The organism is Vibrio sp. S17_S38 (assembly GCF_014694375.1).
In the GTDB taxonomy this organism is placed as follows: Bacteria; Pseudomonadota; Gammaproteobacteria; order Enterobacterales; family Vibrionaceae; genus Vibrio.
Window position 1 is genome coordinate 1 of record NZ_JAAUWW010000012.1, and the last position, 57671, is coordinate 57671.

Annotated in this window: 47 protein-coding genes, 3 tRNA genes, 1 other RNA gene and 1 pseudogene (1 of these 52 running past the window's edge); 21 read left to right on the forward strand and 31 right to left on the reverse strand. The window is 39.8% G+C overall.

Going from position 1 to position 57671, the window contains the following annotated elements:
* Positions 1-147 precede the first annotated feature (147 nt).
* Positions 148-672: a hypothetical protein gene (locus HC725_RS10505; RefSeq protein WP_017026490.1), complete on the reverse strand. Its 525-nt coding sequence runs from the start codon at positions 670-672 to the stop codon at positions 148-150.
* Positions 673-773: 101 nt separating this feature from the next.
* On the opposite strand from HC725_RS10505, the gene HC725_RS10510 reads away from it, so the two are divergent.
* A complete protein-coding gene (locus HC725_RS10510; protein ID WP_190331778.1) occupies positions 774-1082 on the forward strand; it encodes a helix-turn-helix domain-containing protein in 309 nt (102 codons plus the stop codon).
* 3 nt (positions 1083-1085) lie between these two features.
* On the opposite strand, the gene HC725_RS10515 is transcribed toward HC725_RS10510, so the two are convergent.
* From HC725_RS10515 to HC725_RS10535, 5 genes are all read right to left on the reverse strand, one after another.
* The gene (locus tag HC725_RS10515; RefSeq protein ID WP_017026488.1) at positions 1086-2072 is read right to left on the reverse strand and encodes a TniB family NTP-binding protein; all 987 of its coding nucleotides are present in this window, start codon (positions 2070-2072) and stop codon (positions 1086-1088) included.
* Entirely contained in the window at positions 2069-3982 is a 1914-nt protein-coding gene (locus HC725_RS10520) for an integrase catalytic domain-containing protein (RefSeq protein WP_017026487.1), read from the reverse strand. Before HC725_RS10520 ends, HC725_RS10515 begins: the two co-directional genes overlap by 4 nt.
* Position 3983: 1 nt before the next feature.
* Complete coding sequence (locus tag HC725_RS10525; protein ID WP_190331779.1) at positions 3984-4607, reverse strand: TnsA endonuclease N-terminal domain-containing protein; 624 nt, start codon at positions 4605-4607, stop codon at positions 3984-3986.
* Between the two features lie 122 nt (positions 4608-4729).
* Positions 4730-4826: signal recognition particle sRNA small type (gene ffs / locus HC725_RS10530), an RNA gene on the reverse strand.
* 137 nt (positions 4827-4963) lie between these two features.
* The gene (locus HC725_RS10535; protein ID WP_190331780.1) at positions 4964-6976 is read right to left on the reverse strand and encodes a diguanylate cyclase domain-containing protein; all 2013 of its coding nucleotides are present in this window, start codon (positions 6974-6976) and stop codon (positions 4964-4966) included.
* Between the two features lie 106 nt (positions 6977-7082).
* On the opposite strand from HC725_RS10535, the gene HC725_RS10540 reads away from it, so the two are divergent.
* On the forward strand, positions 7083-7385 hold the full coding sequence (locus HC725_RS10540; RefSeq protein ID WP_190331781.1) for an MGMT family protein: 303 nt from the start codon (positions 7083-7085) through the stop codon (positions 7383-7385).
* A gap of 19 nt (positions 7386-7404) precedes the next feature.
* On the opposite strand, the gene HC725_RS10545 is transcribed toward HC725_RS10540, so the two are convergent.
* Entirely contained in the window at positions 7405-7869 is a 465-nt protein-coding gene (locus HC725_RS10545) for a YbaY family lipoprotein (RefSeq protein WP_190331782.1), read from the reverse strand.
* Positions 7870-7966: 97 nt separating this feature from the next.
* Here HC725_RS10545 and tesB point away from each other — a divergent pair, with 97 nt between their 5' ends.
* Positions 7967-8833, forward strand: coding sequence for an acyl-CoA thioesterase II (gene tesB / locus HC725_RS10550; protein ID WP_190331783.1), 867 nt, complete (start codon positions 7967-7969; stop codon positions 8831-8833).
* Between the two features lie 79 nt (positions 8834-8912).
* On the opposite strand, the gene HC725_RS10555 is transcribed toward tesB, so the two are convergent.
* A complete protein-coding gene (locus HC725_RS10555) occupies positions 8913-9383 on the reverse strand; it encodes an Lrp/AsnC family transcriptional regulator (RefSeq protein WP_446751362.1) in 471 nt (156 codons plus the stop codon).
* Positions 9384-9532: 149 nt separating this feature from the next.
* Between HC725_RS10555 and HC725_RS10560 the strand changes: the two genes are divergently transcribed.
* Positions 9533-10591, forward strand: coding sequence for a PLP-dependent cysteine synthase family protein (locus HC725_RS10560; RefSeq protein ID WP_190331785.1), 1059 nt, complete (start codon positions 9533-9535; stop codon positions 10589-10591).
* A gap of 85 nt (positions 10592-10676) precedes the next feature.
* Here HC725_RS10560 and HC725_RS10565 read toward each other — a convergent pair whose 3' ends face one another.
* Both HC725_RS10565 and HC725_RS10570 read right to left on the reverse strand, forming a co-directional pair.
* Positions 10677-13790 (reverse strand): multidrug efflux RND transporter permease subunit, encoded by a 3114-nt coding sequence (locus tag HC725_RS10565; protein WP_190331786.1) that lies wholly within the window; start codon positions 13788-13790, stop codon positions 10677-10679.
* Positions 13790-14887 (reverse strand): efflux RND transporter periplasmic adaptor subunit, encoded by a 1098-nt coding sequence (locus HC725_RS10570; RefSeq protein WP_190331787.1) that lies wholly within the window; start codon positions 14885-14887, stop codon positions 13790-13792. The genes HC725_RS10565 and HC725_RS10570 overlap by 1 nt, the downstream gene beginning before the upstream one ends.
* Positions 14888-15156: 269 nt before the next feature.
* Here HC725_RS10570 and HC725_RS10575 point away from each other — a divergent pair.
* From HC725_RS10575 to HC725_RS10595, 5 genes are all read left to right on the forward strand, one after another.
* Positions 15157-15241, forward strand: a tRNA-Tyr gene (locus tag HC725_RS10575).
* Between the two features lie 114 nt (positions 15242-15355).
* Positions 15356-15440 (forward strand) — tRNA-Tyr (locus HC725_RS10580).
* Between the two features lie 103 nt (positions 15441-15543).
* Positions 15544-15628 (forward strand) — tRNA-Tyr (locus HC725_RS10585).
* Between the two features lie 467 nt (positions 15629-16095).
* Entirely contained in the window at positions 16096-17643 is a 1548-nt protein-coding gene (locus tag HC725_RS10590; protein WP_190331788.1) for a nucleobase:cation symporter-2 family protein, read from the forward strand.
* A 159-nt stretch (positions 17644-17802) separates the two neighbouring features.
* Positions 17803-19185: an 8-oxoguanine deaminase gene (locus tag HC725_RS10595; RefSeq protein ID WP_190331789.1), complete on the forward strand. Its 1383-nt coding sequence runs from the start codon at positions 17803-17805 to the stop codon at positions 19183-19185.
* Positions 19186-19286: 101 nt separating this feature from the next.
* Here HC725_RS10595 and HC725_RS10600 read toward each other — a convergent pair.
* Positions 19287-20576, reverse strand: a pseudogene (locus HC725_RS10600) (NRAMP family divalent metal transporter).
* A 517-nt stretch (positions 20577-21093) separates the two neighbouring features.
* On the opposite strand from HC725_RS10600, the gene HC725_RS10605 reads away from it, so the two are divergent.
* Positions 21094-22419 (forward strand): anaerobic C4-dicarboxylate transporter, encoded by a 1326-nt coding sequence (locus HC725_RS10605; protein WP_190331790.1) that lies wholly within the window; start codon positions 21094-21096, stop codon positions 22417-22419.
* A gap of 93 nt (positions 22420-22512) precedes the next feature.
* On the opposite strand, the gene HC725_RS10610 is transcribed toward HC725_RS10605, so the two are convergent.
* Entirely contained in the window at positions 22513-23451 is a 939-nt protein-coding gene (locus HC725_RS10610) for a glutathione S-transferase family protein (RefSeq protein ID WP_190331791.1), read from the reverse strand.
* Positions 23452-23626: 175 nt separating this feature from the next.
* Between HC725_RS10610 and HC725_RS10615 the strand changes: the two genes are divergently transcribed.
* Entirely contained in the window at positions 23627-23941 is a 315-nt protein-coding gene (locus HC725_RS10615) for a cysteine-rich CWC family protein (RefSeq protein WP_190331792.1), read from the forward strand.
* A gap of 62 nt (positions 23942-24003) precedes the next feature.
* Here HC725_RS10615 and HC725_RS10620 read toward each other — a convergent pair whose 3' ends face one another.
* The 6 genes from HC725_RS10620 to HC725_RS10645 form a co-directional block, all read right to left on the reverse strand.
* Positions 24004-25425, reverse strand: a complete 1422-nt coding sequence (locus HC725_RS10620; RefSeq protein ID WP_190331793.1) for a glycoside hydrolase family 1 protein — start codon at positions 25423-25425, stop codon at positions 24004-24006.
* Positions 25426-25724: 299 nt separating this feature from the next.
* Positions 25725-26687, reverse strand: a complete 963-nt coding sequence (locus HC725_RS10625) for a LacI family DNA-binding transcriptional regulator (RefSeq protein ID WP_190331794.1) — start codon at positions 26685-26687, stop codon at positions 25725-25727.
* Between the two features lie 162 nt (positions 26688-26849).
* Positions 26850-27161, reverse strand: coding sequence for a PTS lactose/cellobiose transporter subunit IIA (locus tag HC725_RS10630; RefSeq protein ID WP_190331870.1), 312 nt, complete (start codon positions 27159-27161; stop codon positions 26850-26852).
* Between the two features lie 146 nt (positions 27162-27307).
* A complete protein-coding gene (locus tag HC725_RS10635) occupies positions 27308-28687 on the reverse strand; it encodes a glycoside hydrolase family 1 protein (RefSeq protein ID WP_190331795.1) in 1380 nt (459 codons plus the stop codon).
* 130 nt (positions 28688-28817) lie between these two features.
* Positions 28818-30140, reverse strand: a complete 1323-nt coding sequence (locus HC725_RS10640) for a PTS sugar transporter subunit IIC (RefSeq protein ID WP_190331796.1) — start codon at positions 30138-30140, stop codon at positions 28818-28820.
* 140 nt (positions 30141-30280) lie between these two features.
* Positions 30281-30586: a PTS sugar transporter subunit IIB gene (locus HC725_RS10645; RefSeq protein ID WP_190331797.1), complete on the reverse strand. Its 306-nt coding sequence runs from the start codon at positions 30584-30586 to the stop codon at positions 30281-30283.
* A gap of 208 nt (positions 30587-30794) precedes the next feature.
* On the opposite strand from HC725_RS10645, the gene HC725_RS10650 reads away from it, so the two are divergent.
* Positions 30795-32075 (forward strand): PTS sugar transporter subunit IIC, encoded by a 1281-nt coding sequence (locus HC725_RS10650; RefSeq protein WP_190331798.1) that lies wholly within the window; start codon positions 30795-30797, stop codon positions 32073-32075.
* A 226-nt stretch (positions 32076-32301) separates the two neighbouring features.
* The gene (locus HC725_RS10655; protein ID WP_190331799.1) at positions 32302-33198 is read left to right on the forward strand and encodes an ROK family protein; all 897 of its coding nucleotides are present in this window, start codon (positions 32302-32304) and stop codon (positions 33196-33198) included.
* A 99-nt stretch (positions 33199-33297) separates the two neighbouring features.
* On the opposite strand, the gene HC725_RS10660 is transcribed toward HC725_RS10655, so the two are convergent.
* Positions 33298-34233, reverse strand: coding sequence for a Gfo/Idh/MocA family protein (locus HC725_RS10660; protein WP_190331800.1), 936 nt, complete (start codon positions 34231-34233; stop codon positions 33298-33300).
* Positions 34234-34590: 357 nt separating this feature from the next.
* Here HC725_RS10660 and HC725_RS10665 point away from each other — a divergent pair, with 357 nt between their 5' ends.
* Positions 34591-36195, forward strand: a complete 1605-nt coding sequence (locus HC725_RS10665; protein ID WP_190331801.1) for an ABC-F family ATPase — start codon at positions 34591-34593, stop codon at positions 36193-36195.
* A 101-nt stretch (positions 36196-36296) separates the two neighbouring features.
* Here the strand turns inward: HC725_RS10665 and HC725_RS10670 are convergent, their stop codons facing one another.
* Positions 36297-36695 carry an MAPEG family protein gene (locus tag HC725_RS10670; RefSeq protein ID WP_190331802.1) on the reverse strand — a complete coding sequence of 133 codons (399 nt, stop codon included), beginning with the start codon at positions 36693-36695 and terminating at the stop codon, positions 36297-36299.
* A gap of 289 nt (positions 36696-36984) precedes the next feature.
* Positions 36985-37641: a MalM family protein gene (locus tag HC725_RS10675; protein WP_190331803.1), complete on the reverse strand. Its 657-nt coding sequence runs from the start codon at positions 37639-37641 to the stop codon at positions 36985-36987.
* A 537-nt stretch (positions 37642-38178) separates the two neighbouring features.
* Between HC725_RS10675 and HC725_RS10680 the strand changes: the two genes are divergently transcribed.
* From HC725_RS10680 to HC725_RS10705, 6 genes are all read left to right on the forward strand, one after another.
* Positions 38179-39384, forward strand: a complete 1206-nt coding sequence (locus HC725_RS10680) for a carbohydrate porin (RefSeq protein ID WP_190331804.1) — start codon at positions 38179-38181, stop codon at positions 39382-39384.
* Between the two features lie 457 nt (positions 39385-39841).
* On the forward strand, positions 39842-40846 hold the full coding sequence (locus HC725_RS10685) for a LacI family DNA-binding transcriptional regulator (RefSeq protein ID WP_190331805.1): 1005 nt from the start codon (positions 39842-39844) through the stop codon (positions 40844-40846).
* A gap of 49 nt (positions 40847-40895) precedes the next feature.
* Complete coding sequence (locus tag HC725_RS10690) at positions 40896-42137, forward strand: extracellular solute-binding protein (RefSeq protein ID WP_190331806.1); 1242 nt, start codon at positions 40896-40898, stop codon at positions 42135-42137.
* 149 nt (positions 42138-42286) lie between these two features.
* On the forward strand, positions 42287-43267 hold the full coding sequence (locus HC725_RS10695) for a carbohydrate ABC transporter permease (protein WP_190331807.1): 981 nt from the start codon (positions 42287-42289) through the stop codon (positions 43265-43267).
* Positions 43268-43283: 16 nt separating this feature from the next.
* Positions 43284-44150 (forward strand): carbohydrate ABC transporter permease, encoded by an 867-nt coding sequence (locus HC725_RS10700; protein ID WP_446751365.1) that lies wholly within the window; start codon positions 43284-43286, stop codon positions 44148-44150.
* A 54-nt stretch (positions 44151-44204) separates the two neighbouring features.
* The gene (locus tag HC725_RS10705) at positions 44205-45302 is read left to right on the forward strand and encodes an ABC transporter ATP-binding protein (protein WP_190331809.1); all 1098 of its coding nucleotides are present in this window, start codon (positions 44205-44207) and stop codon (positions 45300-45302) included.
* 83 nt (positions 45303-45385) lie between these two features.
* Here HC725_RS10705 and HC725_RS10710 read toward each other — a convergent pair whose 3' ends face one another.
* The 6 genes from HC725_RS10710 to HC725_RS10735 form a co-directional block, all read right to left on the reverse strand.
* Entirely contained in the window at positions 45386-46387 is a 1002-nt protein-coding gene (locus HC725_RS10710; RefSeq protein WP_190331871.1) for a LacI family DNA-binding transcriptional regulator, read from the reverse strand.
* A gap of 298 nt (positions 46388-46685) precedes the next feature.
* Positions 46686-47735, reverse strand: a complete 1050-nt coding sequence (gene oppF, locus HC725_RS10715) for a murein tripeptide/oligopeptide ABC transporter ATP binding protein OppF (RefSeq protein ID WP_190331810.1) — start codon at positions 47733-47735, stop codon at positions 46686-46688.
* Positions 47735-48703 carry an ABC transporter ATP-binding protein gene (gene oppD, locus HC725_RS10720; protein WP_190331811.1) on the reverse strand — a complete coding sequence of 323 codons (969 nt, stop codon included), beginning with the start codon at positions 48701-48703 and terminating at the stop codon, positions 47735-47737. The genes oppF and oppD overlap by 1 nt, the downstream gene beginning before the upstream one ends.
* A gap of 15 nt (positions 48704-48718) precedes the next feature.
* A complete protein-coding gene (oppC, locus tag HC725_RS10725) occupies positions 48719-49621 on the reverse strand; it encodes an oligopeptide ABC transporter permease OppC (RefSeq protein ID WP_190331812.1) in 903 nt (300 codons plus the stop codon).
* Between the two features lie 15 nt (positions 49622-49636).
* Entirely contained in the window at positions 49637-50557 is a 921-nt protein-coding gene (gene oppB, locus HC725_RS10730; protein ID WP_190331813.1) for an oligopeptide ABC transporter permease OppB, read from the reverse strand.
* 727 nt (positions 50558-51284) lie between these two features.
* Positions 51285-52907: an ABC transporter substrate-binding protein gene (locus HC725_RS10735; protein WP_190331814.1), complete on the reverse strand. Its 1623-nt coding sequence runs from the start codon at positions 52905-52907 to the stop codon at positions 51285-51287.
* Positions 52908-53519: 612 nt separating this feature from the next.
* Between HC725_RS10735 and HC725_RS10740 the strand changes: the two genes are divergently transcribed.
* Positions 53520-56054, forward strand: coding sequence for a glycosyl hydrolase family 18 protein (locus tag HC725_RS10740; RefSeq protein ID WP_190331815.1), 2535 nt, complete (start codon positions 53520-53522; stop codon positions 56052-56054).
* A 149-nt stretch (positions 56055-56203) separates the two neighbouring features.
* Here the strand turns inward: HC725_RS10740 and moaE are convergent, their stop codons facing one another.
* The 4 genes from moaE to moaA all read right to left on the reverse strand — a co-directional run.
* The gene (moaE, locus tag HC725_RS10745) at positions 56204-56674 is read right to left on the reverse strand and encodes a molybdopterin synthase catalytic subunit MoaE (RefSeq protein WP_190331816.1); all 471 of its coding nucleotides are present in this window, start codon (positions 56672-56674) and stop codon (positions 56204-56206) included.
* 1 nt (position 56675) lies between these two features.
* Complete coding sequence (moaD, locus tag HC725_RS10750; RefSeq protein ID WP_190331817.1) at positions 56676-56921, reverse strand: molybdopterin synthase sulfur carrier subunit; 246 nt, start codon at positions 56919-56921, stop codon at positions 56676-56678.
* Positions 56922-56935: 14 nt separating this feature from the next.
* Positions 56936-57412: a cyclic pyranopterin monophosphate synthase MoaC gene (gene moaC, locus HC725_RS10755; protein WP_190331818.1), complete on the reverse strand. Its 477-nt coding sequence runs from the start codon at positions 57410-57412 to the stop codon at positions 56936-56938.
* An 88-nt stretch (positions 57413-57500) separates the two neighbouring features.
* Positions 57501-57671, reverse strand: the 3' end of a protein-coding gene (gene moaA / locus HC725_RS10760; RefSeq protein WP_190331819.1) for a GTP 3',8-cyclase MoaA. 885 nt of this gene lie beyond the right edge of the window; the window shows 171 of its 1056 coding nt (coding positions 886-1056); the start codon falls outside the window, past its right edge — the gene reads right to left on this strand; it ends in the stop codon at positions 57501-57503.

Here is a 57671-nt window from a genome sequence, read left to right on the forward strand (position 1 = left end):
TTGGTTAACATAATCACCATCCAGTTTTGTTAAAACTGAATGATACCAAGTGGATCAATTTTCAATTGGTGTTAGTGGATCATTTTTGCACTGGTGGTGACATATAAAATGTGATCGCTTTATCGGCACATTCAGACTGCCACTGTCTTAACATAGTTTTGAACCGTTATTGCTCTTTGATAACACATTAGATAAAGCATTTATTTTGCCTAATAATTTTGCAGATCCTTCTCTTGCAAAAACGAGAAGAGGTTGTATCTGCTCAAACAATGACTGATATTTCTGCATTAAAAAGACATATTCATCTATTTCGCCTAAAAGAATCGATAACTCTGCTTGCGCTTGAGACCTTTCTTTTGTCAAATCATCTCGCCATTTACTAACATCATCACATCTGACATCAACGATATTATTAACAGCTTTCTTTTCAGAGTCTTTTTTATGAACCACTGAATATCTTTTAGTTCTTTTTTCACCTTCAGAAATCAACCAACCTTCAGATTCCAAGCGGCACAATCCCCGATAGACATATTGGTAAGTTCTTTCTCGACTATCAAAAGAATATCCAGCCTTACAGAACAAATCCGTCAACTCCCGAACAGAAAATTTCACTAACTCATTTTCTTTCAGAAAGTTACGGACCAATTCTTTTTCTTTCTTTTTTTCTAACACGGGCTAATAACCCCACATAAAAACTTAGGATTGCTAAGTATACAAAATTAAGTAAAACTTAGACAATCTAAGTTATCGATAGGACAAAAAAAGATGCCTAAGTGCAAAAAGACAACCCAATCCCAGCGAGGCTCAAAGAAGCCCGTAAAAAAGCCAAGATCACCCAAAAAGAACTAGGGGTGGGAATAGGTATGGAACAAAGCTCGGCAAGTGGTCGAATGAATCACTATGAAAAAGGACGTCATATTCCTGACATCAGTACATTGCGTCGTATGGCTGAAGAATTGAACGTGCCTCTACACTATTTCTTTTGTGAAGATGAGATTAGTGCGAAATTGGTGTGTGCGGTTGATAAGCTAGGTGAAAAAGAGAAACAAGAGTTGCTAGAAATATTGGTTGCGCCTGAGTAAGCGTTAACCCAGTAATGCCGCTAATGGAACGTCTTGAAATATCTGCTTAGTAAATTTAATTTCTCCACTTTCAGGTTCAATGATAAATCCTTCGTACTCAATAATCTGCGGTACCAATAATTTATCTATTTCTGTAGTAAATGGATTAGGTATCGATGGTCCATTGATTGTTTCGAATGCCAAGATGAACTCGTCATTGGTAATGGTAACTTTACTCGCCAGTAACGCTAACTCTAATGCATAACCCACTAACTCCTTGATGGCTCCAAGCATTCCTTTGGTCGCAGACAATAATCTCATTGCGATATCCATATCCGAAAGTTCTGGGTATACCGGAATTGGAAGCTTCTTTTCGAGCTCTTCAAGTAAATCAATGTATACATCTAATGACGATTCCGATGTTATTCTAATATATGGCAATTCTCTTTTAACCATAATTCGTCTATCCCACTGTGAATCTTCCAAAATAAGTTTGGCAGTAGGAATACCAATAAAGACGATAGGTAACCGGCATTCGTCACTGATCATTTTGAGTCGGTCACGAATTTTTTGTCTTTCTTTGGGAGATGCGCACTCGAACAGTTCTTGGGCTTCTTCTATAAGCAGTAGCTTAAGATTGGATTTTTTAAGACTACTGATGAAATAATCCTGTAAGCCAATTTCTGAACGCTTTGATCGAGTGTTATAAGGGATACCTAACTTATCGATAGCCCAAATAAGTGTTTCAATGAAGCTCGGCCTAACGCGAGTGACCAACACTTCATTATCATTAAAATGATGTTTTACATAATAATTAATGAGTGATGTTTTACCCGCTCCAGTCCCACCAGTGATTAGCATTGACGGTGTAAAATTACCAAATTGACCACGGCGGACAATCCAATCTAACCCATCGAATATATTCTTTACATCTGGATAAATAACGAATGAATCATGATATTGAGTTATTAACTCATCTATAGAAACTTGCTGTTGCGATATTAGGTTCATCTTTTCGACCTTTTTATCGCTTTACGTTTATTCCAGAGCGATTTTAGATTATCCACCGGTGTATGCTCATCAAGATTGTCATCTAAAGGCATCTTCTTGCTTTCTAATGCATTCTGTATAGACTTTGGCTGTTCGTTGGATAATCCTGCAAGAGCCGCCATTTTCTTACCATGTTTGGCTTTTTTCGCTCTACCCTCAACAGATATTAAAGAAAGGTGCTCTTGCTCTGATTTAATACGTTCATGAAGTGCTTGTCGTGCTTTGGCTAATGATAAAGCATCCACTTGGCCTTTTATAAACTCACGATGTATTTTGATAATACGTACATGCTCGCTCAGAGATAAATTCTTTGTGTATCCCAAAGGATCATAGTTGCAGGGGATTTCAATGTATCCACCGATTTCCTCTAGATAAACGAATATACTAGACAGGTTATCGGGGTCTATTTTTATCGTTTTCTTTCTAGACTCTTTTGTTTGTGGATACTGTTTTCGATATTGTTCCAATGCCACATTGTCATACATTAAATGCTTATATTTTATACCTTTAGTTGTAACAACACCTTTATGGAGAACCCCCATAATAATTCGAAACTGCTTTTCATCTCGATCACTTAGAGCCACAGGAGGCAGAGTTTCTTCACTCTTTTTCCAATGGTAATTCGGAATCTTTGTAAACCTAGAATTGGGGGAAGCATTATGAACATCAATAATCCAGCGATGTAACTCTTCAACAAAAACACTAAATCGCATAACTGCATCTTTCTGAGGATCATATCTATCTTTTTCTAAGATATTTGAAAACGTTTTTCCCGGTACCCATCCAACAATACCTTGAATAACTTCTAAAAATTTCCTTTCTACTCTAGGTTTTTCCCAAGGCTGACCAACTTTACAATACTCAACATTTACTCCTGCCTCCATACACGCTTGGTCTAAGCTTTTGGACCAAAACTCAGCACCATTATCGACAACCAGTGTTTCCATTTTTCCGTGGCATAACCAGTCATTAGTAAGTCCAATATTCAAATCGTGAACATACTCTTTACTTTTAATTGAATGGATGGTCGCTTTAGCAACAGATATATAGCTAGGGGGATTAAAACCAAGGTGAAAGCCAATAATACATCCACTAAACACATCGACGAGCAACGTCAAATAAGCTCGCCCTAAAGGAATGAGTAAATCATCATCCAGAAGAATTAAATCTAGTGGCGTATGGTCTATCTCTACGCGTTCCAATATTCTTGTGGTAAGAACAGAAGACTGATAGTAGTTGAAAAGCTTATTCGCATAATTTTGACCAAATCTCTTTAGTGCTACTTCATAGGGAGGAAGCTTTTTCAACCTTTCTTTAAAAGCCTGATAACTTACTATTGAGATTTTACCTGAGATAATATTGCTGTTTTCAATTTCAATCCTATCCATGTAAAACTGATATGCTTGTGAATAGCTGGGTCTTTTGGCATCAAGAAAACGTTCTGTTGCCTCAACAAAAAACGCTTCGTCGTCAATAATACGTTTAGTTCTATTTCCTTTTTTGTAATGGTGTTCAACCAAACTTACAATGTTTCCATCACTCTCGCAAAACGATTTATACCAACGAATTACCGTCTTATAACTTGGCCTGTTGATAGAAAATTGCGCACTATATTTATCAATTAAGGGGTCGATATTTTTAGGCGTCCAACCTCCAGTTATTTCTTTAGCTACTACTGAAATAAGTTTGTATCGTTCTAATGCCTTGCTTTTTTGTTCATCAGAAAATGATGAAAGATCTCGTTCATAAACTGCTGTCAAATCAAGTGGTAAGTATTGTTTTCGAGCTAACTTTGCCTCTGATGAGCAGTTATATTCTGCCTGAATATCATCTGTTATGGATTCAAACTCATCATCAAAAGGCATAACCATTCTAATTCACCGAAATTAAAGACTTTTCACCAAGTAAAACATCTAGATCAGTCTTAGCCCTACCTAAGCCAATAAGGCGTAGAACTAATGCAAGTACTTCTCCAATACCCAAATTGAGAGTTCTGGATAAAGAACCAATTTGAATTGATGTCGATTGGCTTATAGCTGACCAAATATTTTCCAAATGAATAGTGTTTTCAATAAAGCCACTATAACGGTGTACGAGCTTTAAATTATTAAGATGAATTTCATTTCGAATTTGCCTATCTGTCACAAGTAATAGAGAAGCTCCTAATTCATTAGCCGTAATTTGTTTTTTATAGAACATATATTTAAATTCTGAAGAGAAGGTTTTAGATAATGGTTTAACTTCAATGAAATAAAATGTTCCATCCTTTTTATGAACTAAAAAGTCTGGTGTATAAAAATGGCATTTGCCTAGATAAAAATATTTGTAACCATGAGGTTGGGATTCAAAGCTAACCACATCATCTGAATATTCTAGATGGTAACAGCAATCATACTCAAGGCTACTTTCACACATAATTGTGCAGCCATTTTTGGCACTAACAAATTTATAAACATTTTTATTTGCAGATGGTTTACGAAGATTACGAACGTACATAACATCCCCTCTTTATGTTGTAATAAAACAACCAAAGTAAGTGTAGGACAGTTTATGGATTTTAAAAGGACAAGTTATGCTTTCATTAGGATAGGTTATGCTTTCAGCGACAAGATAGGTGGAAGCCCCAGCCACATCCCGGCACACACGTCATTCGCTGTGGCTGCTGCCTTCCGGCTCTGACCAAGTTCACGAACTAGTATTGCGGGAGGACCAGGGCCTCCATTGATTCTATTCTCTGTAAGACACAAATAGTATTGATGCCTTAGGAGTTCGAGGATTATGTAGTATCAACAACTTCAATGCAAGCCCAAAAAGCCTAAGAGCCATTCGTTTGGACAACTTTTCAGCAATTACTATCTTTCTGCTAATCTATGTTTCTTGGTCTTATACATTTCGATATCAGCAGCGTTTAATACATCATCTACTTTTATTGTTTTTTCACGATCCAGTGAAATCCCAGCGGAGGTATTAATCATGAGGTTATGTCCATCATCAATAAAATGAAAAGAACGAATTGGTGCCAGAAGTAATTCTAACTGCTTACCTTTTGCAGAACCAATAAGAACAAATTCATCACCACCTAAGCGAAAAGATTGGCCTAACCAATAGGTTGATATTTGTCTAGCAAGTAACTTGAGGACTTCATCCCCCATTTGATGACCATAAGTATCATTTATGATTTTAAAATTATTGATATCAAGATAAACAACTGTTTTTGTAGTAGGAATGCCTCTGGAGTATTTTTGATATAGGGCTCTGCGGTTTTTAAGTTTGGTTAGGTTATCTATTATTGATTGTCGATATACATACCAAATCACACTTGCCATCAATAAAGAACTAAGAATTAAAATCCATATAATGATTTGAGTCAGACGTTTTTCTTTTTTTATAATCTCTCGCCAATCTATCTGGCTATCATATTTATTGATGATCGAGGCTGTATCTATTAAATTAATCGCCGATGTAAATAAATCTGCCAGTACTTGTCCTTGTTCGGTTTTCGCAAACCCAAAACCTAATGATGACTGATGAAAATTTCCTATCAGTTTATCTTCGACAATCGGTAATAATGAATCATTATCTTGAATCATTTTGTTGTAATTTAACTGATTAAGAACAGCATAATCCGTTTTACCATCTAATAAAGATTGTATCTGTTCTTCCCGAGAATTCAGTTTAACCAATCCTTTCTGGGGTAACATTTTGGTTAAAAGCTGATCATAATAGTCCCCTTTGATCACGCTAATTCTCTCAATAATCATTTCTGATACATTTTTATAGGTTGCATCACGGTAGCCAGAACGTTTCACCATTATGGCTTTTGTTGAGAAATAACGAGGGCTGAAATACATATCTTTATTACGCTCAGGAGATATGGTCACAGGACCTAGAATATCAATTTTTTTATTGACTAGATCCGCATACATTTCAGACCAAGAGTCATCGGCCTTGCTCACTATTTCACACTTTAACATTAATATATGACAAGCTTGTTTAAGCATATCAGCAAAAATACCGTGGGGTTTTCCATTTTTATCGTATGCAGAGAATTGAAGAAGATCCTCTAATTTTATTTTTAATGGAATAGCCGGATCAATCCCTGAAGCTAACATACTTAACCGAAGGGCTTGTTGACGTATTTGAAATTGATAATTTTCTATTGCTGTGCGTAAAGTTCTTTGCATTTTTGCGGAATGAATATAATTGACCATTTTTTTCATTAATTCGCTATTTCGTCCCTTTTGAGTTGCTAGACCAACTGGCTTTATAGGGAATTTATCGTTCAAAATAGTGGCACTAAATCCAGCGTTTATAAATGTTTTCAAACTTGTAATAGTATCGATGACACCATCCACATCTCCGCTTGAGATCATTTTTTTAGCTTGGTCAGTATTATTAAACTCTATCGTTTCAATATTAGGATATAACTCTTTTATGTTTGATTTAAATATTATATCTTTTGCGACAGCAACACGTTTAATATCTTCAATGCCAATATATTTACTTGCCCGATTAGCGCTATAAAAATAAGTATATTCAATATTAGTCGGGCTAGAAACATCTAACGTTTTAGCACGTTCGGGGGAGTAGGTAATATTGGTAGAAAAATCCACCTTGTTTGTTTCCAAAGCATGGATAGCATCGGAATATGTATCATATTTTATATAGTTAACTTTGAAATCAAATTTTTTAGCCATTTCATCAAACAAAACTTGAGTCACAATGTCATTCGGTCTGATTGCTACTTTATAAGACGAGGCTTGCGTTTTAAACGAAGAACTAGGTTGAGGTGGATAAGAGTTTGCTGAAACACTGGTGCTTTGTAAGCTAAAAAAGAAATAGCACAGATAGATATATCTAAACACAGTGAACCTCAAAAAAATCTGCTATAAAAATCGAAACCGCTCTTATAATATCTGGTATAACCAGATAAACCAACGAATCTTTCCCTTAACTAAACAAAGGTTAAATATGTCTTTTGAACAGCAAGTATTTTTTGTTCTGCATCAAATACCTAAAGGCTCTGTTACCAGTTACGGTCAAGTTGCTAAAATGGCAGGCTTTCCTGGTTATGCTCGCCACGTTGGAAAACTACTTTCAAACCTTCCGGATGGGAGCACATTACCTTGGTATCGAGTACTCAATAGCCAAGGTAAGATTTCACTCAAAGGACAAGATTTAGAAAGACAAAGAGCAAAATTAATTGATGATGGTATTGAGGTAAGCTTAGAAGGGAAAGTTAAGTTAAGGCAATATCAATGGCAACCAAATTAGTTAGTTGCCAAGACTCAAATCACTTCACACCAATAAGTGCTAGGTGAACTGTTTTCGTTTTATTCGGATCGGTGATCACACGGTAAGCTGTATCTGTGGTGAAACGTAATTTACCATCCAATGCGATTTTAGCGCGAACTACATAGGTATGATTAGGCTTAATATTATCTTTATTAAAGTCTAATTTAAAATTGAACGGCACTTGCTTCCCATCCGTTAATGTGGATTCTGTCGCAATAATTTCTGATTTTGCATCAGCACGAGAAACATCCTCTAGCGTAACCGTTATTACAGCCGTACTCGGTAATGCAATACGCTCCCGATAGGCAATCGTCCCTACTACGGTATCTAACATCACTGGCTTTTCAACTTGCTGAGCTGACATGGCAGTAGTATCAGTTTTATTCGTATCTACAGTCGCGCTGCAACCAGACAACCATGATGCAAATATTATTGACGAAACTAACAATAATGGCTTTTTCATTTTAATCCTTATCTTGTTTTTAGTGGCTAAGCTTCCGTTACTATTGTAATTTAGAGGAACTCAAGCTAATAATTTGACAATACAATACGGTGGACTGATGAGCAAACAATTACAAGAATTATTAAACCTTCACCAACTAGAACGATTAGAAGTTGGACTATTTCGTGGAGAATGTGAAAATTTAGGCTTACCCCAAGTGTATGGGGGGCAAGTAATTGGACAAGCTTTATCAGCAGCGGCCAATACTGTTGATAGCGATAGAGGCGTTCATTCTTTCCATAGTTATTTTTTGCACCCTGGAGACATCAAACAACCTATTATTTATGATGTTGAAACACTGCGTGATGGTCGCAGTTTTTCAACTCGTCGCGTTAAAGCAATTCAGCATGGACGCCCTATTTTTTATCTCACCGCATCTTATCAAGCCATTACCGATGGATTCGAGCACCAACAAGTCACCATGCCTGAAGTAAAAGGCCCAGAAGGTTTATTAAGCGAAACCGAGTTGGCAAAAGATCTTTTAAAAGGTATGCCTGAGCATATTCAACGTACTTTCGGCTCAGAAAAACCGATCGAAGTCCGCCCTGTCATTTTAAATAATCCTCTTCAGCCAAGTGAGCTACCAGCGAAACAATATTTATGGATAAAGGCGAATGGTGAGTTACCAGACGATCCTATGATTCATCAATATTTACTCAGTTATGCATCTGACTGGGGCTTTTTAGTGACCGCTCTATTTCCTCATTCGGTGTCGCTATTAACACCAAAATTTCAAGTCGCCACCATTGACCATTCAATGTGGTTCCACCGCCCTTTTAAAATGGATGAATGGCTGTTATATGTCATCGAAAGTCCAACCAGCAGTAATACGCGTGGGCTGGTAAAAGGTGAAATATACAATCAGCAAGGTCACTTAATCGCAACCGCCGTACAAGAAGGTGTAATGCGCTTTACTAGCCAGTAGCCCGTATATTGATTTAGTATCGCAATTGACATAGTTATTGATCAAGCCCACCCTACTTCAGGCTTGATCAATTGTTATTTTAACCAAGTGCGAGCGCTGTCGTGTACTTCAATGGCTCCATAGCAAAAGTCGATGTGACATTAGAGATCCCTTCCATGCTGTTCACTAATTTTTTGTAAAATCCATCAAACTGCTTCATATCCGATACCAATACTTTCATCATATAGTCATATTCTCCCGCCATACGATAAAACTCCATTACCTCAGGAAATTCACAAGTCGTCTTAACAAACTTCTGATACCACTCGTTAGAATGATCGTTGGTTTTTACCATCACAAAAGCAATAAATGACAACCCTAATAATTCTGGATCTAATAATGCAACTTTTTTAACAATAATCCCTTGCTCTTCCAAACGTTTGATCCGTTTCCAACAAGGTGTCGTAGTTAAATTCACGGCATCGGCTAATGATTGCAGTGACTGTTCAGAATCTTGCTGTAATAAGGTTAATAATGCTTTATCCACTCTATCTAGTACTATATGTTTCACATCCGGCCCCATGTGGAGAATAATTTTCTCTATTTATGCGAAATTATCTTAAATAATGCAAATCATTTCTCCTAAATACAGGGTAAATTATCTACACAATCAAATTGAAGCAATAACAATAAAGATCACCGCCTATCATGGAGCCAATTATGTGCGTAAACAGAGAATGGATAAATCAAGCCATCACTAAAATTGAAGCAGACATCCAACGTTCTGCGGATACTCATCTTATCAAGCTTGATATACCACACCTTTCCGGAATTGATATCTATTTAAAAGATGAAAGTACACACCCAACCGGATCGTTAAAACACAGATTGGCACGATCTCTATTTTTATTCGCGTTATCAAACGGATGGATAGGCCCTAAAACAACCATTATTGAATCCTCATCTGGCAGCACTGCCGTTTCTGAAGCGTATTTTTCTCGATTATTAGGATTACCTTTCGTAGCGGTTATGCCCAAAACTACGGCTAAGAAAAAAATTGAACAAATTGAATTTTATGGTGGTCAAGCACATTTGGTAGAACGCTCAGATCAAATTTATGCCGAATCACGACGTTTAGCCAAAGAGCTGAATGGGCATTATATGGATCAATTTACCTATGCTGAACGGGCAACGGATTGGCGAGGTAACAACAATATTGCCGATAGTATTTTTGAGCAGATGAGTTTAGAGCCTCACCCGATCCCAACTTGGATCGTTATGAGCCCAGGCACAGGCGGTACGTCTGCTACCATTGGTCGCTTCATTCGATATAAAAAACACGCGACTAAGCTTTGTGTAGTTGACCCTGAAAACTCGGTGTTCCACGATTATTTCAAAACTGGTGATACAAGCCTAACACTAGATTGCGGGAGTAAAATAGAAGGTATTGGTCGCCCTCGCGTAGAGCCCAGCTTTATTCCAGGTGTAATTGATGAGATGCGCACCATTCCAGATGCTGCAAGTATTGCCACCATACATTGGCTTGAAGCAATTTTAGGCCGCAAAGTAGGCCCATCGACAGGAACGAATCTATATGGCGTACTTAATATCGCTAGCGAAATGAAAGACAAAGGTGAAACCGGATCTCTTGTGACGTTAATTTGTGACAGTGGCGATCGCTATTTAGAGTGCCACTACAATCCTGATTGGATTCAAAGCAACATAAAAGAAAGCATCGAACCTTATTTGATCGAGCTTAAAAATATAACTCAATTATAAACAACCTAGTAGTGATATAAAAACCTGATGTTGAATTTACGCCAGGTTTTTATTCTTAATGCTTTGTGTTGCTTGATGTTACAAGTCAACCATGCCCAGGTCGTGTTTTAATATCTTTATCCATTTCTTGTTCAAGTAACGCTTCAATATGACCCGGTGAATGAGTTTTGACCGAAATAATGCGATACATCTGAGGGATCACAAATAAAGTAACAATCGTCGCAAAACTCATTCCAAATAAAACAACCGTCCCAACCGCAATTCGGCTTTCATAGCCAGCACCTGTTGAAAAAACTAATGGGAGCGATCCAGCAATAGTTGTAAAGGCCGTCATAAGGATAGGACGTAAACGACGAGCTGAAGCATCAATGATCGCTTTCTCAAATTCAATCCCTCTATCGCGTAATTGATTGGCGAATTCAACAATCAAAATACCATTTTTCGTTACCATGCCAATCAACATAATCATGCCAATTTGACTATAAATATTCAGCCCTTGATGCATAAAATACAAACCTAAGAACCCACCAAAAACACCCATAGGAACTGTGAACATCACGACTAAAGGGTTAATGAAACTTTCAAATTGAGCGGCCAATACTAAATAGGCTACGAGCATAGCTAAAGCAAAAATAATAAAAATACTGGACTGATTCTCTTTAAAGTCTTTTGACTCACCAGAATAAGAAACCGAAATATCGGCAGGCAGCTTATCAATGGCCTGTTGATCAAGGTAATCCAACGCTTGCCCTAAAGTATGTCCTGAGCCTAAGTTCGCACTTAAAGTAACCGACTTTTTCTTATTGCTATGAGACAAGCGATTCGCCGAAGCAATTTCCTCTATCTTGGTAACCGTATCTAGTGTGATTAATGCACCACTGTCGGTACGCAAATAAATTTTGCTCAAGTCATTAGCATTGTTAAAGCTATTTTCATCGCCTCTCAAATACACATCATATTCTTCACCGCGCTCAAGGTAGGTCGTTTCCGTACTACCACCCAGCATGACTTCCAGTGTATCGGCAATCTCACTGACACTAACACCTAAATCGGCAGCACGCTGTTTATCCACACTGACCACCAACTCTGGCGTTTTTTCCGAATAATCAAGATCACCGCCAGTGATCACGCCATCGTTCTCACCTTGATGTTGCAGCGTTTCCGCCCACTTAAAGAGTTCAGGATAATCAGAACCACTTAACACAAATTGAACCGGATTATCCGAACCACCGCGAAAACCGGGCATCATAGGTCGAACACGCACGTCAGTAATACCAGATAACGCTTTACCAACCATGCCTAATGCTTGCTGCGCGGTGACATCCCGTTTATTCCAATCTTCCAAAACAATGGTAGCAAAGCCAGTTTCATCCCCAGCACGACCACCAAATGCTGGCGCAGCAACACTAAATGATTTAACCACACCTTGCCCAACCATCGGCTGCAAACGCTTTTCCACTTCATTCATATTCAAGCTCATGCGATTGAAGCTTGTCGCGTCTGCACCTTTGACAAAAGCAAATATCACCCCTTTATCTTCTTGGGGTGCAAGCTGAGATGGTACTAGGGTCATCAAAAATGCACTGCCTGCAATGCAAAGTAGAATGGCTAGTGGTGCGACCCAACGGCAACGTATTGCTTTACTTAATGCTTGTCGATAAGTCACTTCAATTCTTTCAAAACCCCTTTCAATATAAAGATTAAAACGATTTTGTTTCACATTCGCACGCAGCAACTTACTGCCTAATACAGGGGTTAACGTTAATGCTATAAGTGATGAAAATAGAACAGCCATCGAAAGCAGCACCGAAAACTCGGTAAACAACAACCCAACCATTCCATCCATAAAAGAGATAGGCAGAAAAACCATGACCAACACCAACGTGGTCGCCATGACGGCAAATCCTACTTCACGAGTGCCTTTGTACGCGGCTAATAATGGCGGTTCGCCTTTTTCAAGATGATGGAATATATTTTCGACCACTACGATGGCATCATCGACCACTAAGCCAATCGCTAATATCAACGCTAATAACGTGATTAGATTTATTGAAAAGCCAAAATAGTAAGCAGCCATAAAAGCTGAGATAAGTGAAACAGGAACCGTCACGGCAGGGATCAATGTTGCTCGTAATTGACCTAAGAAAATATATAACACCAGAATAACCAAACCTGCGGTAACAAATATGGTGCTGTACACTTCGCCTATTGAACGTTCAATAAAAATAGTCGCATCATAATCGATTGCAAGATGAGTGCCTTTAGGTAAGAATTTTTGAATGTTTCCCACTTCAATTCGAACCGCTTTGGCAACATCTAGTGGGTTAGCATCAGTTTGAGTAATGATCCCCATACTCACGCCAACTTCCCCGTTACTTTTGTACATTGAACTTTCATTCTTTGCACCTAAGTACACATGCGCGACATCTTTAAGGTAAATAGGATAACCATCTGTACTTTTTCGAATGGTTAAATAATTAAAATCTTCAGTCGTCAAATAATTTCGTGTCGTACGAACCGTCATCGATGTTGTATCATTACGCACTTCACCACTTGGGTTTTCGACGTTTTCGCGGTTAAGTGCATCTGAAATATCAGAGGTTGTAATACCCAATCCAGCCATTGCAGTTGGATCCAGCTTCACATACATGACTTTGTCTAGCCCACCAGTAATATCAATGGAACTCACCCCAGAAATAAGGCTAAAGCGATCCAGTAATACTCGGTTGATATAATCCGTTAATTGGATCCGATCCATTTTGGTGGATGTTAAATTGATATTAATTGCCGCGTCACCCGAACCGTTATCTTTAGAGACAATAGGATCGTCAGCATCATCGGGTAGCCCTCGTTGAGCACGAGCAATCGCATCTCGAACATCACTGATCCCGGATGTTAAGTCGTAACCCAGATCAAAAGTGATCTTAATGCGTGAGCTACCATTGCGAGAAACCGAGGTAATATCGTCAATACCGCTGATACCAGAAAGTTGATCTTCTAAGACTGTCGTGACTTGGCTTTCCATTATGCTTGCCGACGCGCCACTATAGCTGGTTGAAATTGATACCACTGGATTGGAAATATCCGGCATTTCACGCACAGCGAGTTTAGTAAATGACACATAACCAAAAACGCAGAGTAATAAGCTTAATACGATGGCGACCGTTGGACGCTTAACCGAGATATCAGATAACCACATTATATAGATCCTTGCAGTGCATCTGGTTTCACCATTTCGGTTTGTTCAACCACTTTTACCGCAATGCCATCTCGCATATTGACAACACCTTTGGTCACTACTGTTTGCCCTACTTTCAGACCAGAATCTACGACAATTTTATCTTCAATTCGATCACCAAGCGTAATTTGAGTACGAGTCACTCGTGTAACATCACTCTTGGTATCGGTATTGATAATATAAACAAAACGTTTTGTGCCAGAGTATTCCATCGCTTGAACAGGAATAATTGGTTTATGAATGGTAGGAAAATTTACGGTAGCAGACATCAACATTCCGGGTTTTAATTGATTATCAATGTTAGGAATATTAATACGTACTGGCACGCTTAATGTCGAACTATTTACCCGAGTGTTAATATGCGTCACTTTTCCGGGAAAGGATTTACCCACCCATGCTCGGCTTGTGGTGTTAACTTCCATGCCCAATGCGATTTGAGATAAGTATTTTTCTGGTACTTGTAGATCTAAGCGCATGTTAGATAAGTTATCTAATGTAAATAGCTCTTCACCTACGGTAACCATTTTGCCTTTACTAAAATCAATAAAACCAATCGTTCCCGCAAATGGTGCTTGAATCTGCATATAAGAAAGCTCTGCCGTTGCAGCATCTAACCGAGCTTTGGCAATATCAACACTGGCTTGCTGGGCATCCAACTCTGTTAAAGTTATCGCATTCTTACTGACTAGCTTGGCGTATTCACGTTCTTTACGGCGTTCATCGTTTAAATAGGCTTTTGCTTCATTTAACGCGGCTTGTGCTTTCGTTTTGTCTATTTCAACTAATCGCTGACCAGATTTTACGACTTGATTCGAACCGACATTTATTCGAGTCACCTTTCCGGCAACTTCGGGTTTAATCTTAACGGATTGTTGCGCCTCTAACTTTGCCACTAAAGTAAGAGATTGATTCACATCATGCGCCTGAACAACTTCAGCACCAACATCCATCACAGGAATAGAAGGCTTATTAGCTGCTTCTGATGCATAAACAGCACCAGTCGATAATGTAGAAATTAAAACGATTAGGTTGACTGAACGAATGATGCTGCACTTCATATCCAAATTCCATTTAATAGCTTACCCATTATTCTATCAGCAGAATTTCTTTTGAGCGTAAATCAATGTAAATTACTTGGCTTTAATACACATTTAATATGGAATTATTTTCTCACTCAAGTACTCATCAAGCCGTGAGTTTTTAACCAAGTTGTTTAATAAAATACCAATCATTGCTTGGGTTGTTCGAAAACTCAGCATTCAATCAATTATTTAAAAAAATTCCTTTACAGCATTTAAGAGTTTGCTATTATCTGCCCCGCACTTGTGGAGGGGTTCCCGAGTGGCCAAAGGGAGCAGACTGTAAATCTGCCGGCTCCGCCTTCGATGGTTCGAATCCGTCCCCCTCCACCATTATTTACTTATTGGTTAATTAATTTTTAGTACTCACTATTAAAAATACAACGGATAAGCGTTCTAGATATAAAGCAAAGCCATTTATATTTAAGATGAACAAACACAATTTGTGGAGGGGTTCCCGAGTGGCCAAAGGGAGCAGACTGTAAATCTGCCGGCTCCGCCTTCGATGGTTCGAATCCGTCCCCCTCCACCATTATTCCCTTGCTCATTATTAAGCATGAAATATTTAATAACGAACAAGTGTTCTAGATATAAAGTAAAGCCATTTATATTTAAGATGAACAAACACAATTTGTGGAGGGGTTCCCGAGTGGCCAAAGGGAGCAGACTGTAAATCTGCCGGCTCCGCCTTCGATGGTTCGAATCCGTCCCCCTCCACCATTATTTCTTATATCAAGTTAAAAAAACCAGCTTATCTAAGCTGGTTTTTTTCGTTTTAAATCTGCCACAGCTCACATTATTAAATATAAAAAACACCAACAAAAATACAATATAACAATTAATTGCATACAATACTTATATGTTCGTGTTTTTACCACTTCCCATCACCATATTCACCCACATGTATAATTATCAATTAAATACAACAGGTTAACGTCATTAAACTCTCGTGTAATGATTCATTTAATTCAAAATAATATTGGCATAAACATTGAGATGTAGATCTAGCTTGCAGAAATTAACGCCATCAATTTACAAAACAAATTGTATTCAATATTGTTGTAAAAATGTTAAACAACTTCTATACATAGATGGACAATAAATATTACAACTAGATGACGCAAGAATATTGCTCTTAAAAGAAGCACAGCGTCACTGACAGTGGAATAGACAATTAAGGATATGTCATGAAGCTTTTATATACACTGAATCAAAGACCACCGATGGCCACCACATTATTACTCGCGCTACAACATATGCTCGCCTCTATTGGCGGGATCGTAGCCGTTCCTCTTATTGTTGGGTCCTCAATTAACCTTCCATCGGTTGAAATTGCCGACCTGATCAATGCCGCTTTACTTGCATCCGGTATCGGAACCATAATTCAATGTGTTGGCTTCGGAGCTATCGGCATTCGATTACCCGTCGTTATGGGATCCAGCTTTGCCTTTCTTGGTGTGTTAATCACCATAGGTAAAACCGATGGCATGAGCGGAATTATGGGAGCAGCGTTTGCGGGTTCTTTCCTCGTCATCATAGCCAGCTTTTTTATGGAAAAAATAAAAAAACTGTTTCCGGATGTCGTGAGTGGTGTCGTCATTACTCTGATTGGATTAACCATACTTCCTGTTGCAATGAACTGGGTTGGAGATGCGCCTCCAGGCAGCACTGATTTTGCCACTCTACCAAAACTTTTTCTTGCCATCGTTTCACTTGGTATCGTGATTTTAGTCTCTGTCTATTGTAAAGGCGTCATTGCCGCTTCTGCCATTGTCATCGGTTTACTCGGCGGTTATTTAGTCGCATTAAGCATGGGAATGGTCGATCTAAATCTTGTTAGCAATGCAGCTTGGACAGCAGGACCTGATCCATTTAAATATGGTATGACTTTCTCTTGGGGACCAATTTTAAGCATTAGCTTGGTTTATATTATTGTTGTTGCTGAAGCCACGGGTGATTTCATGGCATTAGCGGCAAACTGCCAAAAAGATTTAACGGGTAAAGAATTAAAACGTGGTGTATTAGGTGATGGGATCACCAGTACAATTGGAGCGCTATTAACCGCAATGCCACTCGCCTCTTTCAGCCAAAATGTCGGTATTGTCGGTATTACTGGTGTTGCAAGCCGTTATGTCGTTGCCGCCACTGGTGGACTATTGATTATTGGTGGTATGTTCCCAAAACTGGCTGCTCTTGCGGTAACCATTCCTAAACCTGTATTAGGCGGCGTAGGCTTTATTATGTTTGGCATGATTGCTTATGCGGGTATTCGCATGTTAATTAAAGCGGCAGATACTCGCCGTAATGCACTAATTATTTGTGTGAGTTTAGCAGCAGGCTTGGCAGTTACAATCGAGCCTCGCCTTATTCAGCATTTACCTCATCTGCTTGGCGAGTTTTTCCATTCAGGTATCACAACAGGAACCATTATTGCTGTTCTACTTCATCAGCTCCTTCCTCAAGATCATAAAGAAGAACGTGCAGTCAAAAAACAAGAAATTGCTGAAATGACGCGTGATGAAGATAATCATTCCGCTGCAACTAAAATCTTAGACTCTAAAGCTAGTATTTCAAAAGCGATTGCCACAATAGAAATGATGCGCATTGAAGCTCATGACGTGATGATGCAACAAGAAGCTGATGCTAAAGGGGATAAACATTCAGACCAAGGCCAATCTGAAAAAAAAACGAACCATGGTCAATCTAATTTAATGCCAAATACGGCCATGAAGTAAAACTGGAGCCAAGATGATTTTATTGTGATGTTAGCAATAAATCTTCTTGGCTTTTTCACCAAAGAGCCTTTCACCTTTATATCGAATGGCTTGAACTTACGTTAAAAAGAGAAAGACCTACTCCCCTGAAATGGATGCGTAGGCTAAGGATTAATATGAATGTCATTCAATGCAAATAATCAAACTACATGGATAAAAAACCCACTCGCTATTTATACCGGCACGGAGCTTGATGCTCGTGGCGGTATTGTCGTCCAAGGCAACACGATTCTTGAATTAGTGGCACTTAATTGCCAACCTCTCCATCGGATTGATCATGTTGTTGACGCAAAAAGTCACGTTGTCACGCCAGGACTGATAAATGCCCACCACCACTTCTACCAAACCCTGACTCGAGCTTACCCAGATGCTTTAAACAAAGAGCTATTTAACTGGCTCAAAACCTTATATCCAGTTTGGGCTGGACTGGATGAAGAGATGCACGCGCTATCAACCGAAGTGGCATTAGTCGAAATGATGATGTCGGGCTGTACAACGGCCTCCGATCATCATTATCTTATTCCTGTTGGTTTAGAGAATGCGATTGATATTCAAGTGGAAACGGCTAAAAGGCTTGGCATTCGCGCTATTTTAACTCGAGGTTCAATGAGTTTAGGCGAAGATGACGGCGGCTTACCACCTCGTCATACTATTCAAAGCGAGCAAACCATTGTTGATGATAGCCTACGATTAATTAACACTTATCACCAACGTGAAGAAGGCGCGATGACCCAAATCGCACTCGCACCATGCTCCCCTTTCTCCGTGACCACTGATTTAATGAAAGAAACGTCCCGCATTGCGCACCAAGAAGATGTCATGATGCATACTCATCTATGCGAAACCATTGATGAAGAAGATTTTTGCCTACAGCGTTTTGGTCATCGTCCTGTTGATTACTTGGAAAGTGTCGGTTGGTTAAATGATAAAACGTGGCTAGCACACGGTATTCATTTCAACGATGAAGAAATAAAACGTTTAGGTACAGCGGGTGTTGGCATCAGCCATTGTCCAACTTCGAATATGATGCTGGCTTCCGGCATTTGTCGTAATAATGAGCTAGAAGCCGCTGGTGTAAAAGTGGGTTTAGGCGTTGATGGCTCGGCGTCCAACGATGGATCCAATATGATTGGCGAGGTTCGTATGGCAATGTACCTACAACGCCTGCGTTATGGCTCCGCAAATGTTAGTCATACCGATGCGCTACGTTGGGCAACTAAAGGCTCAGCCGCCGCAATGGGCCGCTCAGACATTGGTACACTCGACGTTGGCAAGCAAGCTGATTTATCCATGTTCACTTTAAGCGACATTCGTTTTTCTGGCTCGCACGATCCATTAGCCGCACTCATCATGTGTGGCGCGCAACAAGCCGATCGAGTAATGATTAACGGGCAATGGCGTGTGCATGATGGTCATGTTATTGGTTTGGATTTGGAAGGCTTATTAATCCGCCATCGAGCAGCAGCCAAACGCTTAGCTGAAAAAGCACTGGCGTTACGTTAACGCCTTATTCATCTTATAATTCAGATTCCATCCAAACAAAAAGGCCGATCAAATGATCGGCCTTCCTTTTAAAGACGTAGGCGTTCTTACTTACTCCACGACTACATAATCCACTGCCACCAGATAAATACGGCTAAAAATCCGAACAAGTAAACAAATCCAACCCAAGCCAGCGCTTTCATTTTACCATGCAATTTAAGCTCTTTCGGCAAGTCAGTACGAGTAACAAGTAAGTAGTTCAACACTGCAAAAATAGGTGTCGTCATAAACGCTAAAATCATCGCGAAGTGCATCATCGACATCAAAGATGAAGTAAAGAATAAAACCACTGCTAATGCCAATACACTGACTATCACCATCCAAACCGATAAATAACTTTTCGTTTCTTTTTCTATTTGTAATTCAGACTTACCTTTTAGCAATAACGTACTTTCGGTTAGTACACGTGAGTAGCCATCAACACACGTAATCGTACTGCCAAATATACAAAAGAACGCAATAATAGCAATCAAGTAACGAGACCATTCACCAATTGATTCGGTATACATTCCCACTAATTAATGAGCAAAACCAATACCTGATTTTTGCAATTCAGCACCGCTACCATTTAACACTAAAGCGCCAAGAGCTAGAAATACGATAGCTAAAACCGCCGTTCCAATATACCCAACATTAAAATCTAACAATGCCGACTTAACCGTGACTTCTTGCTCTTTCGCCTGTGCTTTTAGCCACAATGAATTAAAGCAAGATATTTCAATCGGTGCTGGCATCCACCCCATCATGATCACGATAAAGCCAAATGAAGCCAGGGTCCAAGGAGACGGACTTTGAAAATCAGTTGGTGCAACCGCCCCTTTCCCAGCAGCAATCGCTACGGCAAGTACCGTTGTCACCACTAACACCAGCATAATGACTTTAGATAACCCACTAAGCGCTGCAAAATGACCGGCAAAAAGAATGACTAAGCAAGCAGCAAGAATCGCAACAGAAAGGACAGGAATCGATAAGCTGAATGGTAAAAAGTACCCTAACAGGCTGGCACTAAACATTAATAATGCAGCCACATTTACGAAAGCTGAAATAAAATTTAGAACGTTAAATAACCAAAGATAACCCACGCCCATTTGGTGATAACCTTGCACCAAACTTTGATTTGTTCCCATAGTGTATTGAACGCCGGCTCTAAAAAATGGGTATTTAAATAGGTTAACCAGAAGAATTAATGCCGCTAGTTGCCAACCATAAATAGCGCCCGCTTGGGTTGATGACACTAAATGTGAACCGCCCACCGCAGCCGATGCCATCATCACTCCGGGACCCAGTGCTTTCAATAAGGAGATAGCTTTACGGGGCTGCTCATCAGCCATTATTGTGTTGGTATTTTGCATAGATACATTCCTAATATTATTTTTATTTCGCAGATTTTTCTGCTTTAAGTTATTAGGAAGAAAATGATAACGATGTATTACGTGGCCGTCCTGCCACTTATACCCAAACAAATTGAAGGATATAAACAGATAGAGTGAAACCTAGTGCAAGGTAACTTATCACTTCCTTTCTATAGATTATTCTGCTGCCTTTTACCTATTGATACAAGCCTCAACAGAAATGAAAAGTCGTTTAACCTTAAATCCTCGTATAAATCAGTGATACATTTCAGTTGAGCTACCCAAACAGTTTAGCTGACTGGAATTTATGATTAAATTCAATATAAAAAATAATAACAAACTCGCAACAAGGAGATCTAAGCATTGTTTTTGAAACATAGTTCGTACATTTTAAGCCACTACCAATAATAACGCCTTCTATTATGGCTTAGATCAAATAACCACCTCATTCAAAGTGATAATTTCACTATCAATATAATTATCTACTCACAAATGGGTATGCCAGAGGTGGTGACACATGTTTTACATACATATGCTTTTATTACTTGCCGTTATATTTACCGGTATTCGTTTCGGAGGTATCGCGTTTGGTTTGCTCGGTGGCCTTGGCGTTACTGTGCTAGCTTTCGTATTTGGAATAGCACCAGGAACACCACCGATAAGCGTTATGCTGATTATTCTGGCGGTGGTTGCTGCATCTGCGACTTTAGAAGCCACTGGCGGTCTAAAGCTCTTAGTTAAATTTGCGGAAAAATTATTAAGAAAACATCCAAATCAAATCGTATTCCTTGGCCCTTTTTGCACTTATCTTTTAACTATCCTTGTTGGTACTGGCCACAGTGTTTACCCACTTTTACCTGTTATCTACGATGTCTCGATCAAAAAAGGCATCCGTCCTGAGCGTCCAATGGCAATGGCGTCAGTAGCATCTCAAATGGGGATCACAGCTAGCCCTATCGCAGCAGCTGCGGCGGTTGTTATGGCAACCGCAGCTAAAAATGACCTTGATATCTCACTTATTCACGTATTACTCGTGACCATTCCGGCAACATTTTGCGGCTTAATGGCGGGTTGTACTTGGAGTTTATTCCGCGGTAAAGATCTGGATAAAGATGAAGCTTACATTGAACGTTGCAAGAATCCAGCGTTTAAAGAAGCATTAATCGATGAGTCTGCAGAAGGCGAAAACAGTATTGCCAACAGCAAAAAGGCGAAAACAGGCCTGACTGTCTTTTTATGCGGTATCGCAATTGTTGTATTCGTTGCCATGTTTGGTAAAGACTTGAACTTACTACCAAAAGGCGTGGGTATGTCTGTGGCAATCCAGTTCTTAATGCTGGCTGTTGGCGCGGTCATTCTGCTATTTACTAAAGTTGATCCCAAAGAGATCGTTAAAAGTAATGTCTTCACCGCAGGTATGACGGCGGTCATCATTATTTTTGGTATCGCTTGGATGAGTGACACTATTATTGAACATCACAAGCCCTACTTAATTGAAATGGTCAGTGACATTGTCAGCGTTCACCCTTGGACATTTGCACTGGCAATGTTTGCAACATCAGTATTCCTTAAAAGCCAAGCGGCGGTACTGACTATCATGTTCCCACTCGGGTTTTCTTTAGGTATTCCACCGGAAGTATTAGTGGGCGTTATCCCCGCTTGTTACGCTTATTTCTTCTTCCCATTTTACCCATCAGATCTTGCTGCCATTACCTTTGACCGCTCTGGCACAACCTCAATTGGGAAGTATGTTCTAAATCACAGCTTCTTCATTCCGGGTATTATTGGTGTATCAACGGCAACTTGTATTGGTTACTTTATTTCAACGACAATATTAAGCTAAATAGACCTCTAAAATAGCAACAACCCCCAATATTGATTATTTAACTATTGGGGGTCGCTTCATTATTAGATCTTATTTCATTGATTTCTTTATTTAACCACGCTCATGTGGTGTGGTTAGATCCAAATCTGGTCCTTTGGGTACAACTTGAGTTGGGTTAATCCCTTTATGGCTAAAATAGTAATGGCGCTTAATATGCTCAAAACTCACGGTGTCTGCCACATTACCAATCTGATACAGCTCTTTCATATAACCTTGAATATTTGAATAATCTGTAATGCGCTTTAGATTACACTTAAAGTGACCCACATATACCGCATCAAAGCGAATCAAGGTGGTGAACAAACGCCAATCTGCTTCTGTTATTTTATCGCCCACAAGGTAGCGACTGACTGCTAAATGTTCATCGATTTTATCTAGTGCTGCGAACAAACTATCAAAAGCTTCTTCATAAGCTGATTGCGTAGTAGCAAAGCCTGTTTTATATACGCCGTTATTTATGTTTGGATAAATAAAATCATTCCATTGATCAATTTCCGCCTGTAATGTCGCCGGATAATAATCGTCAAAATTACCCGTTAATTCATTAAATGCGCTATTAAAGATTCGTAAAATTTCAGATGATTCATTATTCACAATGGTGTTGGTTTTCTTATCCCAAAGCGTTGGCACCGTGACTCGGCCTGAATATCCCTCTTTTGACTTGGTATAAAGTTGGTGCATTTTAGTAAACCCAAACAATGGTTCTGGTTCACTAAACTCCCAGCCATTCTCAAGCATGTCAGGGCTGACAACCGTGACATCAATATGCTCAGTTAAACCTTTAAGTTCTCGCATAATCAAGGTGCGATGTGCCCATGGGCAAGCGAGAGAAACATATAAATGATAGCGACCTGATTCAGGTTGGAATGGTGCATCGGGTTTGGTTTCAATCCAATTACGGAATCCTGCATCTTCGCGCACAAACTTACCGCCATTGGATTTAGTGTCGTACCATACATCATGCCAAACACCTTCAACTAACTTACCCATGTCTCACCTTCTTTTTCTTAACGTATTCATTTATTGATTAAGTTAAGTATAGACACCCTAACAATCCATCACACCGGAGCAAGCTGATGGTTTTGTTCGAAAGATTTGAAGGAGTGACTCATTATTATTGCCGTGCTAGAGTTCGCCCTATTCTAGTTAACCTATATAACCTTCAATGAAATCTCCTTGTATTGCCGCCTGTAAAAATAACGATGGGATCTGCTCTGGTTGCCACCGAACCATGAGCGAAATTCTAAATTGGAGCAAAATGAACGATACTGAGCGTGAGATTATTATGGACAAACTCAGTCGTAAAAATGCGACTCATGATTGCCCTGAGTGTAATGCACAAACCCATTGTGATATCTCGGCTGGAAATGAAACTTGCTGGTGTTTTAGTGTTGAAAGAAAAGAACTTGATAGCCAACATGAACATTGTTTATGTCGTAAATGCTTGGGTAATAAAGGGTTTGTTTCTGTAGCGCCCTAATAATAAACCTAAAAAAGCGGCACTACAAAATAGTGCCGCTGATATTGACTTCAACCATTTAGTTATAAAAATTTTCCATTACTCTCAATCACTTTTTGATACCAATAGAAGCTGTCTTTTTTGTAGCGTTTGAGCTCTTTTTCACTTTCTTCATCACGATCAACGTAAACAAAACCGTAACGTTTGGCGTAACCATTTAGCCAACTAAATAAATCTTGGAATGACCATGTACAATAACCTAACACTTCACAGCCATCATCAATGGCCGCTTCAATCGCTTGCACATGTTCTTTTAAGAAGTGAATACGGTAATCATCATGTACTTTGCCATCTTCAGTTAGTGTATCAAAAGCGCCTAAACCATTTTCACTGATCAGCACTGGCAATCCATAGCGTGAAGTAATTCGACGCAATGACACTCGTAAACCATTCGGGTCAATCGCCCAATTCCAATCGGTCATTTTCAAGTAATCATTATCGGCGCGAGCATAAAGTTGCTGCGTTGGGATTTCTTTTACATCTGACACCACAGATACCTGAGCAGCGTTACCCGCTTGGACATTTTCTTGCTTTTTATTCGGATCAATATAAGTTGCAGATTGATAATAATTCAGCCCCATAAAATCGCAGATCCCAGCTTTAAGCAGATCTTTATCGCCCGCTTGAAAATCGACTTTAATACCTAAGTTTTCCAGTAACTTCAGGCCAATACGCGGATATTCACCTTTAGCATACACATCCATCCACAAGAAATTTTCGATCTCTTGAGCATTTTCCATCGCAATCACATCTTCTGGCTTTTCGCTTTTGGCATAAGTTGGTCCATAAGCAAAACTTGGTCCGACTTGTCCCTCAATACCCATTTCACGAAAGAGTTTGATTGCACTGGCATTGGCTAAACTCGCAATATGATTAGCATTAATGAATCGCTGGTAATCGGAGACTTTAGGCGGATGCAACTTTTGCACATAACCGAGACCGGTAAAGATATTTTGCTCATTCAGTGTGACCCAAAGCTTCACCTTGTCGCCATATTCCTTGTACAACAATTCACAAAATGCAGTGAAATCTTTAATAATTTCACGACTTTCCCAACCTGCATATTCATCTTGCAGAGCTTGCGGTAAATCCCAATGATAAATGGTGAGAATGGGCTCAACACCCGCCTCAATCAATTTATCAATCACCTTGTGGTAAAACTCAACACCTTGTGGATTTACCGTACGTCCATCTGCCATCACACGTGGCCACGACACTGAAAAACGATAAGCGTTTAGGCCCATCTCTTTCATTAACTCGATGTCTTCTTCAAATTTATGGTAAAAATCAATCGCGACTTCACCCGTTGTATCTTTAAACGTATTGCCCGGAATGCGTGAATAGGTATCCCAAATCGATGGACCTTTACCGTCGGCACTTGCACCACCTTCAATTTGATATGCCGCCGATGCACTACCCCACAAAAAATCATTTTGAAATGCCATACGAAACCCTCACAAATTGTTGAAATGAATAAATAATGTTTAACCCTAAAGCTAATAACTATAAATTACGCTACTCAGGCAGATAAAGCCCAAGAAACCAAACAATATGGTAGGTTTAAAACAAAGGATTGATGGTTTATTTACCTTAATCACAGTCATGATTATCGCTATGAAACTTCATTCTTTTATTTCACCATAAAGATGTGAGATAACGAAATAAATCAGCAGATAAATGAAAGGCAATCAGATAGATAGGACGTAACAAAGAAGAAAATAACCGCGTAATTGATTTAGGGGAATTACAGATCAGACACCGATTCACGGCACACTAAACGCCCCGAAATCAGCGGGCTATCTTTCATTTTAAGGCTGGTTTTCTCAAGCATTTGTTCAAGATTTTCCATGCAAACTTCGGCTAATTGTTGACTAGAGTGGCTGATGCAGGTCAAGGTTGGATTGAGTTGTTGGGCAAGAGGTGAATCTTCTAATGAAACGACTGAGATATCGTTTGGCACTTGAATATTAAATTGACGCATTAGACGCATCGCTTCTGCGGCGTAGTTATCACGCTTAACCACAATCGCACTGTATTGAGTAAAGCTATTCATTAAACTTAATAACGATTGTTCTAAATTTTGCTTTGCTTCAATGACCAAACGGCGATCGTAAGGCAAAGAGAAATTTTGAATCGCATTTTTATAACCGTTCAATAATTCCGTGCAACTGGTTTGGCTTAAATCATCCACCAGTAACGCAATTTTTCGATGACCTTTGCCAAGTAAATAACGACAAGCACTTTCTGCTGCGAATTGATAATCAAACCCAACAGAAGATTGAGCATCCGTAACCGAGCCATCCATGTGCAACACATTATCAAAAGCAGACGTGTTGATGGTGCCATTAATCATAATGACCGCTTCACATTGTGAGTTAAGTTCAAATAATGCGTTTTGTTGCTCATCCGTACTTTCTGCAAACTGTACCAACATCAATTTATTCATTGATTTTAACTTGCGAGAAATAGACGGCAGATAACTGGTTAGACTGGCAGCATCAGAGGTATTAAGCACGACACCAACATAATGAGATGATTGTGTGGCTAAGTTTTGTGCGGCTACGTTTGGGCTATAGTTGAGTTCTTCGGCGGCTTTTAACACAGCTAATCGGCTATCTTCGCGCACACCACGACTGCCACTCATTACGCGAGACACGGTTGCTTTTGATACATTTGCCAATTTTGATACGTCTGTGATAGTTACCATTGAGTTCTCTATTTACTCATACTACGAATTGATAAGTGATTATATCCTGCTTAATTGTTTTCTTACTAGTCATCGTTCACATTACATTAAAGTGCACTATGCTCACTTACCCATTATCAATAATAAATCAGCCCGCCGGATTAAATCGACGGGCTAATATAATTATTTTGCAGCTAAACGCTTATGAACATCAATCAACTCGGCCAGCATTTCTTTCGCTAACATACTGGTCATTAAATGGTCTTGTGCATGAACCATGATCAATGTCATTTTGGTCTTGCCTTCACCTTCATCCGCTTCAATCAATTTGGTTTGCACTAAATGTGCTTGATTAGCAAACTCTTGAGACTCTTTCATCAAGCTTTCAGCCTTATCAAAATCACCGGCTTTTGCTGCAAACAATGCTTCAAAGGCAAGGCTTTTTGATTGGCCTGCGTTGATGATGATTCCCATTACTTGCTCTTCTAAATCCATATCCATTTTCGTATCCTATTTTTCTAATTTAAATTCTTATTTTTGAGTCGCGTGATTTATTTTTTAATGCATAACCGATGGCTTTAAAATCTCTAAGTTTAAAATACATTTCGTTTAGAAACTACGCCACTTAAAACCCAGAGCTCTTAAAAACCATTATTCTTGGAGACTTGCGCAAACCATTCGCCGCTTAATTTTTTAGTACGAGTTTGTGTTTTCAGATCTAAGCTATAAAACCCATAACGATTTTTGTAGGCATTATTCCAAGACCAATTATCAATAAACGTCCATAGATGGTAGCCGCGACAATCTGCCCCTTCCTGAATCGCTTTATGCAACCAAGATAGGTGATCTTGAATAAACTCAATGCGATAAGTATCTTGAATTTGTCCATCTTTCAAAAACTTATCTTCGCCTTCTACGCCCATTCCATTTTCTGAAATAAAACATGGAATGTTGCCGTAGTTTTCACGCAAATTGGTCATAATGTCATAAATGCCTTTCTCGTATATTTCCCAACCACGATGGGGGTTCATCTTGCGACCTGGCATTTCATAGTTCTCAAAAAACCACTCAGGCATAAATGGGCCATTTTTATCAACTGCGGTTAATCGAGCTTTCACACGGCGAGGCTGATAATAGTTCACACCCAGTAAATCAACTTTTCCTGCTGCGATAATTTCGCGATCACCAGCTTCACAGATTGGCATTTGGTCATGTTGTTTTAAAAGCTCAACTAAACCTTGAGGAAACTCACCGTTGACAGAAGGATCTAAAAAACTACGGTTAAATAGTAGATCAGCGATATTTGCCGCTTTCAAATCAGCAGAATTTTGCGAACGAGGATAAGATGGCGTGAGATTCAAAATAATACCGATCTGACCATCTTGTTGTTGTGCACGATACGCCATTACCGCTTTAGCATGCGCTAACATAGTGTGATAACCTACGGTAACTGCACGGCGAAAATCCACTACATTCGGGTAATGGAAATCATACAAATAACCCCCTTCAACCGGTACAATAGGCTCATTAAACGTGAACCAATATTTAACTCGATCACCAAATAGTTTGAAGCAGGTATTAGCAAACTCAGCGTAAGCATCTACGACTTCGCGGCTCTCCCAGCCTCCTATTTCTTGCATCGACATTGGCATATCAAAATGAAATAGGTTGATAAAAGGTTCGATACCTTGAGCAAGCATTTCATCGATAACGTTATTATAAAACTCGACCGCTTTAGGATTCACCTCGCCAATACCATTAGGAATTAAACGCGACCATGAAATAGAGGTTCGAAATGAGTTATGCCCAATCTCTTTCATTAAAGCGATATCATTGCGGTAATTTTGATAAAACGTGGAGGCTTGCGTGGCGCTGACATTATTAAAAAATCGATTCGGTTGTGTCTTGTACCAGTGGTCCCAAATGTTCTCACCTTTACCATCTTCAAATGCTGCGCCTTCGGTTTGGGTTGCAGAAGAAGCACTTCCCCACCAAAAGTTTTCAGGAAATTGATGTTGCATGTTTCTACATCCTTTTCAATTAATGCTCTACGGTAATCGCCGCTAAAAAAGAAGCCACGATTACCATAGATGTCTATTTTAAACAGCCAGCCGATTCAGGGCGATAATACGCTCCCAAACCGCAAGCAGATTAAGCCGTAGCCGTTTGACCTTGTTCTACTTCTTCATGTTGCTTCGCTTCATTTTCAAGCAACTGCTTCTCGTAAGCTTTAATGAATGGTAAATAAACCACTGCAGAAATCGCCATACAAATAAAGCATAAGATGACAGGACTCATTGCCCAATTCGCTGCCCATGATGCGCCGATTGGTCCTGGTGTTGTCCATGGGGTGACTGAAACCACTCTTGCCACTAAATCAAATTTCAAGGCAAAATAAGCAACTACCGCATTAATCATTGGTACAAACACAAACGGAAGGAACATAACTGGGTTCATGATGATTGGCGTACCAAACAACAATGGTTCATTGATATTAAATAGCGCTGGAACTGTGCTTAACTTACCCACGGTTTTCAGGTGGATTGAACGGCTACGAGCGAGCATAAATGCCAATGGTAATGTCGAACCAACCCCACCAATTAATAGGTAGTGGTCCCAAAAACCTTGTAGGAAAATAACCGGTGGCTCCATGCCGTTCGCTAATGCCGTTTGGTTTACCGCCAAATTAGCTAGCCAAAATGGATTCATAATACCGGTCACAATCAATGCGCCATGAATACCAGCAAACCATAAAATTTGGCAGACTAACACCGCCAATAAAATCGCTGGCAATGAATCCGATGCAGAGACTAAAGGCTCAAGCATAGACATGATGGCTTGTGGAATAATCATGCCCGTTTCCGCTTCAATGAATAAATTTAACGGATGAAGTGTGAAAATAATCACTAATACCGGGATCAAAATTTCAAATGAACGAGCAACGCCTGCTGGCACTTCTGGCGGTAATTTAATCGTAATATTTTTGCGCTTTAAGAAAGCATAAACTTCGGTTGCAAAAATTGCCGTGATCAACGCGGTAAAAATACCTGGGCCACCAAAGTAAGTCATTACCAGTTTGCCATCTTCAATCGGTGCTGCCACCAATAAGAAAGACATCAAGGCCAGTAGACCCGTTGCAAGCGGATCTAAATCATAATGACGCGCTAAACTTGCCGCAACGCCAGTTGAGATGAAGAACGTCATTACGCCCATACTCAAGTTAAAAGGCAGCATTAATTGATCGCGGTATTCGCTAGAAAAGCCCAACCATGCTTGTGCAAATCCCCAAGAGGTGTCTGGCGAAAAAGGAGGGAAGATAAACACCAACATGAATGAACCAACAATCATGAAAGGTAATGCGGAAATAAATCCATCACGGATAGAGGTGACATGTCTTTGGTTGCCGATGCGTCCTGCTATCGGCGTGACTTTGTTTTCAATAAAATTCGTCAATGCGTCGTTTATAGAGCTCATATTATCATCCTAATAATCGTACTATTTATTGTATTTGGCCCGTTTCGAGCCTGAGGTAAAGCAAGCAAAGGGGTTTATCACAGGCAGTGTTATTTATTTTATTTAATCACTGCCATGTTCTAGATTTATTGAGATTTCTCTTAGCCAATCAAAGCAAGCGCATGATCAAGCACTTTATCGCCCTTTTGCATTCCGTAATCCATCATGTTAATTGGCTCAACTTTAATGCCATAAGCATCAGCTTTCTTTTGAAGGTCAGCTTGCATATATTTAATTTGCGGGCCTAATAATACACATTCAAAGTTAGGCGCATGTTGATCAAATTCTGAAGCACCAAATGCTTGAATATCAACTTCTAATCCACGTTTGTCAGCTTCCGCAATCATTTTTTTCATTAGCATGCTGGTTGACATTCCAGCAGAACAACAAAGCATAATTTTTTTCATAACGACCTCGATTTTTTTGTTTGGGAGGGGATATATTGTGTGTTGCAATAGATGTTTTGATTGTGTATCGATGTGAATAACCTATCACACGGAAACAGAATGGAAACCGGTTTCCATTTATTGGAAACTGAAGTGTGAAATTGATCACCGGATTAAATAAAAAAATCTGGCAAAATGAGATCTGGATAAAATTATGAAGCGAGAATAAATGGATCAGCACACTAATCGACTGCTAATGAAACGTGTCGAACGTCACATTTCCCCTATTGCTAATTGGCTAGCAAGCAGTAAACATTTAATTGCTATCCGCGATGGGTTTCAAATTTCGATGCCATTTATTATTGTGGGGAGTTTATTTGTACCTTTTATTTTTCCACCGTTTAATCCTGCTAATTACCCAACAATTAATGCCTTCTTGCTAGAACATCGCCATTTTTTCTCGACTATGTTTGAACACACTATGGGGCTAATTGCTCTATTTATTGCCTTTGGTGCAAGTGCCAGTCTAGCTAAGCAATATTCTATCCCTGAACGTTTATCGGGGTTGACGGGATGTGTGGCATTTTTACTGCTAACAGGATCGGTTGATCAAGCCTCCCCCGAAAATTTTCTTGGTGGAAACGGTTTATTTACCGCTATTATTTCAAGTGTTTACAGTATTGAAGTGATTCGATTTTTTTATAAAAGAGGTTGGCATTTATCGATGCCCGATGAAGTGCCGCTGATCACTCGCAATGGCTTTAAACTCATACTACCGCTGCTTTTTATTATGTTATCTTTAGCGATTCTCAACTTAACGCTGAAACAATACACCGGTCTATTCTTCCCTCAACTGATCACCGAAGCGTTTAAGCCATTAGTCATCGCGAGTGACACTTTAACCGCCGTATTGCTCTCACTTTTGCTCTGTCAGCTTCTTTGGTTTATGGGCATTCACGGTTCATTAATTGTCACCGGGATCATGAATCCATTTTGGTTGAGTGGATTAATTTCTAATCAAGCCGCATTAGCATTAGGAGAGCCTGCACCCCATATTTATTTACAAGGTTTCTGGGATTATTATTTATTAATTGGAGGCGTTGGTTCGACCCTACCTTTAGTGTTTATGGCACTGAAAAGCCGCTCGAAGCAATTAAGTAGTGTCGGAAAAATTGGTTTAATTCCGTCTATGTTCAATATTAATGAACCCATCTTGTTTGGATTTCCAATCATCATGAATCCTATGTTCTTCTTGCCTTTTGTGTTCGTTCCTTTGATCAATGCCACTCTTGCTTGGCACTTTACTCAATTAGGTTTGCTTGATCCTTTCGTTTCTATGTTGCCTTGGTCGATGCCCTCACCTATTGGTGCTTCATTATCTGCCAATGGAAGCTGGCATAATATTTTGATGGTATTTTTTGCCATGTTTAATTCATGGATGCTGTATCGACCTTTCTTTAAAGTGTATGAAAAGCAGTTGATTGCTCAAGAAACTAGTACCGTTTCATAGCAAGTTTCATACAGAAAGTGTGAGTATTGACATAATTCACAACATTGAATGGCAGAGATAATGAAAAACCATAAAAAAGACAAATTAGAACATCTATAGATTTGGTAAATTAGGGGCATATAACTCGCTTTGCTTGCGCCTGAAAGTTACCCTTAAAATTGCCTTCAGATTTTATGATGCATGCAAATTATTCTCTCTTTGTTTTATTGAGTAAAGGTATGCACAAATGAACCAGCAACACTACTTAACCTTAGATATTGGTGGCAGCGCAGTTAAATATGCCATCATGAGCCAGCATGCTGATATCCTCATTAAAGGTAGCTACCCAAGCCCAACCACATCTCTTAACGAATTTTGGCAACAATTCGAACACCATCTATTACCGATAGCAAAAGATTACAATGTCGCAGGTATTGCTATTAGCGCTCCCGGTTCTGTCGATTGTGACTCTAGCGTGATCTATGGTCACAGTGCTTTGCGTTATTTACATGGCCCTAATTTTCGAGAATATATTCAGCAGCATTATCAGCTTAATTGTGAGATTGAAAATGATGCAAATTGCGCCGCATTAGCTGAACTATGGCATGCCGATGAAAATGAAGATTTTTGCTTACTTGTCATAGGAAGTGGTGTTGGTGGTTCAATGGTCATCAATGGACAGATCCACCACGGTAAACATTTACATGGCGCTGAATTTGGCTACATGTTTGTGGGGGCAGATGACGATGGAAAACCGGTTACCCTCAGTCATTGCGCCTCTACTCGGTCATTAATTTTAAATAGCGCTAAAGTATTGGGTCTAAAGGAACATCAACTCAATGGAAAAAAGGTATTTGAATTAGCAGAATCAGGGGATGAGCGAATTCAGAAAGTGATCGATAAGTGGTATCAAATGCTGGCATATGGCATCTATAATGTACAATATTGTGCCGATCCAGATCGAATAACATTAGGAGGCGCCATTAGCTCTCGCCCCGATCTGATCGAAAAAGTGGAAGAGAAATTAGATCAAATTTTTATCGAGAATCCTTTTTCTAGCGTACGCCCAAATCTAAGCGTTTGCCAAGCAGGTAATGATGCTAACCTCATTGGGGCATTATTCCATTATTTGAAAAGACAGTAATAAGCTTTATTTTTCCTTCTTCTTTCCCACATCTTCATTTCAATCCTCATCTCGCTTTAAGCTGTATAATTTAATGCGAGATGAGGAAAGTAAACTCTGCTATTTAAGACCGCCGACCACTTTCTGGCATACCGCTTCCGCCAGTTGGTGCGAACTTAAATTTCTCGCCATTTGATTGTCTGGTAACACGCCATTTTTAACGACATTAATCCATTCATGGATCATGGCCTCAAACCCTTTCGTTGCCAGCATTGGTTGCCAATCTTTTTCTTGCAACAATTCGGCTTTGTCCTCTTGCCATAACGTACCAGAAATAAAGTTATCAAATTGATAGGATTGATTATCAAAATTAGCACTGACTCTTTCTTGTGTACGACCAAACATTCGGTTCATCGAAGCTTGTAACAGTGTGCTATTTTGTTGCCACTCGACATCGACTCTTGCCAATTTATCACCTTGGAATTGCGAGATAATATGCAAATCTTGCACGTCTGTTTTAGCAAAAATATTGATACTGTCCAGTGGGTGGATAAAATCATCAAATATAAAAGTCCGAACGTCACCAACCTGATTAAAGCGGTGTTTTTCCCAGCATAATGAGCGTAGGGATTGCTGTGGTTTGCCTTTTTGCACATCCACTAAATGATGATTATAAAAAGGAATATGACGCCGATTAAACCCAAGATATAACGGCTGTCGATGCTGTTCCGCTAAGTCATAAAGCGTTTCACAATCATGAGCGTTATCTGCCAATGGTTTATCAACATAAGTTGGGATCCCAGCTTTTAAGAAAAAAGCTGCAATACTTGGGTGACTACTCGTAGCACTGTGGATCATCACCGCATCTACTCCGGCCGTTAACAATTGCTTATAATCAGTATACGTTTCTTTAATTCGATATTGCGCAGCGACTTGGGCCAATCCAATAGCGTCACGGCTACATAGCACCCAGTTCACGTTAGAAAATGTGGTTGTAATAAACGGTAAATACGCTTTCTTCGCTATATCACCAATGCCAATTAACGCTATTTTCATATCCATTCCCTGTCTATTATTTTGATTAAACTATCTTAGCGAATTACACCTATTTTGTCTTTTTAAGACCACACTATCTAGACACAAAAAACTTTGTTATCTCCTCTTATTTTTCCCACTTATCAGCTCAAAGTTATTACGAGAATTCATCCTATACGAACAGTTACCGTGACTTAGATCTCACACCTATTATTTAGTTAATAAATCTGTATAATTCGCCGCCTATTAATTTATATATTTATGCCCAAATAATTGAAGTTTCAGTGAGGCGGCAAGTGAACGCAGCCAACAAAGCAGAAGCTTCAAGTAAGACGGGTATATCATCCGATCTGGCCTTCCAGACTCTAGGGAACTTCTTTGATATCTACTGCAAACATCACCATGCAATTCGGCGCTGAACCGTTATTTGAAAACATTTCTGCTAAGTTCGGTAACGGAAACAAATACGGTCTAATTGGCGCCAATGGATGTGGCAAATCAACGTTCATGAAGATCCTCAGTGGTGCGCTTACGCCGAGCTCTGGCAACGTTTCTATCACTCCAGGATTAAAACTTGGGGTACTAAGTCAAGACCAGTTTGCATTTGAAAAACATAATGTTATCGATGTTGTGATCATGGGTGACCGTAAGTTATGGGAAATTAAACAAGAACGTGACCGTATCTATTCACTGCCAGAAATGAGCGAAGACGATGGTATGAAAGTCGCCGAGCTTGAAAGTGAATTTGCTGAGATGGATGGTTACACTGCCGAAAGCCGTGCGGGTGATATTTTGATCCAAGCGGGGATTGAAGAAGAATTCCATTTTGGGTTAATGCAGCAAGTCGCACCTGGTTGGAAATTGCGCGTATTACTTGCTCAAGCTTTATTTGCTAACCCCGATATTTTATTGCTCGATGAACCAACCAACAACTTAGACATCCACACAATCAACTGGCTAGCAGAAGAGTTAAACCAGCGTAAGTGCACCATGATCATCATCTCGCACGATCGCCACTTTTTAAACTCTGTATGTACTCATATGGCCGATATCGATTATGGTGAGCTGCGTATTTATCCGGGTAATTACGAATACTTCCTTGAAGCATCTGGCCTAATTCGCGATCAATTATTATCTAATAATGCCAAAAAAGCGGCAGAAATTAGTGAACTGCAAGACTTCGTTAATCGCTTTGGTGCCAATGCATCGAAAGCAAAACAAGCCAGTTCTCGCGCTAAAAAAATGGATAAAATCAAACTGGATGAAGTTAAATCCACCAGCCGTATTAGCCCATCAATTGACTTCGGTGAAGGTAAAAAACTGCACCGCCTAGCTCTTGAGTTACAAGATTTAGGCCATGGATTTGATGGGGAGATCTTATTCGAAAAAGGTAACTTATTGTTAGAAGCCGGTACTCGCTTAGCAATCATTGGTGAAAATGGCGTAGGGAAAACAACCTTATTACGTTGTTTAGTCAAAGAGCTGGAGCAAAACCACGGTATCGTTAAATGGTCAGAAAATGCCTCCGTAGGTTACTGCCCACAAGACAGTACGGTAGATTTCGACACTGATCTCAGTATTTTTGATTGGATTTCACAATGGCGCACGGTGAAACATGATGATTTGATGGTTCGAGGTATTTTAGGCCGTTTATTATTCACCGCTGACGATGCTAATAAAAAAGCCAAGAACTGTTCAGGTGGTGAGAAAAACCGCTTATTGTTCGGCAAATTAATGATGCAAGACATTAACGTTTTGGTGATGGATGAGCCAACCAACCACATGGATATGGAAGCGATTGAAGCATTAAATAATGCACTGAAAAATTATCAAGGTACGCTAATTTTTGTTAGTCATGACCGTAAGTTTGTTTCTTCTCTTGCCACATCACTTATTGATGTAAAAGACAAACAGTTAGTCCAATTCCAAGGCACTTATGATGAATATCTTTCGCATCAAAGAAGAGCGTTAGCGTCAGCATAAATATTAGGTTTCATTAGTAAACCACTGAAAATTGACCGTTGTTATACACTGCACAATAACGGTCAATAATTCACTTTCAGCATGACTTATCGGATATATCTCTAGAGGGTCAACGCTTTTAATAAAAGTGCGATACACAATAAAAACCCGACAACATACGTCCCTAACGCTCCCACAAACCGCAACGCATTTGGTTTCTCTAACGTGTGTGGAAACAATAGCCCCGCCGCTGCTACATATCTAAATACCGTAATAAGCACCATACACCACAACACCCAGCTAGAGATCGGCATTGTTCCTAAGATGAATATCAGTAACGCAATAATTGGAACATATTCCGTCGCATTGCTATGTGCTCGTATTGCTTTATATAGAGGATCCTTAGGATCTGAATTATGACCAAATACGGTATTGGTTTGACGCCTCGCCATCGAGACTTGAAAAGCTAATCCTATGACTAAAAAAGCCAACAGGCTGACACAAATTAAAGATACTGACATGAGGTCTCCATTATTTAATTAACCCAATTTAAGTGGCTGTGTTTAAGTAACTATATTTCAGTAACTGTATTTAAATAAGCGTGTTTATATCAAAGCCTCACTTACTGATTAACTGATTAACTGATTAACTGATTAACTGATTAACTGATTAACTGATTAACACAGTATGGTAGAACGTTATGAAAACCTACATTAAAAAATTATTGGCCATCAATAAAAAAGAGCAACACAAACGTTGCTCTTTTAAGAAATGAAATACCGTTAAATTTTATCGACTACTACGTTATTTTTATTGACCTTCTATGCGCTCAATCTTAATGGTGAGATTTCCCATTGGCGCATGTGTGGTCTTTAACCATGGTTTCGCAGGTGTATCAACACCATTCTCTTTATTATATTGCTGTTCCGCATCATATAACGGGCTCTGTTTACCATATTCATCTTGGTGACTGTACACAGCCACATAACGAATCGATTTTGCCATATCATCTACTGGCGCCACTATTTCAAACTGGTCATTTTTTTCATTATAAGTTGATGAGAACTCTTCATGAATAGGCTTAAAATTGGCATCTAAAAATTGCATGTAAGGCACAAAAACAAATTCTCTTGCTTCACTCATCACATGAATGCCTTGGTCGAATTCGAGTTGAGGCAATGCAAATAATTTAACTAAAGTTTTTCCTGACGGCAATTGCATAACCGAATCCGTCAAAGAAAGGCTAAAAGGCACGGTTTTATTCGAGTTAAGATAAGTCGCACTCACATCAGAAAATGAGTCCGTTGTTATTTTCACCGACTTTAAATTTGAGACTGTCTGTACTTCTTCTGTTTTGACCGCACTCGCATCATCGGGCCCAAATAGTTTGGGATTGAAAATATGACCATTTTGATCTGCACAACCAGCCAATGCTAACAACACACTTAAGGCAAGAATTTTTTTCATTTGTGTTCCCTGTATGAATTCATTTTTTATTTATTCTTATTTAAACGTAAATTATTATTTTATCGTCTATTGAAGCTTTCTTTATTGATACAGATTGCGATTTTTTTGCCAAAGTTGCAACTTACTAAATTCACTCACCGACATAAAAATGAAATCTTTCTTTATGTTGAATTATTTCACAAAGACTGCCGATTCATTGCTAGCCCTACCACTGTAGTTTGGTGATTAAACTCACATAAAAATACTTATTTCATGAAATAACCGCATTATCATCGACCGTTACGACCCCATCTAAAATGCCTATTTTGGTTAAAATTCGTGATTAAGTAACCGGTTTCATAAATGTCATGCTTGATAAATGTGATCTGATTAACATCTATCGTGAATGCTTTAGGTTTCATGATTCGTAAGCTAAATAACTCAGTGTGATTCTATTCAAAAGTTTCAACGCTTTCACTTCGTATAATTTTCCCAGTACTTAAAAACCAGCGACATATTATAAAAACCATAACTAAGTGACACATAAAGGGAAATTATATGAAAAGATCCACTCTGGCTTTAGCTCTTGCTGCTGCTACCGTTTTACCACTTACTGCTCAGGCCGATGACAGTTTCTCATTCACTGGATACGCACGCTACGGTGCGGGTTACACGAATGAAGCTCCTCTTAATGGCTCTCTACAAAATGGTATTAACGTTATACAAACTGCCGGTAGTCAATATGCGAAAACAGGTCGACTAGGGAATGAAGGTAATGGTTTCGAGTTCAAATTAAATAAAGCTTTCATAAAAGACGATATGAAATGGGATGTCGCTGTCATGCTTGATGATGGCTATAACGGTAACCCAACTGGTATTTCACAAGCTTATGCGGGTGGTAGCGGTATTTTTGCCACTCAACCAGATGCTTATATTTGGGCAGGTCAACGATTCAATGATCGTGAACAACTTGGCGTGAACGATTACTACACACTGCAAAATGATGGTACGGGTGCTGGTGTTGATAACCTAAACCTGAACTTTGCCAAATTGGATTTCGCAGTTGTTGCGGGTGATAAAGGTCGTAATGGTCGTTATGCATTAACCACCAACTTACACGATATTATGCTTACCGATAACCAAAGCCTTCGCTTTCATGCCAACATGGGTTTTAGTAATGGCCAAACAACAGATAAAGATGCTGGTATCACGACAGACACGGATGATAATACTGCTTACCAATTAGCGGGAATTTATCGTCTCACTTGGGCAAACGGTTGGAACGAATTCCAAGTTCGTTACGGTAACGGTACTCGTAGCCAAATCTTAGACAATAACGCAGGTCAAGACGGTGATACTTTAGGTATCTTCATGCAAGGTGAAATCGATTTTACCAACAATATTCTAATGGAATACGCGTTAAGTCATGAAGACAGTGACTTAGCAAGTAACACAAGTGGCACGGATGAAAAATGGAACCAAGCGGTTATCCGCCCTGGATACCGTTGGAATGACCGCATGAGCACTTGGCTTGAGCTTGGCTACGATCAGGTAGAGTTTGGCGATAACTTAGGTACTAACTCATCTTGGAAAGCCACTCTTTCTCAAAACATTGGTCTAGGAAGCTTAATGGGTTCTCGTCCAATGCTGCGCTTCTACACCACTTACGGCCAACTTGATACTGACTACTTAGCCAATAATAACGCAAAAGAAGGCTCTTCTGATGCCCTAACCTTTGGCGCTATGTTCGAAGCATGGTGGTAAAAATAACACTGGTGGTAAGCCAATCGTACTGGCTGTAAACCAATGAAGACTAGGCGCTCAACATTCGAGCGCCTAAGAATCTAGTAAACCTAACAACCCTATAAAAAGTTAATTTCACTCTAACTTTTTACTTAATAATAATCCTTTCAAATGAATTTAATTTTCATTCCTTTTTGGGTAGCGCAGCTGGCTACCCAGAGAGGCTTTTTTTGATGTGGGCTCTAATCTAGTCACCATGAAACAAAGCTGAATTATTTCATGACATCGTTGAATTGTGTTTCCGCTTTCATGCTTTGAAGCAATATATCAAGACAACAAATTTAACGATGAGTTAACTCTCACGCTAGAACACATTTACTACTTAAAATCTCAACATGACAAAGAATAAAAGATTTTTTGGGTTGGCATTTCAAATTATGACTCACCACATAGCGACTAAAGGTAGTAAAGGCTTTCTATGACGACAATTAAACAAGTTTCAGAATTCGCTGGCGTTTCACAAGCCACCGTTTCACGCGTGGTGAACGGAAGCAGTCGAGTTAGTCATGATAAAAAATTAAAAGTGGAAAAAGCCATTCAAGAGCTTAATTATCGCCCAACCTCTATTGCTTATTCCTCAGCCCAAAATCGCTCAGGAAGTGTCGGGTTGGTGATACCTGAACTTTCAGGTCCTTATTACGGCAATATAATGAGTAGCATAGAAGAAACTTTACGATCGTTAGGTTACCAGTTAGTCGTCACCTCTGGTGCTCATAGCGCTCAAACAGAACAAACAGCGGTAGAGTTTTTACTCAGCCGTCGAGTTGATGCGCTTTTACTTTACACTTCATTTCTCTCAGATGACTATTTGATTGATTTAGAAAAACAAAATTTGCCGATTGTAATTTTAGGTCGTTCAATTCCCGAGCTCGCTTCAGGTTGCATTGAGTTAGATGACGAATTAGGCGGGAAATCTGCTACTCGATATTTAATAGAGTTAGGCCATCGTCAAATTGCTTGTATTACTGGCCCATTATCTAAACCCGATGCTAGGGCTCGCTTACAAGGTTATCGAACTGCACTTGAAGAAGCGAATATTGGTTATGATCCTAGATTAGTGGCTGAAGCAGGGTTTACCGAAATAACAGGAACGCGAGCAATGGAGAAAATACTCAATCGCAACCTTGATTTCTCTGCTGCGTTTTGTTGTAACGACTTAATGGCCATAGGGGCATTAGAGGCACTCAATAATAACGCTAAAAATGGTGAACATTCTATTTCCGTGATGGGATTCGACAACATTATTTTTAGCCAATATATCACTCCACCACTATCTACCGTTCATTATCCAATAGAAAAAATGAGTGTCGAAGCAGTACACCTAATTTTACAAAAACTGAATAAACAAAAACCGGATGTGCAATTTAAATTCACACCAACCTTAGTTATACGTGAATCAACAATGGCGCTTGCACCTCTATAACAATAACAACAGCCATTAAGACCAATAACAGTTTAAGGACGAAACGATTATGAATCTTAAATCTATAACCCTCACTGCCATAATGGCAGCCGGAACTATTAATGCTGTTCATGCGGAAGAAAAAATCCGTTTTGATGGTTTCCCTGACTTTGATAGCAGTTTAAAAGTCATCCTGCCTGAATTTGAAAAAAACACGGGTATTCATGTTGATTACTTGATGAATAACCACGAAGACCATCATAAAAAATTACTGACTAACCTTGCCACCGGTTCTGGTGCGGGGGATGTTGTGGTTATTGATGTGGAAAAAGTGGGAGACTTTGTATCCTCCGGCGGTTTAGTTAACTTGTCTGAGAAGTTTAATGCTAATCAATATCAAAAAGATTTCGCCCCTTATGCTTGGGTACAAGGACAAGATCCTAAAGGCAACTTGTATGGTATGCCGATCGATTTAGGTCCTGGCGTAATGTATTACCGCCGCGATTTACTAAAAGATACCGGTGACAATATTGATAACGTCATTACAGATTGGGATAGCTACATTGCTTTCGGTGAAGACCTAAAGAAAAAGGGGATTTTCTTAATCGCCGATGCAGCTGATGTGGCGCAAACCATTATTTATACCACTGTGGGTGAGAATGAAGGCTTGTATTTTGATGCAAAAGGAAAGCCTTTAGTTACTGGCCCTCGCTTTGTTAAAGCTTTCACTGTTGCTAAAGAGATCCGAGATAAAGGGCTAGACGCGCATATCACAGCTTGGAGCAACGAATGGTACGAGGGCTTCCGTAAAGGTACGTTTGCCACTCAACTTTCAGGCGCTTGGCTGCTAGGTCATTTACAAAACTGGATCGCACCAAAAACTGCCGGTAAATGGGGCGTATCTATGCTACCAGACGGTATTTATGGTAGCTGGGGTGGTTCATTCTTATCTATTCCAAAACAAAGTAAACATCAAAAAGAAGCATGGGAACTCATTAAATACATGACCACTCGTCGTGATATTCAACTGAAGCACTTTGCAACTATTGGCGGCTTCCCAGCCAATGTAACCACTTATGATGACCCAATGTTCTCAGCACCAGTTCCTTTCTTAGATAACCAAAAAGCACGTTTGTTGTTTGCGGAAATCACTAAGAAGATCAAACCAATTGTACCGTCAAAAGGGGATTCTGTTGCTCGTTCTATCATCTTAGAAAATGCATTAATGCAAGTGCTTGATGAAGGTAAAAACATCAAACAAGCGCTAGCCGATGCACAACGTATGATCGAACGTCGAACTCGTAATCTGTAACTCGCCTACCCGATAACTTAATTTGGTTAGCGCATATTCCGAACGTTGTAGAATCCACTGCCATGCATTCTAGTGAATATGTGTTAACCCTCCTTTAAGTAAAGCCAGCAAGGCATCGTTATTGATTTTTCAACAAGAGAACAAGCATTATGTCTCAAGTGAATAAAACAGCGGATCACAGTACTAAACCTCGGCCTCGGTTTTCATTAAAAACCTTAACCCCTTACAGTTTTTTAATGCCATTTTTAGTGCTGTTTAGTGTTTTTGGGCTATTCCCACTACTCTTCTCCGTTTATTTAAGTTTTCAGGCATGGAACCCGATTGAGGGTTTATCTGCTATGAAATACGTCGGCATTGATAATTACAGTGTCGCATTAACCGATCCTTGGTTGTGGCGATCACTCAAAAATACGATCTGGTTAGCTCTGACCTCTGGTGTCATGCAGCATTTAGTCGCGATACCTGTTGCCTACATTCTGGTATCATTTTCTGACCGAGCTCGTCATTGGCTCACCTCTGCCTATTTTTTACCGTACATCACCTCAACCGTTGCGGTATCACTGATCTTTTTTAATATGTATTCACCTCACTCAGGTGTTATCAACCAAACATTAACGTCACTCGCACATAGCCCGTGGCTTGGTTGGGCTTTTTCTTGGGTGCTGGACTACCAACCTATTCGATGGTTAGAAAACGCCACTTTAATAAAGCCCTCCATTGCTTTCGTTGTTTTCTGGAAATATACCGGTTTCAATATCGTGCTCTACACCACAGGTTTAATGACTATTCCTAAAGATATTTTAGAAGCGGCAAGAATGGATGGCGCTAACGCTTTACATCGTTTTTGGCATATCTCTTTGCCAATGATCCGCCCGTTTATTTTCTTTGCCATAACGTTAACTATTATTGGCAACTTACAACTATTTGAAGAACCATTCGTGTTAACTCGCGGTACGGGCGGAACAGGTCAAGCAGGTTTAACTATCTCAATGTATCTCTATAAAGTTGGCTGGGAATGGCTAGAAATGGGAACGGCATCTGCTATTTCTTGGCTGCTATTTGCCTTAATCGCAACGATGACTGCATTACAATTTTTCTTCTTCGGTAAGAAAGGATTAGAGGCTCATTAATATGCAAGAGATCACTATGGATACCACAACCAATAAGCCGACAATTCGTTGGGGACAGATCGTTACCAAAATCGTGCTAATCATCATTGGCATAATATTGACCATCTCAGCAGTAATGACCGTGTTCCCTTTCTTGTGGTCCGCTTTACTCGCTACACGCGATCGCACCGAAATTTTTGGTGTTGATCTGAGTTTCGCCATCGGGGATAGCTTAGGCTATAACTACCAGAAATTACTCGAAATCATGCCATTTTGGCAATCAATGTTTAATAGCTTGCAAGTGTCTTTTTTAGGTACAACCATCTCTCTGCTCTTTTGCAGCATGGGTGGCTATGCATTTGCGGTGTATAAGTTTAAAGGTAAGAGTTTGCTCTTTGGATTCCTCGTGGGTTCGATGATGATCCCACCGGTTCTAAGTATTATTCCTTATTATTTAACCGTTCAATTTCTTGGTTTATTAGATAATACCATCGCAGTGTGGTTGCCATTTACCGCTACACCTTTTGGTATTTTCTTAATGCGCCAACATATCATTGCATCGATTCCAAGAGAGTTATTAGAGGCGGCAAAATTAGATGGTGCAGGTGAGTTTAGAACCTATTGGAGCGTTGTACTTCCACTGCTAAAACCAGCACTGGCAACACTCGCAATTGTTCAATTTGTTTTCTTTTGGAATAACTTTTTGACGCCATTAATCGTGCTCAACTCAACTGAAAATTATGTGGTTACTTTGGCATTACGTTCAGTACAAAACTTACCAAATACACCTTGGGGTGCCGTGATGCTAGGAACATTTATTTCGATCCTGCCAATCGCAACCTTCTATTTGTTTGCTTCTCGCCAAATGATCAGCGGACTGACATCCGGCGCAGTTAAAGGTTAACCCACATTAAATATTAGTTTGTGGTGAGCGCGTCTCATCACTGAGGACAAGAATATGGCACAAGTTGAATTTAAAAATCTAAAAAAGTCTTTTGGCGATGTTGATGTGGTCAAAAAGTTTGATTTAAAGGTAGAGGATGGTGAGTTTCTCGTCCTTCTCGGTCCTTCGGGATGTGGTAAATCCACCATATTACGCATGTTAGCAGGTCTTGAAGATATTAGCGGCGGTGAAGTCATCGTTGGCGATCGCATTGTTAATGATGTCGATGCAAAAGAGCGCGACTTAGCGATGGTATTCCAAAGCTATGCCTTATACCCACACATGACGGTGTATGAAAACATTGCTTTTGCTTTGAAACTAAAAGGAATGAAGAAGCCTGCAATAGATGCTGAAGTGCGTAAAGCTGCCAAAATGTTGGAGCTTGATCCCCTACTTGATCGTAAACCAAAGGAACTTTCAGGTGGTCAACGCCAGCGAGTTGCCATGGGGCGTGCAATGGTAAGAACGCCGAAAGTGTTCTTGTTTGATGAGCCGCTTTCCAACCTTGATGCTAAATTACGCGGCACCATGCGCGACGAAATCAAAGCATTGCATCGAAAGCTAAAAACCACAACGATATATGTTACCCATGATCAAATCGAAGCCATGACATTGGCCAATCGAGTAGTCATTTTAAAAGATGGGTATATTGATCAAGTCGGCACACCCGAAGATGTATTCCGTCATCCCGCTAATAAATTTGTCGCACAATTTATTGGTAATCCTTCGATGAATATCTTACCCGGCACTATTTTCATCCGTGGAGAAAGCGTACTGTTAGATATTGCGGGGACACAAATAGCGTTGCCGGATCGTTTTAAACTTAATATTCATGATGGGCAACATGTTGATGTGGGTATTCGTCCAACCGATATCTATTTAAAAACCAGCCATATTGAGCATGATAATATTCAATCCTTTGCTGTCGAATTAAAAGATAAAGAATTATTAGGGGCGAACATGTTATTAAAAACACATATCGGTAAGGAGTTACTTCTCATAGAAACCAGTGTGATGGATCTGAAATACAATATTATCGATATAGTATGGGACTTAGATGCTTTGCATATCTTTGATAAAGACAGTGGACAGTCGCTTGCCACAAAGAAATAGCTGACGTTGATACTGCCTCGATACAACTTGAGAAAACCGTTACTTCAGTGGTAACGGTTTTCTCATTTATGGCACGATTTTATTTACGAATCAAATCTGTATGGAGCAGTGGAATCTCGTACTTTTAATTCAACAGGAGGAATGCGATGTTGCTGTTTGTTCCCATTAATAAGATCTAATAACGTATATACCGCCGCTTGCCCAAATCCTTCTAAGGGCTGCTTTACTGTCGTTAAAGGTGGTACAAAATAGCTCGACATTATTAAGTCATCAAACCCCACAACTGAAACATCGTGCGGAACGCGAATACCATGTTGATATAAGGCCTGCATCGCGCCATAAGCACTTTGATCATTGGCAGCAAATATTGCAGTGAAAGAATGCTTTTCTTTAATTAAACGGCATACCGCATCAAATGAGTCTTTCATTTCAAACTCCCCTTTGCGGATCAATTTTTCATTAATTGTCAGTCCAGCATCCGTAAGTGCACGCTTATAACCTTCTAATCGTTGCTGAGCATCAGCATGACTAATAATGCCTTGTAAATGAACAATTCGATTATGACCTTGTTGGATCAAATGATTAGTCGCAATATAAGCTCCAATACTATTATCCACTTTCATGGAAGACACTTGCTTGCTTTCGATCTGCCGCCCAATTGATACTACTGGTATATTTTGAGCATAACGGTTTATTTGTTCATCACTCAAAGTCCCTGTAAGTGTCATAATGCCGTCCACTTTCTGAGCCATCAGCTTCTCCATCGCTTTAGTCTCAGCTTTATTATCCCAATATCCAGTTGCGATGAGTAGATTATAACCGCGGCTAGTGACTGCTTTTTCCATTCCCAGCAAAATTTCGCTTGAAAATGGACTTTCTGCACTTTGAATCAATACACCTAGCGTCATGGTCCGTGTAACACTTTTTGCTCCTTGCCGTACACTCGGTTTATAGCCTAATGTTGAAATCGCATTTTCAATTAATTCACTTTTTTCTGGCGCAACAAAAGTCGTTCGATTCAGAAAACGAGAGACCGTGCTTGCGGAGACACCGGCAAGCTCTGCCACATCATAAACTGTTGGCATAGATATTGTTTTAGCTTTCACTTCATCCCCTCAACAAGCAATATTTTATATTTTTAATTATTTTTATTTTCTAGGAATTATTTTAGGTGGTAAAAGAAAACCGCTCAATCGAGTTGATTAAAAAATGCCGAGTAAGGCAGATCTTCGCGAAGTTATTCCTATCTCATTGGGGGGAAGTTGCAGGTAAATAAAAAGCAGCACCAATTTGGCACTGCTTTATGCTGTTACTACATATTTTATCGTAGAGGAATGATTCTAATCCTTAACGAGTCGATTACACGATCTAATCCACGCCTATCTAATCAACGAGTAAACAAGCAACCGAATGGACATCAGATCCTTTAATTTTCGGTTTCTGCTCAGCACATTGCACAGTAGCAATTGGACAGCGCGTACGGAAAACACAACCCGATGGTGGGCTGATTGGCGATGGTAAATCCCCTTCCAACATCTGGATCTTCTTAGCTCGTTCTTTACGTGGGTCAGGGATCGGCACCGCAGACATAAGCGCTTTAGTATATGGATGTTTCGGGTTGGCAAACAAAGCATCCGATTCACCCAGTTCAACCGCATTACCTAAGTACATCACTAAAACTCGATCAGATATATGCTTCACGACGGATAAATCATGCGCGATAAACACCAAACTCAGACCAAGCTCATTTTGTAGCTCTTTAAGTAGATTCACCACTTGGGCTTGAATAGAAACATCCAACGCTGAAACCGGCTCATCACAAATGATCATTTTTGGGTTTAAAATCAAAGCACGCGCAATACCAATACGCTGACATTGACCACCAGAAAACTCATGTGGGTAACGGTTGATCACGTTTGGTAGCAAGCCTACTTTGTCCATCATCGCTTTTACTTTAGCTTTCACTTCCACTTTTGACAGCTTCGGATAAAACGTTACTAAAGGTTCAGCGATAATATCTCCAACACTCATACGAGGATTCAATGACGCCAACGGATCTTGAAAAATCATTTGAATTTCTTTGCGTTTTTCACGCTTTTGCACCGCTTGCATACGCGTTAAATCTTGGCCTAGCCACAGAACTTCACCTTCCGTTGCTTCTACCAAACCCACAATAGCGCGCGCAAAAGTGGATTTACCGCAACCAGATTCACCTACAACACCAAGCGTTTCACCTTCATATAAACGAACGTTTACGCCATCAACCGCTTTTAGCTTCAACGGTTTAGCCCAAGGCCATGCTGATTTTGGCGCAATATTGAAATGAACTTTAAGATCTTTAATATCGAGCAGTAATTCTTTACCAATCGTGCTCGACTGCGGCGCATCTTGAATCACGTCTACGCCTTCTTTAATTAATGTTGACTGAGTCATTATTTCCAGCCCTCCCAATCAGAAAAACAAGCACGAGAACGATCTTCACCAAATGGAAGTAAAAGTGGTGCTTCACGACCACAACGCTCGGTCACACGATGGCAACGCTCTTGATACGGACAACCAACAGGTAAACGTAATAAGTTAGGTGGATTGCCGGGAATGGTCGGCAGCACATCACCTTTAGAATCTAAACGAGGAATTGCGCGTAATAGACCTTCTGAATATGGGTGGCTTGGATTATAAAAAATGTCCTCAACCGAACCATATTCCATCGTACGTCCAGCGTACATTACCAAGACTTTGTCACATGAACCCGCTACTACACCTAAATCGTGAGTGATCATAATAATCGCGGTATTAAATTCATGTTTCAGCTCATTCAACAAATCCATAATTTGTGCTTGAACCGTCACATCAAGAGCCGTGGTTGGTTCATCTGCAATCAGTAATTTAGGACGACATAATAATGCCATGGCAATCATCACACGTTGGCGCATACCACCTGAAAATTCATGTGGATACATGGTAATACGATTACGTGCTTCAGGAATTTTCACCGCCTCAAGCATACGAACCGATTCTTCAAACGCTTCTGCTCTACCCATACCTTTGTGCAGCATTAATACTTCCATTAGCTGATCGCTAACTTTCATATAGGGATTAAGTGACGTCATTGGGTCTTGGAAAATCATCGCAATTTGTTCAGCGCGAATCGTGTTCAATTTTTTCTCAGGCAAGTTAAGGATCTCTTGTCCTTCAAACTTAGCACTGCCGGTGATCACACCATTTTTTGCCAGCAAACCCATGATGGCGAATACGGTTTGAGATTTACCTGAACCAGATTCACCCACAATACCGAGTGTCTCACCTTGTTGTAGTGAGAAGTTTAAATCGTTGACCGCCGTTACCATGCCGTCTTGAGTTTTAAATTCAACCCGTAAGTCTTTTACATCTAATAAGCTCATAATACGTCCTTGTTCTTATCTGTCTTTCGGGTCGAGTGCGTCACGTAGACCATCGCCAACATAGTTAAAGCAGAATAGCGTTACCACCATAAATGCAGCAGGAAACCCGAGCTGCCAAATCGCAATCTCCATGGTTTGTGCGCCTTCTTGCAATAATGCTCCCCAACTTGTCATTGGCTCTTGAACCCCAAGACCAAGGAAAGATAAGAAAGATTCAGTCAAAATCATGCTTGGTACTAGTAACGTTGAGTACACGGCAACAATACCTAATACGTTTGGCACAATATGGCGAGTAATGATTTTCCAATTACTCACCCCACATACATAAGCTGCTTCAATGAATTCTTTGTTACGCAGGCTTAAGGTTTGACCACGCACGATACGCGCCATATCAAGCCAAGCAATCGCACCAATCGCCACAAAGATCAAGATGATATTACGACCAAAAAAAGTAACCAGTACAATAACAAGGAACATAAATGGTACGGCGTATAAAATTTCAAGAATACGCATCATGATACGGTCGGTTCTTCCACCAATAAAACCAGATGCTGCGCCATAAAGAGTACCAATAAGCACGGCAACTAAAGCACCAAGAATACCTACCATTAATGAAATACGTCCGCCCATTAAGGTTCGAACATACAAATCACGACCTAAGCTATCAGTACCAAAAACATGCTCAGCAGAAGGTGCAGCTTGCAATGAATACCAATCAGTATCGTCGTAAGCAAAATGAGCAAACATAGGTAAGAAAATAACGGCAAGCGTGATACAAGCAAGAATAACTAAACTAATCATTGCCGCTTTGTTACGCATAAAGCGGATACGAGCATCTTGCCAAAGACTACGACCTTCTATCTCTAAATTTTCAGAGAACTTTTCGAGTGCTTCTATATTTTGTTGTTTATTTAACATAGCATCAGTCCCTGATTAGTAACGGATTTTCGGGTCAATATAAGCCAGCAATACATCCACGATGGCATTGAAAATAATGAATAAGAAACCAATTAAAATCGTGATCCCCATAACCAACGAATAATCTCGGTTAAAGGCAGCGTTCACGAATAATTTACCGATCCCCGGTAAGCCAAAGATGGTTTCTATCACAACTGAACCAGTAATAATCCCAACAAAAGCTGGCCCCATATAAGAGACAACAGGTAATAGTGCAGGTTTAAGTGCGTGTTTTACCACGATGTATTTATAACTTAATCCTTTAGCACGAGCGGTACGGATAAAGTTACTGTTGAGTGTTTCAATCATGCTGCCACGAGTAATACGGGCGAAAGTCGCCACATAAAGAAGTGACATCCCCACCATTGGGAGGAACATAAATTGAAAGCCACCGCCTTTCCAACCACCAGCAGGAAACCAACCAAGATTGATAGAAAATATATAAATTAACACGGGAGCCAACACAAAGGATGGCATCACCACCCCGAGCATGGCGGTGGACATAATGGTGTAATCAACCCACGTATTTTGCCGTAATGCTGCAATCGTCCCGACGGAAACCCCAAGGATTAGTGTGAATATAAAAGCAAAGAAACCTACTTTAGCCGATACAGGTAATGCGGCGTAAACCAATTCGTTTACGGTGTAATCTTGGTACTTAAATGACGGACCAAAATCACCTTGAAGAATATTGGTTAAATACGTAGTGTACTGAGTCAATACTGGCTTATCCAAACCGTATTTGGCATTAATATTTGCCATGACTTCTGGCGGCAATGGGCGCTCACTTGAGAACGGATTACCTGGAGCAAAACGCATCAGAAAGAAAGACACTGTGATCAATACCAATAGTGTCGGTATTGCTTCTAATAGTCTTTTCAAAATGAATTTAAACATAGTATAACTTCCAGTTGTGACTAATGAATAATGAGCCTGCCAAAATGGGCAAGCATTCCTTTTTATATTGTTATTATTTTATACTGTTTACTATTCTAACGATCCTTGTTCAAACAATTAAGCACCTCTAACTAAACCCGATTAGATACATTTATGCTAATTAGGGAATAATGACTTAATCGATGAGAAAGTGATAAGTTCTGAAGTATTGCGAGAGGAATATTTACGACTGATTGCCATGTAAAGCGACGATGCAAGTGTGCGTTACAAGCAAAAAAATACAAGCATTGAGATGTAATCGGGGCAACTAAAATTGCTAATTTTTGAATTCTATTCTGATACATACATCGACTCCTTGACCTGTATGATAACTAAAATAGGACGCATCCAAAGTGCGAACCGATACGAGCTAAAGCAACATCCATGCCATTTAGTAGCTCATCTCACTATTTCAGAATTTAACCCTAACAATAATCAATATAATAATCTACTAATTCAACAATAGAATAATAGATACTTTGATGTTAATGCATTGTTGCAAAACAAAACACCAAAACTGAGTAAAAATTAAATACTAATAGCTGATTTTTTAACCTAAGTTTCATTCGACTATTAATACTTCCTTTATTTAGTTAAAAATCCTGATCTTCAATGATTAAAATCAGTATTAACCAAATAAAATAGGCTCTGCACGAATATCATGCAGAACCTAGATTTTAGCTACGTATTACTTAGCAATTTTATAAAGATCTTTCGAGTAGATATTATCTTGCGCATTAGCTTTTGGGTAACCGCCAATAAGAGGATTCACCTGACGAACCGCAACATATTGATAAATCGGTGCGAATGGCATATCAGTCGCAAGCATCGTTTCTGCTTTTTGATAATAACTATTACGTGATTTTTCATCCGTTGAAGCCAATGCATCTGTTAATGCTTTATCATAGGCTGGATTGTTGTAGAACATATCATTAGAACTATTGTCGCTACGTAATACGGATAAGAATGTTGAGGCTTCATTGTAATCGCCACACCAACCTGCACGCATCACATCATAATTACCTTCACGACGATTATCTAAGTAAGTTTTCCACTCTTGGTTTTCAATCGTAACATTCACACCAAGTGATTTTTTCCACATAGAAGCAACCGCAACTGCAAGTTTCTTGTGATTTTCAGAGGTGTTATAAAGCAAACTAAACGACAACGGGTTACTGTGGTCAAAGCCTGATTCTTTCAGCAATTCTTTTGCTTTTTCAATGCGCTCTTTTTGAGTCAATTTCGCATAATCAGGTAATGCAGCCGTAAATCCTGCGGTAACATCTGGAGTTAATGCGTAAGCTGGTTTTTGGCCTTGGCCTAGCAGGATTTTAGTGATCACATCACGGTCAATGGCATAAGATAAGGCTTCACGTACACGTCGATCATCGAATGGTTTTTTCTTAGTATTAAATCCGTAATAATAAGTACATAAGTAACCCGGGTTTTTAATCGTCTCTGGGTATTTTTGTTTCAAATGCTTGAACTGCTCATTCGGCACTTCATAAGTCATATCAACTTCGCCCGCAAGAAAACGATTCATTGCAGAGACTTGGTTTTCAATTGGTAGGTACGTTACTTGGTTAAGAACGGTATCTTTATTATCCCAATATTCAGTATTACGAACTAATACCATGCGCTCGTTCAATACCCATTTTTCTAATTTGAATGCACCGTTGCTGACCATGTTCTCAGGCTTAGTCCAGTTATCGCCATATTTTTCAACGACTTTTTGGTTAACTGGTACCATTGATGTGTGACCGGCCATTTGAACAAAATATGGCACAGGCGAATCAAGATTAACTTCTAATGTTCTGTCATCAATAGCTTTTACGCCAAGCTTAGATTTGTCCATTTTACCATTGATAATTGCTTCAGCATTTTTCATGGTTGCCATTTGAAGGTAAGTGGCATAAGGCGATGCAGTGGCAGGATCTACAGAACGTTGCCATGCGAAAACAAAATCACCCGCGGTAACAGGATCACCATTTGACCATTTAGCGTCTTTGCGCAGGTGGAAAATAAACGTTTTGTTATCTTTAGTTTCCCAGCTTTCAGCAACACCTGGAATAACATTGCCTTCTCCATCTTGAATCACAAGGCCTTCAAACATATCACGGATAACGTTAGCTTCTGGCACGCCTTCCACTTTTTGAGGGTCAATTGAAGCAACTTCTGTACCGTTATCTCTGACCAAAATTTGATCTTTGGCCAATTTCGTTCCAGCAGGAACTGTCGCCGCAAGAGAAGCGGCACTAAACATTAACCCAGCGGTTAACATTAAAGCTTGGGTGATTTTATTTTTATTCATTTTAACTCCATTTATGGTTTATATGCATCCGTGACATCTTCATACTAAGTTCAGCAGGCTTGACTAATAATTAATCACAATTGAACGTTATCATCTATTAGTTAGGAAATTTACCTTATAAAGATCCGATAACACTATCAATCTTTAACGTTAACAACCATAGATAATATTAAAAAATCCAACTTCATCGACACTTTTACTTTTTAGGAGAATTAAAATTCAATAAATCACATAATGATGGAGTATTCACCCAAAAAAATTAACATATGAAGCAAAATAACCAGAATAAATAATCAGAAAACAGGTTATTAAATAGCCGGAAAAAAGATAATACAACTCCAATGATGTAATTCCGCTAGCTTAATTTTTCATAGTTACAATTAAAGAAATGACAAGTTTTATCAAATATCGAGCCTCTACGATATTTATATGAAATGACAAAGTTTGGATAATTATTACTTCTAACTCGATTCAAAAAGAACACTTTTTACTTTGTTTCCCCTTTCCTATTCATCAACACTGAAATCGATGCGAGATAAATGATCTACGCAGCTTTCATCGCTCCTCTATTTTAGCGGTGGATTTAATCAAGGAATAGATAAGAGAAATGATATGAAGCGTTTCAACCTGACCGCCGTAGCAATATCTTTAGCTTTAGGTTCTACAGCCGTAAGTGCTGCCCCCGGAGCCCCAGCTTTAGATATGTACGGTTCAAAAAATTTACAATTTTCAAAAATTGACCTCGCAATGGAAACGACTGCTGGCTATAACAGCATGGTTCAATACCATGACAATGCTCAAGTAGACATAATATTTAATCAATACAGCGGCGATACTGGTAATACTTACAATATTTACTTTGATGGTAATGTTGTCGCATCAGGGCCAATCAATGGAAGCCAAACCAAAGCATCATTTACATACCCTAAAGGCGGTGTGTATCAAATGGTGATCGAAGCTTGCGATGAAACAGGTTGCACCAAATCAAAATCAGAAGCACTAACGATTGCAGATACCGATGGCTCACACTTAGCACCATTGGTAATGAATACCGACCCAAACAATAAGAGCTACAACACAGACAAAAATACAGTTGTAGGCACTTATTTCGTTGAATGGGGCATTTATGACCGTGGTTATACCGTCGATAACCTTCCCGTTGATAACTTAACCCATATCTTATACGGCTTCATCCCAATCTGTGGGCCAAATGAGTCACTAAAATCAGTAGGTGGTAATAGTTTTAATGCCCTACAAACAGCTTGCCAGGGCGTACCGGATTACAATGTTGTCGTTCATGACCCTTGGGCTGCATACCAAAAAAGCTTTGCACAAGCTGGACAAAATTATGATTCACCAATAAAGGGAAACTTCGGGATGTTAATGGCGCTCAAACAGCGTAATCCCGATCTTAAAATTATCCCATCGGTTGGTGGCTGGACTCTTTCTGATCCTTTCTTTTCTTTCACCGACAAATCCAAACGCGATATTTTTGTCGCTTCAGTTAAAAAATTCTTAACCACTTGGAAGTTCTTTGATGGTGTCGATATTGACTGGGAATTCCCCGGTGGTGATGGTGAAAATGCCAACTTAGGTGACCCACAAAAAGATGGGCCAGCTTACGTTACACTAATGCAAGAACTCCGTGCGATGTTGGATCAGCTTGAAGCTGATACCGGCAGAGAATATGAGTTAACTTCTGCTATTGGTGCAGGCTACGACAAAATAGAAGATGTCAATTATGGCCAAGCCTCCCAATATATGGATTATATCTTTGCCATGACTTACGATTTCTACGGTGGTTGGAATAATGCCCCTGGACATCAAACTGGCCTTTATTGTGGTAGCTTTATGTTACCTGGCCAATGTGATGGCACAGGTATTGATGCGGAAGGTAAGCCATTTAAAGGCCCCGCTTATACCGTGGATAACGCCATTACTGCACTACTAGCTCAAGGCGTCCCGGCTAATAAATTAGTAGCGGGTGCCGCTATGTATGGTCGTGGTTGGGATGGCGTTATGCCTTCAAGCTTAACTGATCCAAACGATCCAATGACAGGCACAGGTAGTGGCAAATTTTCTGGCTCAAAAGCACAAGGTGTGTGGGAAGCTGGCATCATCGATTATAAAGGTCTGAAAGACAATATGGTTGGACCCAATGGTCAAGGGATCAATGGCTATGAAGTCGGTTATGATGAGCAAGCTGAAGCCGCTTGGGTATGGAACCGCTCTAACGGAAAATTGTTAACTTATGATAGCCCTCGCTCAGTAATCGCTAAAGGTCAATACGCTCGTAGCCTAGGCCTAGCTGGTTTATTCTCATGGGAAATTGATGCCGATAATGGCGATATACTTAATGCCATGCATGAAGGCTTATCGGGCGAAGCATCCAATCATGCACCAACAGCAAGTGCAGGTATGGATAAAGTAGTCGTTGGCCCTACCTCGGTCACTCTAGATGGTTCTAAATCAAGTGATAAAGGTGGTTCAATTGCCTCTTATGCTTGGACACAAACCTCTGGTACAGCAGTAAACCTAACCAATGCTAATAGTGCTAAAGCCAGCTTTAATATACAAGAAGTGACAGAGTCACAAACTCTTATTTTCTCATTAACAGTGACCGATAACGAAGGTACAACAGCAAGCGATACGGTAGTAATAACAGTAAACCCTGTTGATGTTCCTGTAGACAATACCGCGCCAGTTGCAGCAATAACCGCTCCAGAGCAAGTGCAAGCAGGCGATACGGTTGTAGTTGACGCTTCGGGTTCTTCGGATACTGAAGGTGATTCGCTCACTTACACTTGGACACTACCAACCGGTATTTCAGGAACAGGTTCTAGCATCAACTTCGTAGCGGGTGAATACGATGTAGATACCACCTTGAACTTTACCGTTACGGTTAGCGATGGAGAGTTGTCTAGCTCAACTTCGACCTCTGTTGTGATATTGAAAACCACTGGTACGGTAGAGCCAGATCCAACTTGTGATAATGAATGGGATACGGCTGCGGTTTATTCGGGCGGTGATCAAGTCACATCTGGTGGAACACTCTATGAAGCAAAATGGTGGACAACCGGTGAAAATCCATCTCAAACAGGTGAATGGGGTGTCTGGAAAAACCTTGGTGCTGCAAGTTGCAACTAAAGTACCCGAGATAATCGACTAACAAGTCGTTAATATACAAATTGTTAATACGATTATTTGCAAAATTAACACAACGAAAAAGCCTCTGGGATTAAACAACCAGAGGCTTTCATTTACTCAGTTTTAAGCAAGATTCACTAGTCTATCTTTTATTTTATCCAACGTTCAGCAGCTTTAGCATCACAATCTCGTGACTCTAACCAGCGAACACCATCGCCTGTGCGTTCTTTTTTCCAAAATGGCGCTTGTGTTTTTAAGTAATCCATCACAAATTCACATGCTTCAAATGCCGCATTACGATGTGCACTTGATACACCCACAAATACAATTTGATCACCTAAATCTAAATCACCCACACGATGGATCACTCGGATTTTCAATAACGGCCAACGTTGTTTGGCTTGTTCACAAATATTAATCAATGAGCGCTCTGTCATGCCTGGATAATGCTCCAAACTCAAACCTGTAACATTATCGCCTAAATTCATATCTCGGACTTTACCAACAAACGTTACGACCGCGCCCGCTTGAGTTCCTTGAGCCAACTGAGCGTATTCCTCGCCAACATCAAAATCGTCATAAGGCACTGAAACCATTTCAAATGAGTTCAAATCACTCATACTAACCTCCGGTCACCGGTGGAAAAAAGGCCACTTCATCACCCGATCTCACCAACGTTTCCATCGAAACCATATCTTGATTTATCGCGACTAACAGCTTACCTGCTTGTAGCGCTTGTTGCCACTGCCCACCCTTTCGACAAAGCTGTTCACGCAACGCATCAGCAGTAATATTATTGGTATCGACATTAATACTGTCTTCACCAATTTGCTCACGAGTTTGAGCAAAAAATAATACTTTAATCATATTAAAAACCTTATCTATAGCGCTTTGAAATGACCAGATTTTCCACCGGTTTTTTCAAGTAAACGGACATTACCAATGACCATGTCTTTTTGTACTGCTTTACACATATCATAGATTGTTAATGCGGCAACTGATGCGGCGGTTAAGGCTTCCATCTCCACGCCAGTTTTACCGGTAAGTTTGCACAAAGATTCAATTCGCACTTGGTTAGTTTCTGGTAGTGCTTGTAAATGCACCTCTACTTTGGTCAACAATAAAGGATGACACAGCGGGATCAAATCCCACGTTTTTTTTGCTGCTTGGATCCCAGCAATACGCGCCGTCGCAAAAACATCGCCCTTATGATGATCACCCGAAACAATTAGCTGTAATGTCTCTGCTGACATGCTCACCCATGCTTCTGCGCGGGCTTCGCGAACCGTTTCTTGCTTGGCAGAGACATCCACCATATTCGCTTCACCTGAAGCATTAATGTGTGTAAGTTTTTCCACGTTAAAATTCCTGTCGCAACACTCATATTGAACCATTACTTAACGGTAAAATATGAGCGTGAAAATATAGAGAAAAAGAAGAGTAGATTTATCCACCGATGGAGGCTAAATGAGGCGTCATACCAGTATTACCATCTTGTAAAAAATGGCTTACAGATTTGGTTTTCAGGGCGCCTTGAATTCGCTCAATCAAAGCCCCCTCTTGCTGATCTTGTTCAAGCAAATCACGTAACTCCACACCATGTTCGCCAAACAAGCA

Bases quoted from the DNA above. Each gene is read 5' to 3' on its own strand.
- tesB (WP_190331783.1), top strand. From the start codon at position 7,967: ATGAGCAAACAATTACAAGAATTATTAAACCTTCACCAACTAGAACGA.
- HC725_RS10680 (WP_190331804.1), top strand. From the start codon at position 38,179: ATGAAAAGATCCACTCTGGCTTTAGCTCTTGCTGCTGCTACCGTTTTA.
- HC725_RS10740 (WP_190331815.1), top strand. From the start codon at position 53,520: ATGAAGCGTTTCAACCTGACCGCCGTAGCAATATCTTTAGCTTTAGGT.
- HC725_RS10515 (WP_017026488.1), bottom strand. From the start codon at position 2,072: ATGAACCTAATATCGCAACAGCAAGTTTCTATAGATGAGTTAATAACT.
- HC725_RS10590 (WP_190331788.1), top strand. From the start codon at position 16,096: ATGAAGCTTTTATATACACTGAATCAAAGACCACCGATGGCCACCACA.
- HC725_RS10540 (WP_190331781.1), top strand. From the start codon at position 7,083: ATGTCTTTTGAACAGCAAGTATTTTTTGTTCTGCATCAAATACCTAAA.
- HC725_RS10650 (WP_190331798.1), top strand. From the start codon at position 30,795: ATGGATCAGCACACTAATCGACTGCTAATGAAACGTGTCGAACGTCAC.
- HC725_RS10630 (WP_190331870.1), bottom strand. From the start codon at position 27,161: ATGGATTTAGAAGAGCAAGTAATGGGAATCATCATCAACGCAGGCCAA.
- HC725_RS10640 (WP_190331796.1), bottom strand. From the start codon at position 30,140: ATGAGCTCTATAAACGACGCATTGACGAATTTTATTGAAAACAAAGTC.
- HC725_RS10670 (WP_190331802.1), bottom strand. From the start codon at position 36,695: ATGTCAGTATCTTTAATTTGTGTCAGCCTGTTGGCTTTTTTAGTCATA.
- HC725_RS10625 (WP_190331794.1), bottom strand. From the start codon at position 26,687: ATGGTAACTATCACAGACGTATCAAAATTGGCAAATGTATCAAAAGCA.
- HC725_RS10645 (WP_190331797.1), bottom strand. From the start codon at position 30,586: ATGAAAAAAATTATGCTTTGTTGTTCTGCTGGAATGTCAACCAGCATG.
- oppB (WP_190331813.1), bottom strand. From the start codon at position 50,557: ATGTTTAAATTCATTTTGAAAAGACTATTAGAAGCAATACCGACACTA.
- HC725_RS10705 (WP_190331809.1), top strand. From the start codon at position 44,205: ATGGCACAAGTTGAATTTAAAAATCTAAAAAAGTCTTTTGGCGATGTT.
- HC725_RS10615 (WP_190331792.1), top strand. From the start codon at position 23,627: ATGAAATCTCCTTGTATTGCCGCCTGTAAAAATAACGATGGGATCTGC.
- HC725_RS10620 (WP_190331793.1), bottom strand. From the start codon at position 25,425: ATGGCATTTCAAAATGATTTTTTGTGGGGTAGTGCATCGGCGGCATAT.
- HC725_RS10610 (WP_190331791.1), bottom strand. From the start codon at position 23,451: ATGGGTAAGTTAGTTGAAGGTGTTTGGCATGATGTATGGTACGACACT.
- HC725_RS10595 (WP_190331789.1), top strand. From the start codon at position 17,803: ATGTCATTCAATGCAAATAATCAAACTACATGGATAAAAAACCCACTC.
- moaD (WP_190331817.1), bottom strand. From the start codon at position 56,921: ATGATTAAAGTATTATTTTTTGCTCAAACTCGTGAGCAAATTGGTGAA.
- HC725_RS10690 (WP_190331806.1), top strand. From the start codon at position 40,896: ATGAATCTTAAATCTATAACCCTCACTGCCATAATGGCAGCCGGAACT.
- HC725_RS10520 (WP_017026487.1), bottom strand. From the start codon at position 3,982: ATGGTTATGCCTTTTGATGATGAGTTTGAATCCATAACAGATGATATT.
- HC725_RS10525 (WP_190331779.1), bottom strand. From the start codon at position 4,607: ATGTACGTTCGTAATCTTCGTAAACCATCTGCAAATAAAAATGTTTAT.
- HC725_RS10545 (WP_190331782.1), bottom strand. From the start codon at position 7,869: ATGAAAAAGCCATTATTGTTAGTTTCGTCAATAATATTTGCATCATGG.
- HC725_RS10605 (WP_190331790.1), top strand. From the start codon at position 21,094: ATGTTTTACATACATATGCTTTTATTACTTGCCGTTATATTTACCGGT.
- oppD (WP_190331811.1), bottom strand. From the start codon at position 48,703: ATGAGCTTATTAGATGTAAAAGACTTACGGGTTGAATTTAAAACTCAA.
- oppC (WP_190331812.1), bottom strand. From the start codon at position 49,621: ATGTTAAATAAACAACAAAATATAGAAGCACTCGAAAAGTTCTCTGAA.
- HC725_RS10735 (WP_190331814.1), bottom strand. From the start codon at position 52,907: ATGAATAAAAATAAAATCACCCAAGCTTTAATGTTAACCGCTGGGTTA.
- HC725_RS10635 (WP_190331795.1), bottom strand. From the start codon at position 28,687: ATGCAACATCAATTTCCTGAAAACTTTTGGTGGGGAAGTGCTTCTTCT.
- HC725_RS10660 (WP_190331800.1), bottom strand. From the start codon at position 34,233: ATGAAAATAGCGTTAATTGGCATTGGTGATATAGCGAAGAAAGCGTAT.
- HC725_RS10710 (WP_190331871.1), bottom strand. From the start codon at position 46,387: ATGCCAACAGTTTATGATGTGGCAGAGCTTGCCGGTGTCTCCGCAAGC.
- HC725_RS10695 (WP_190331807.1), top strand. From the start codon at position 42,287: ATGTCTCAAGTGAATAAAACAGCGGATCACAGTACTAAACCTCGGCCT.
- moaE (WP_190331816.1), bottom strand. From the start codon at position 56,674: ATGAGTGATTTGAACTCATTTGAAATGGTTTCAGTGCCTTATGACGAT.
- HC725_RS10560 (WP_190331785.1), top strand. From the start codon at position 9,533: ATGTGCGTAAACAGAGAATGGATAAATCAAGCCATCACTAAAATTGAA.
- HC725_RS10700 (WP_446751365.1), top strand. From the start codon at position 43,284: ATGGATACCACAACCAATAAGCCGACAATTCGTTGGGGACAGATCGTT.
- HC725_RS10565 (WP_190331786.1), bottom strand. From the start codon at position 13,790: ATGTGGTTATCTGATATCTCGGTTAAGCGTCCAACGGTCGCCATCGTA.
- HC725_RS10675 (WP_190331803.1), bottom strand. From the start codon at position 37,641: ATGAAAAAAATTCTTGCCTTAAGTGTGTTGTTAGCATTGGCTGGTTGT.
- HC725_RS10655 (WP_190331799.1), top strand. From the start codon at position 32,302: ATGAACCAGCAACACTACTTAACCTTAGATATTGGTGGCAGCGCAGTT.
- HC725_RS10685 (WP_190331805.1), top strand. From the start codon at position 39,842: ATGACGACAATTAAACAAGTTTCAGAATTCGCTGGCGTTTCACAAGCC.
- HC725_RS10570 (WP_190331787.1), bottom strand. From the start codon at position 14,887: ATGAAGTGCAGCATCATTCGTTCAGTCAACCTAATCGTTTTAATTTCT.
- oppF (WP_190331810.1), bottom strand. From the start codon at position 47,735: ATGACTCAGTCAACATTAATTAAAGAAGGCGTAGACGTGATTCAAGAT.